The sequence below is a fragment of the Aquabacterium sp. genome, assembly GCF_041915145.1.
In the GTDB taxonomy this organism is placed as follows: Bacteria; Pseudomonadota; Gammaproteobacteria; order Burkholderiales; family Burkholderiaceae_C; genus Aquabacterium.
In genome coordinates this window covers 1-44,022 of record NZ_JAYSBZ010000022.1, presented here as the reverse complement: position 1 = coordinate 44,022, position 44,022 = coordinate 1, and the positions used below count along the sequence as shown (strand labels likewise).

Here is a 44,022-nt window from a genome sequence, read left to right as displayed (position 1 = left end):
CATGATGCCCACGCCCAGCGCGCCGGCGGTTTCCACCGCGTTCAGGCACGACTTCACGGTGCCCGACGAGCTGTTTTCTTGCACCCACAGCGTGCCGTTGGCGTCGCCGATGGCAGAGGCGTCAGACAGCGATGCGGTCAGCAGAGCGGCGCCGTGCTTCTTGCTGCAGTAGGTGCTGCCCGTGAACATCAGGTAGGCCGTGGCCTTGGTGCCCGAGCCGGTGGTGCGGGTGCAGATGTTCAGCTGGCGGCCGCTGTAGGCCGAACCCAGGATCGAGCCCCAGCCGTCAACCGAGTTCACGCCAGCGTTCAGCAGCGAAGCGGCTTCGGCGGTCGACAGCGTGGGCAGGCCCGAGGTGGTGCCGTCAACCGTGTGGCCAGCGGCTTGCAGCGCGCTGTACAGGCCGTTGTTCACGACCAGGCCAAAGCCTTGCAGCACGGTGGCCGTGCCGGACAGCTGAGCCAGTTGGCCAGCGGACAACTTGGCGCCGGCCGAGCTGGTGAAGTGGTCGTCGTCCTGGAACACGGCGCCTTCGAGGTCAGACAGGCCGACGTCGGGGATGGCGCTGGTGGTGCCGAGCGTGGTGTCGCAGGTATTGCCGGCGGCGCCGCAGGTCGAGGGCTTGATGAAGCCCACGGCCGAGCCGAGCTTGCCGTCAGCCTGACCGTTGACGATCGGGTTCACGCCGAAGATCGAGCCGCCAGCCTTGCGCTCGTACACGAGCACGTTGGAGCCCACGGCGATGCCCTTGGCGGCGAAGGTGCTGCCCGACTTCACGCTCTTGCACAGGTACATGACCTGGTCGCCACCGTTGCTGGCGGCGTCGCCCCACACCACCGAGCTGGTGCAGTTGTAGTTCACCAGGCCCTTGACCAGGTTGCCCAGGGCCGACGAGCCCGACACGAACAGCGAGGTGGCAACGGCGGTGCCATCGGGGGCGGCCACGGTGCGCAGCGCCGAGTTGGCGTCAGCCGCGAAGGCCTGGCCAGCGAAAGCGGCCAGAGCGGCCAGCGAGATGAGACGGAGTTTCATGAGATTGACCTCTAAGTAGACAGGTTAGGAGTCGGCCCGAACCATTTCGGGCCGATCAGGGCAAGACAACGATCAGGCAGCGCGGCGGCGGGCGATGAAGCCCACGAAGCCCAGGCCCGCCAGCAGCATGGCCAGCGTGCTGGCTTCGGGCACGGCAGCGGAGGGTTGCGTGTAGGTCAGGGTGTAGACGCCGGCGGTGTTGGTCAGGTTGAACGAACCAGCGGAAGCCGTCACGGTCGCGAGCGTCGTGGCAAAGTAGGTGGCGCCGCCAGCGGTCTTGGGCGTCACGGCGATCTTGTAGAGGCTGGAAGCCGTGCCAACCGAATTCATCACCGACGAATTCAGCTTGCTGTTCAGCGTGTCGTTCTCGCTGTAAGCCCAGTAGGCCGGGCTGGTCGAGCCAGCGGTCGAGGCCAGGCCGGTCGCGTCCAGGTTCGAGTTGATCTTCTGCTCGTAGCTGGTCACGTCGTTGACGATGCCCACGACGGCGCTGTTACGAACAGCCAGATCGCTGGCCAACGTGCCGTCTGCAGCGGTGGTGTAGACGAATTGTTGACCAGCGTTGACCAGCTTGTTGGCGTTCACACTCCATTGCAGCGACGACATGTCGCCACCAGCCTGAACTGTGGCCAGGAAGGTGTTCCAGGTGTCGCCGGTCAGCGTCCAGCTGTAAGTGCCGGCGTCGTTGAAGGTGGCAACCGACAGGTTCAGGTCCAGCTCGTACGAGGTTTGCGTGGTGTTTTCTTCAACCACGTTCAAGAACACGCTCGAGCCGGTGCTGGCGGTGCCCAGGGTCAGGGCGAAAGAAGGAGCGGCGGCAACCAGGGCGGCTGCGGCGGCGAGGGCTTTGAAGTTCATGCTTGTTTCTCCGAAAAAAAGGTGATGAAGAGGACGACAAACGGTGGGTGCAGCACCCAGGCATGGGCACCGCGCTCAACCGCCTAAGCGCAACCACTGGCGTTCAAGCCCTCACACAAACAGTCAGAGGTCTTGCGCGGCGATCACATCGGGCGGGGAACCCGGCACAACTGCCCTGCCGGGTATCTCTCAAAGAACGTCGTGGTGCTGTGTTGTTTCAGCAAGGTGCATTGTTCGCAGCGCAAGTGACACCCCACCGAAGAGTCAAGCGAAAGTCCGTAGGCCCAACGGATCATTCGCGCCCCCGCGCGCCCACTCGGATGAGGGGGAGACAACGGCCCGTCGCTTGCTCGTCGGCGCGCAAAACGACAAACGCGCCCGAAGGCGCGTTGCTGGTTGACCGCTGCCTCGGGCCGGCGGCCCGGGGCGGGCTCAGGGCATGGGCGGGTCTTCGGCGCGCAGCACCAGCAGGTTCATCGACAAGGCCTTGGCCACGGCTTGCGCGCGGTTGGCCGCGCCCAGCTTGCGCAATATTTTTTGCACGTGGTTCTTGACGGTGAGCGCGCTGATCTGCAGCGCCTCGCCGATCTCCTGGTTGCTCTTGCCGTCGCGCACCCAGCACAGGATCTCGCGCTCACGCTCGGTAATGGCGGCGCGTGCCGCGCGCGGCAGGTTCATCAAGGGCATCGGGGCCGTGGTGGACGGCGACATCTCGCGCTCGATGCTGTGCACGCGCAGGTAGGTGGCGTGCAGATAGGGCATGAGCAGCGCGAGCGCGCGGGCATCGGCCTCGGTAGGCTGGCCGTCGGGCGAGCCGAAGATGAAGAAGCTCTCGAGCTCGGTGGGGCGCCCGGGGCGGCACACCGCGTGCACGAGCAGGCGCTGGTATCCGATCTGCGCCAGGCGCTGCGCGGCGCCGTCGTGCGCCAGTTGCCTGAGCAGGTCGATCACCACCGGTTGCTGGCGGCCCGCCACCCAATGCATCAGCATCTGCTGCACGAGCGGGCTTTGCACGTGGTTGATCGATTCGAGCAGCTCAGCCGGCAGCGGCACGCTGTAGAGCGCCTCGATGGCGAGGTCGCGCCGGGCCCGGTCATACGCGCCACAGATGGCCAGCTTGTGCGGCAGCAGGCGCTGCACGTCGGCCTGCGTCCACAAGAAGAATTGATAGCGCCGCCGCACCTCGGCCGCTGCCTCGATGACGCGCAGCAGGCTTTCGGAATGCTCAGGAGCGAATGCGGCGACGGACGACATGGGCGGGGGCTGCTTTCAGGCGGAGGCGTTCAGGCCAGACGGTTGCTGACGTTTGTAGTTTTGTAGTCGTCAGTGAACGTTCGACGGACTGGGCGCGATGCTAGGTGGGGCGGGTGACAGTTTGTTGACGACCGCGTCAGGCGTGAGCCGAGCGGATCAAAAAACCGGGTCCGTTCGGCACGGAGGCATTCGGCTGTCATTCGGCGCCCCTCGCACCGGCCGCCCCCGACGCGGCCGATGCGCTCGACGCGGCGGCGGCAGCCCCCTCTGAAGAGGTGCCGAAGACCAGCTCGCGGTAGCTTTGCACCCCCAGCGAGCGCCGCACCGGTGCCGCGTCCGACAGGCTGTAGACGCCGGCGATGCGGCCGTCTGGCGAGCGCTGCACGCCCCAGCGCTGGCCGGTGACGGGGTCGGGATACAGCTGGCGCAGATGCCGCACGAGCTTGCCGGTGCGCCGGTCTTCGAGCAGGTCTTTCAGCTCGAGCGGCCCGGCCGATGGCGCGGGCGCCGACGCAGGCGCCGACGCTGCAGCGGCAGCCGATGCCACCGGCGCGGCGGCGGCAGGCTGCATCGCCGGGTCGGGCTGCATCGCGTAGCTCGCCGTGGCGCTGCTGGCCGACAGCACCGCCGCCGACACGCGGGCATACGACGTCAGCGCGTGCTGGTATTGCGTGCCGCGCCACACCAGCTCGGCCTCGCGGTCGCGGCGCGCCATCATGTGCCAGCTGGTGCCCAGGGCGGCCAGCACCACGCCGGCGATCGCCACCCCCAGCAGCAGCATCAGATAGGTGAAGCCGCCCTGGCGACCCGGGCTAGAACTTCTGATAGGGCGTGCCATCGAGCCCCTCCCCGGCCGCGCCGCTGCGCACGTCGGCCATCTGCCCCGGCACGCTGCTGGTGGGCGGCGGCGGCAGCATGAGCCAGCTGTCGCGCCGGCCGGTGATCGGGTCTTCGGGCACCTCGCGGATGTAGCGGGCCTGCGCCAACTCGTCGAGCGATTCGGGGTAGCGGCCCTTGTCGGCGGCGAATTTGTCGATGGCGTCGCGCATGACGTTGAGCGAGGTGCGCAACGTGGCCTCGCGCGCGCGATCCACGCTCTTGAAGTAGCGCGGCGCCACGATGGCGCTGAGCAGCCCGACGATGGCCAGCACCACCATCAGCTCGATCAGGGTGAAGCCCTTGCCTTTGCGCTTGCGCTTGCTTGCTTGCATCGCCTGCCCCCTCACCACTGCCGGTAGGGCACGCCGTCGAGCCCCTCGCCGGTGGCGGTGGAGTAGACGTCGTACACGTCCGCGCCACGCTGCGGCGCGTCGGGCGGGCTGTCGTAGCTGCGCAGGCCCCAGGTGCGCGCGGCCGGCAGCAGCGGGTCGGCGAACGGGTCGCGCGGGATGCGGCGCAGGAAGTAGATGCGCTTGCTCGACTTGGCGCTCTTGGCGTCCACCACGCCCTTGACGAGCGTATCGAGATCGGGCGGATAGCCGGTGTCTTGCATCTGGTGCTCGATGCGGTTGTCGTCCCACGCCTTCTTGTAGTCGTCGATGGCCGTGCGCAAGGTGCGCAGGTTGGCGCGCAGCTCGGCCTCTTTGGCGCGGCGCTGCGTGAGCTCGGCCAGCGGCATGGCGGCGCTGGCCAGGATGCCCACGATGAGCACCACCACCAGCATCTCGATCAAGGTGAAGCCGCGCGAGGCCATGGCTTGCCCGGCTCAGTCCTGCCGCGGAGCGGGTTGCTCGTCGTTGTCGCTCGCGCCTTGTCCGCCGGGCTGGCTGCCCCGCACCCGGACGTTCAGCGAGGCGCTGCCCGACGACAGCGTCAGCGCGGTCGCGGTATCGGACGTCTGCGGCAGCACCTGCAAGCCCACCGAGCGCGAGGCGCGCGGCCCGATCTGCAACGGCACCCGCCCGGCTGGCCCGCCCGGTTGCGTCGACTTGAGCACCGAGGTGTCGAACAGCAGATCGGCGCTCACCGCGGACGCGGTCGGGTTGGACACGGTGACGTTGAACGCCGCCCCCGACATCACCTCCTCGGGCCCGCCAATCGAGGGTTCGCTGCTGGACGCCGGCGCCGCGCCCGCGCCCGCGCCCAGGCTGCCGCTCATGCCGCCCCCGTTGCCCGGCGCGCCCCCCACCTGCGGCTTGCCCGGGCGGATACGCATGCTGGCCGCGCCCGGCTGGGTGTCGGTGCCCGAGGGCACGGCCGCGCCAGCCAGCGCCGGCAAGGTGGTGCTGCGCACGATGCGCGGGGTGATGAGCAGCACGATCTCGGTCTTCTGGCGATCGCTCTTGCGCGTGCCGAACAGCACGCCGGCGCCCGGCACCTCGCTGAGGCCCGGTACGCCCGCCGCGCTCTTGCGGTCGTCGTCTTGAATCAAACCGGCCAGCACCTGCGTCTCGCCGTCTTTCAGGCGCAGCGAGGTCGAGGTGACGCGGTTGCCGATCAGGTAGGCGGTGGTGCCGTCGGCCGACTTCACCTCGCCGTTGTTGCTGCTCACCTCGAGCGCCACCTTCATGATCACGTCGCCGTCGAGCTGGATGGACGGCTCGACTTCGAGCTTGAGCCCCACGTCGAGATACGTGACCGACGTGGCCGTGCCCACGTTGGCGGTGGACGTGGTGGTGAACACCGGCAGCTTCTGGCCGATCTGCACCTTGGCCTTTTCGTGGTTGCGGGCGCGGATCTTCGGGTTGGCCAGCAAGTTGGCGTTGCCGCTCGAACCGTTGAGCGTGGCCTTGACCAGCGGGTTGGCGACGAACGCGCGCAAGCCGCTGGTGCCCGTGGCGATGGGCGAGGTGGAGTCCGGCACGCCGTACGACGCGCTGGTCGGCCAGCTCAACCCCAGCTCGCGCACCGTGCTGCTCGACACCTCCATGATCTCGACTTCGAGCATCACCTCCGACTCCGGCAGGTCGAGCGATTCGATCAAGCGCTCGACCACGCGGATCACCTCGGGCGTGTCGCGCACCACCAGCAGGTTGAGCCGGTCGTCAACGAAGATGTCGCGCGTCTTGGTCATCGTCCGCACGAGGTTCTGCGCCTGCTTGGCATCGGCGTTGATCAGGTAGAAGCTGCGCGTGACCAGGTCTTGATGCTCGCGTTGCTTTTGCGCGTTGTTCGGGTAGACGAGCACCGAGTTGTCGTTGAGCAGCTTGCGGTCGAGCTGCTGGGTCGAGAGGATCACGCGCATGGCTTCGTCCACCGTGGTGTTGCGCAAGAAGAGCGACACCTTGGCGTCGGTGCGAACGTCCTTGTCGAACACGAAGTTGACGTCGGCGGCGCGCGCCAGCGCCTCGAACACGGTGCGCAGCGGCGCCTCGCGGAATTCGAGGTTGATGATCTTGTCGGCCGTCTTCAGGTTGCTCGCCATCGACTGCACCTGCGCCTCGCGTGCTTCGTCCACGCGTGCCAGCAGCGAACGCGCCGTCATGTTGCTGTTGTCTTCGTTAATGACGGTGTGCAGCGCGTCGGCGGCGCGGTCGAACTGGCCGCGCTCGTAGTCGGCCTTGGCTTGCGCCATCAGCTTCTGGTGGCGCGGCACGCGATCGAGCGCGGCCTGCAGGCCGGCGGTGCGGGGGTCTTTGGGCGAGATGGCCTCGACGCGAGCCAGCAGCGAGCGCGTCTCGTCCAGCGCCCCGGCCGCGTAGGCCGCCTGCGCCTGGTAGATCAAGAAGGCGGCGGCGGTGTCGCGCTGCTTGGTCTTGGCCACCAGCAGGGCCGTGTCGTCGGGGTGCTCGCGCTGCGCCCGATCGAGCGCCACGTAGGCGGCTTCGTACTGCCCGGCTTGCGAGAGCTCGTCGGCCAGCTTGATCGCGGGGTTGGCGCAACCGGCCAGCGCCGCCGCCAGCAACAAGGCGCCCGGGGCGCGCAGTCGCGACCAGGCAGAGAAGCGGCGAGAGAGTGTGCAAAGCGGCGTCATGTTCGTCGCATCGAAATGGTTTGGGTTTGAGACAGCGGCAGGTACGTCAGCTGCACGGAGGTATCGGTGATGGCGTCGATGCGCCACTGCCCTTCGATCACGTCGCCAGGTTTGACGACCCAGGTCTGGTTCGGGCCGGTGATGACGGCCAGCTCGCGCGTCGCGGCCCGCTTGGCCGACGCACTCGCCGGCGCGGCGGGCGCGGCCGGCTCTTGCCAGCGCCCCACCCACTGATACGGGAACGGCGGCGCCACGGGCGGCGGCGGTGGGGGCGGCGGCACGTGCTTGGGCGGCGGCGGCGGGGGCGGCACCTTGGACGACCAGGCGGCATTGCCCACTTCGCCCAGCGTGTCGAACGCGCCACGCGTCTGCCAGCGCGCCACCTGCTCGGTGAGGCCTTGCAAGGCGGCCGAGGCGCTCGATGCCGCAGCCGCCGGCGCGGCGCCATCCGCCGCCCGGGCCGAGCGCAGGGAGCGCGCGCCGCTCAAGGCCGGGTCGGCGCCTGTTGCCTGACGCGACGCCGCCTTGCCCGCGCCTTGGCGGTGGCGCGGCGCGGGTTCGTCGTCTTGCAGCAGCGACCAGGCCGTGGCCGCCAGGATCGCAAGCAACGCGATCAGCAGACCGGGGCGGATGCGCTTGGGCCGCGCCGCCGGGGCCGCGTTGGCAGGCATCGGCGCGCCGCTCATGGCTTTGCCTCGTCGCGCGCGTCGGACACCCACAGCGACAGGCTCACGCGCGCGTCGAGCAAGTCGGTCTGCGCGTCGGCGCGCTTGAGTTGCAGGCTGTCCAGACTCAGCGCGGGCTGCTCTTGCAACAGCGCCACCAGCCAGGCCCGGATCTGCGCGTAGCGGCCCTTGAGCGGCACGTCGATCTGCTGGCGCGACACGCCCGTGCCGCGCGCCTCGGGGCCGCCTTCAACGCGCTCGTCGGTCTGATGCAGTTGCAGCGAGTCGATGGTCAGTTGTTGCGCCTTGGCCGCCTGCAGCAAGCCGGCGATCACGCCGGAGCGCTGCGCGGCCGTGGGCAGGCGCGCCATCAAGGCGCTCACCGCCTGCTCGGGCGTGACCTCGGCCACCACGCCGCCGCCTTGCTGCTGCACGGTCTGGCGAATGCGCCGCGCCTCGGCGTTGGCCTGGTCGATCTGCCGATGCCACGCGGGCAAGGCACCCCACTCGCCCCACGCCGCCAGCAGCAGCAAGGCCACGCCGACACCGCCGGGCAGGCCGAGTTGCAGCGCCACGCGCCGCATGGTCTTCTGATTGAGCGCGAGCTTCATGGCCGGCCTCCGGCCTTGACGGGCGCCGCGCTGGCTGCCTCGGCGGCGCGGGCCGCCGCGGCGATCTCGATGCGCGGGCTCAACACCGCCACCAGCTGCACGCGCGTGGTGAATTCGCCCACCGGCTGCTGCAAGGGCTCGCGCGATTGCAGATAGGCCTGATCGAAATGCGCGCGGTCGGCCGACAAGGCGTCCACCCACTTCAGCGCCATCAGGTCGTCGCGCACGGCGGCGTCCAGGTGCACCTCGCCGCTTTGCACGTCGTGCCGCAAACCGAGCAAGGCCACGTCGCCCGAGGCTTGTTCCACGCCGCCCAGCACGTCGGCCCAGGGGTAGGCCAGTTGCTGGACCAGCTTGGTGGCGGCGCGCAAGGTCTGCTCGCTCACCTGCACCTGGCGCCGCGCCTGCTGCTCATGCTCGGCCGCCTGGGCCGCCGCCAGCTTGGCCCGCATCTCGGCCTGATGCTCGAAGCGTTGCGCCTGGCGCAGGCGGGCGTCGGCGCGCTCCAGCTCGTCGGACAGGCTCTGCCGCTCCAGGCTCAGCGTGACCACCGCCAGCACGCCCAGCGCCAGCAACACCCAGGCCCACCACGCGGCGGGCTGCGTGCCGCCGAGAAAGTCGAGGTCGTCGGCCCAGCGCGGCGCGCCGGCGATGCGCGGGCGGGTCAATCGATGCAGCCAGCTTGTCATGCGGCCCCCTCGATGCGCGCGAACACCAGCTCGGGCTGCTCGGCCCCCAGCTTGAACGACCACAGCGAAGCCGCGCCGGCGCTGTCTTGCAAGCGCGCGCGCCAATCGGCCGGCGCGCTCGATGCCTCGCCCACCACGCGGGCGATGCGCCCGTCTTGCGCCACCACCAGCGTGGTGCGCCCCGGCTCCACGGCGGCCACCGCGCGCGGCTCGCGTTCACCTTGCATGGCCTCGCGTAAGACCGCTTGCGTGCCGCGCGCCCACCACGGCGCCACGCGGCGCAAGCGCAGGTGATGCGTGGCAGCCGCTGCGCGCAACCCGCTCAGCAACTCGACCGACATGGCGCACACCAAGCCCGCGCGCTCGTCTCGCGAAGCCGCCAGCACCCAGGCAGCGCCGTCCAGCCCGAAGTAGTGCTCGAACTGCAGGCGGGCGTAGTCGAGCATGGCGTCGTCGTCGCCCTCGGCCGCTGCCACCACCTCGGCAGGCACCACGCAGGTGTGCACCAACGAACCAGCCAGGCCGACGTCGCAGACGCTGCCGGCATGCTCGACGGCCCAGGCCTCGAAGCGCGCCACGGCCTCGGCCACATCGGCCCCGCCCACGAAAGCCTCCGCCGGTCGAGCCAGCGTGCGCAAGCGCGCTGTCGCCTTCGCCGTTGCTTCACTCAGCCAGCGTGACACGATTCAATTCCTCCAGGGTGGTCTCGCCCGCCAACACGCAGGCGATGGCCGATTCGCGCAGCAAGCGCGTGCCCGCCGCGCGGGCGTGGCTCTTGATTTGCGTGAGCGACTGGCGCGACACGATCAGGTCGCGCAAGGTGTCGTCCATCACCAGAATTTCAGCTATCGCGCGCCGGCCCTTGTAGCCCGTGCCACGGCAATGCGGGCAGCCGATGGCCTTCATGAAACGCCCCGTGCGGTCCAGGCCCAGGCCGGCGGCGCGCAGGTCGCTCGGCGTGGGCTGCCACGGTTGGGCGCAGTGCGTGCACAGGCGACGCATCAGGCGCTGGGCCAGCACGCCGTTGAGCGCCGACACCACGTTGTACAGGTCGAGCCCCATGTGCATGAAGCGGCCGATCACGTCGAACGAGTTGTTGGCGTGGACCGTCGTCAGCACCAGGTGACCGGTGAGCGCAGCTTGCGAGGCGATCTGCGCGGTCTCGGCATCGCGGATTTCACCCACCATGACCTTGTCGGGGTCGTGCCGCAGGATGGACCGCAAACCGCGCGCGAAGGTCAGGCCCTTCTTTTCGTTCACGGGGATCTGCACCACGCCCGGCAGTTGGTATTCGACCGGGTCTTCGATGGTGATGATCTTGTCGCGCCCGTCGTTGATCTGCGCGATCACCGCGTAGAGCGTGGTGGTCTTGCCGCTGCCGGTGGGGCCGGTCACGAGCAGCATGCCGTAAGGCTTGTTGGCCAGGCGGTGGATGGCCTCGCTGTCGTCGGCGCCGAAGCCCAGGCGTTCGAGCGTGAGCGCCGTGTGGTCGGCGGCCAGGCGGGTGCGGTCGAGCACGCGAATCACCGCGTCTTCGCCGTAGCTCGACGGCATGATCGAGACGCGGAAGTCGACATCGCGCACCGACTCGCCCGCCTGCACGTGCAGCTTGAAGCGGCCGTCTTGCGGCAGGCGGCGCTCACCGATGTCGAGCTCGGCCATCACCTTCAGGCGCGACACGAGCTGCTCGGCCATCTCGCGCGAGCCGACTTCGCCCACGGTTTCCATCACGCCATCGAGGCGGTAGCGCAGGGTCATGCCGCCAGGGTGGCATTCCATGTGCAAGTCGCTGGCTTCGGCCTTGAGCGCGTCAAACAAGGTGGCATCGAGCAGGCGCACCACCGGGCTGGTCTGCTCGGACAGGCTCTGGATGGACAGCACCTGCGGCGCGCCGTCGGCGTCACCCTCGGCGCTGCCATCGCCGCCGGCCAGACCTTCCATCGCGTCGTAGTCGCGCTGGCCCAGGCCGAGCCAATATTGCAGCTCGTCGTCGCTGCCGGCGCGCCAGCGCAGCGGCTGGCCCCCCTGCTCGGACACCAGCACCGAGACCGCATCGCGCAGCAGGTCGTCCGACACGTCGGGCGTCAGCGCGTGCAGGCCGCCATCGGCGTCGCGCAGCAAGACCACGCGCAGCCGCATGGCCTGCGAGACGGGCCACAGCGCCCAATCGGGAGTCAGCGACTCAGGCATCCCGCCCGCGACCACGGTGAGATTCGGTTGTGCACTCATCACGGGCCCTTATCGAATCTGCTCGGCGACCTGGAAGATCGGCAGGTACATCAGCACCACCACGCCGCCGATCATCACGCCCATCACGAGCATCAGCGCCGGGCTGACGACGCGGCCGATCCAGTCGGTGAAGCGCGCGAGTTCTTCGTCGTAGAAGGTGGCGGCGCGCTCGAGCATGCCGCCCAGCTCGCCGCTGTGCTCGCCCACGCGCATCATGCGCAGCGACACGGGGGTGGTCAGGCCGGTGGCCTCCAGGCTGTCGGACAAGCGCGCACCTTCGCGCACGCGCCGCGTGGCCTCGGCCAGCGACACGCGCAACGAGGGGCTCACCAGCTCGCCAGACGCCTGCATGGCCGGCACGGCCGTCACGCCGGCCTGCAGCAGCAAGCCGAGCGTGCGGTAGAGCGCCGACAGCTCGACGAGCCGCATGCGCTCGCCCACGTAAGGCATGGTCCACAACTGCGCGGCCAGCACGGCGCGCACGCGCGGCGAACGCCAGGCCAGCACCACGCCGGCGATTAGGCCCGCCACGGCCACCGCCACGATCAACGGGTTGGCGCCGACGAACTGACCAAAGCCCAGCATGACGCGCGACATCCAGGGCAGATCGCCGCCCAGGTCGTCATAGATCTGCGCGAAGCGCGGCACCACGAACACGGTGAGAAACAGCATCACCAGCGAGCCCGCCGCGATCAGGATGCCCGGGTAGATGAGCGCGCCGACCAATTTGTCGCGCAGCGCCTGCAGCCAGGCCAGGTATTCGGCGTGACGCCGCAGAGCCTGAGCGATCTGACCGGTGCGTTGGCTGGCCTCGATGGAGGCGATGAACAGCGACGAGAACGCCTCGGGCCGACCGCGCAGTGCCTGCGCGAAGTTCTGCCCCTGCTCGAGCGCGGCGATCACGCTGGACAGCACCTCGGTGGTGGAGCCGGCGGACTCTTTTTCGCGCAGCGTGACCAGCGCCTCGAAAAGCGGAATGCCCGCGTCGAGCAGCACGGCCAGCTCCTGGCTGAACAGCCGCAGCGGAAACGCCACCTTGCGCCCGGCACGCGCGCTCGCCGCCGCAGCCGGGGCGGCATCGAGCGACTGCAGCTTGACGATGTCGGCCGGCCGCACGGCGAGCTGGCGCGCCACGGCCACGGCGTCGGCCGCGTCGACCACGGCGTCGCGCAGCTGACGCGCTCCGCCTGTCGTGGCGGCCAGATAACGAACGGCGTAGCGGGCCATGGCTGCCCCCATCACCAGCTGGTGATGTCTTCGTCCTCGTCGGTGCCGCCCTCGCGGCCATCGCGGCCGAGCGAGAACAGGTCGTACTCGCCATGCTGGCCCGGGCTGCGGTATTGGTAGTCACGCTGCCACGGGTCCTTCGGGGGCTCCTTGGTCAGATAGGGGCCGCTCCAGCGGGTTTCGTTCGCCGGCTTGACCCAGAGCGCCGCCAGACCCTGCTCGGTGCTGGGGTAGTGGCCGGCATCGAGTCGGTACTGGTCCAGCGACTTTTGCAGCGCATCGAGCTGGGCGCGCGCCGTCTTGACCTCGGACTTGCCGAGCTGCTTGAAGAACCGCGGCCCGACGATGCCAGCCAGCAGCCCGATGATGACGAGCACCACCAGCAGCTCCAGCAGCGTGAAGCCGCGAGCGCGGTGGGCGGAAACGGACGAACGGAAAGAAGAGGCCTGTGTGCCGACTGACTGCTGCATGGGTGTTTACCTTTGGCGCGCATGCTAGGCCGGCGAGGTGACACGGCTTGATCCGAACGGTGCGGCCCAGATGATCCGAACGGACTATACGCAGATGGCCGCCACCATCACCCCCCTAAGCCATCACCCCCTCGATATTCAGGTGCATCAATGGATTAAGCCGAAGCAAGCGCTCACAACTACCCGAACCGCCAGATACCCCCCAACATCGCCGCGACTTTTGCACGCCCCTTGTTTAAGGGTTAACCCGCTATCTTGCGAGCACTTGCAGGTATCCTCGCGCCCAGGGTGCTCGGTTGCCGAGCCCGCCGCAGTACGCAGGAATTCGCACCATGTCCGACACCGTGATGGCGCTCACGAGCGCCTTGATTCTGGCCATCGCCCTGACCGCCAACTTCTTCGTCGCCGCCTGGCGCCTCAACCTGATCGGCATCTTCGAGCGCAGCGTGCCGCTGAGCTGGCGACAAGTGGTCGCTGGCGCCGTCGCCGCCGCCCTGCCCTGGATCGGCGCCTATGCCGCCATGACCCTGGCCGGACACTTCGCCGCCAGCCGCAACCCGGCCGACCTGGCTGTCAGCTGCGCGGCGCTCGGCTACGGACTGAGCCGCGTGATGGACGTGCTGGTGGACTGGGGCAACCAGCGCGCCGTCGCCTGATGCCGCCGACGAATCCAGCCGGCTCGACAAGACAGCGCTTTCAAGGCGCTGTTTTTGTTTGTGGCGGAGAGATTGCCCGCCCGGGACGGATGCGCAACGCTCCCACCTGATTCAAGCGAGTCGCCTGGCCACCGCACCGCCTCGCGGTTGGCACCACCTGCATAATTGAGCAACACTCAATTTTGCAGACCATGCCCCCCACCCTGCAACGCCTGGCCCCACGCCGCGCCAAATCACAACTCCGCGTCGCCGAGCTGCTGCGCGCCGCGCGCGGCGTGTTTTCGGAGCAAGGCTTTCAGCGCGCCACCACGGCGCAGATCGCCGAGCGCGCGGGCGTGTCGGAGGCCACCGTCTTCACCTACTTTGCCGGCAAGCGCGAACTGTGCATGGCCGTGATCAAGGATTGGTACGACGAGATCAGCTCGCAGCTGGAGGCCGAGGTGCCGCGCCTGCAAGGCATCCACGCTCAGTTGAGCTACGTGATCCGCCAGCATCTGGTGACCCTGCTGGCTGACGGTTCGGGCATGTGCGCCCTGGTGCTGGGAGAAGGCCGCGCCACCGCACCCGATTTGGCCGACCTGGCCGCCGTGAGCACCGAATGCAAGCGCCGCTACACCCAGCCGCTGATGGACTGCCTGGCGCGCGCGCAGGCGGCCGGCGAGATCCGGCAAGACATGCCGCTGCGCCTGCTGCGCGACCTCATCTACGGCTCGATGGAACACGTGCTGTGGGACTCGCTCAACACCCAGCGCCGCCCGGCCATCGACACCACCGCCGAGCAGTTGACCACCCTGATCTGGAGCGCCCTGCTGCCGCGTGACGCTTCTCTCGAATCGCTCGCGCGCTTTCGCGCTGACGTGAGCCAGGCCCTGCGGCAACTTGAAATTGAGTCGCACTCAAATAACAATACACCACCGCGTCGCGCGACCGCCAAGACTGGCGCCGCACGCCGATCGACCCGCTGAGCCGCCCCTGCGCGCCCAACGCTAGCCCTCACTCACCCGCCATGCCCGTCATCACCTCACAAATCAACCCGCGGTCCGACGCCTTCAAGGCCAACGCCCAGGCCATGCAGACGCTGATCGACGACCTCGAAGCCAAGCTCGAGCAGATCTCGCTGGGCGGCGGCGAAGCGCCCCGCGTCAAGCATCTGGCACGCGGCAAGCTGCTGCCGCGCGATCGCGTCGAGGGCCTGCTCGACCCCGGCACGCCGTTTCTCGAAATCGCGCCGCTGGCCGCGCTGAACGTCTACAAAGAAAAAGACGGCCGCGACGCCGCGCCCTGCGCGGGCGTGATTGCCGGCATCGGCCGCGTGGCGGGCGTCGAGTGCGTGATCGTCTGCAACGATGCCACCGTGAAGGGCGGCACCTACTACCCGCTCACGGTCAAGAAGCACCTGCGCGCCCAAGAGATCGCGCAGCAAAACCGCCTGCCCTGCATCTATCTGGTCGACTCGGGCGGCGCCAACCTGCCGAATCAAGACGAAGTCTTCCCCGACCGCGACCACTTCGGCCGCATCTTCTACAACCAGGCGAACATGAGCGCGGCGGGGATTCCGCAGATCGCGGTGGTGATGGGCTCGTGCACGGCCGGCGGCGCCTACATGCCGGCCATGAGCGACGAGACCATCATCGTCAAGAACCAGGGCACGATCTTCCTGGGCGGCCCGCCGCTGGTGAAGGCGGCCACCGGCGAAGAGGTGACGGCCGAGGACCTGGGCGGCGGCGACGTGCACACGCGCCTGTCGGGCGTGGCCGACCACCTGGCCAACGACGACACCCACGCGCTCGCGCTGGCCCGCCAGGCCGTGGCGCGGCTCAACTGGCGCAAGCAGCCTGAGATCGCGCTGGTCGAACCGCGCGAGCCGCGCTACGCGGGCGCCGAACTCGGCGGCATCATCCCCACCGACACGCGCAAGCCGTTTGACGTGCGCGAGGTGATCGCCCGCATCGTCGACGGCTCCGAGTTCGACGAGTTCAAGGCGCGCTACGGCAACACGCTGGTCACCGGCTTCGCGCACATCGACGGCATGCCGGTGGGCATCGTGGCCAACAACGGCATCTTGTTCAGCGAGAGCGCCAACAAGGGCGCGCACTTCATCGAGCTGTGCTGCCAGCGCAAGATCCCGCTGGTCTTCTTGCAGAACATCACCGGCTTCATGGTGGGCCGCAAATACGAGAACGAAGGCATTGCCCGCGCCGGCGCCAAGATGGTGACGGCCGTGTCGTGCGCGCAGGTGCCCAAGTTCACCGTGATCATCGGCGGCTCGTTCGGCGCCGGCAACTACGGCATGTGCGGCCGCAGCTTCAACCCGCGCTTCTTGTGGATGTGGCCGAACGCGCGCATCTCGGTGATGGGCGGCGAGCAGGCCGCGAGCGTGCTGGCCACCGTCAAGCGCGACGGCATCCAGCTCAAGGGCGGCAGCTGGAGCGCTGACGAAGAAGAGGCCTTCAAGGCGCCGATCCGCCAGCAATACGAAGACCAGGGCCACCCCTACTACGCCTCGGCCCGTCTGTGGGACGACGGCGTGATCCGCCCCGCCGACACCCGCCGCGTGCTGGCGCTGGCCCTGAGCGCCAGCCTCAACGCCCCGATCGAAGACACGCGCTACGGCGTGTTCCGCATGTGACCGCCGCAAGGACCACGCGATGAGCAATATCCAAATCGAACGCAATGGTGTGGGCAACGCCATCGCCCGCGTCTGGCTCAACCGGCCTGAGCTGCGCAACGCCTTCAACGACGCCACCATCGCCGAGCTGACGCACGCCTTCCACACGCTGGGGGCCGACGCCAGCGTGCGCGTGATCGTGCTGGGCGGCCACGGCAAGGCTTTCAGCGCAGGCGGCGACCTGAACTGGATGCGCGCCATGGCCGACTACACCTGGGGCGAGAACCACGCCGACGCCGGCCGCCTGGCCGAGCTGTTTCGCGCCATCGCGCACTGCCCGGCGCCGGTGATCGCCCGCGTGCAGGGCGACGCCTACGGCGGCGGCGTGGGCCTGACGGCGGCGGCGGACATTGCCGTGGCGTCGAGCAACGCGGGCTTCTGCCTCAGCGAGGTCAAACTCGGCCTGGTGCCGGCCACCATCAGCCCGTATGTGATCCGCGCCATCGGCGAGCGCGCCGCGCGCCGCTACTTCACCACCGCCGAGCGCTTCGATGCCGCACGCGCGCAACAGATCGGCCTGGTGCATGAGGTGACGACACCCGAGGCGCTCGACGACACCGTGAACGCCATCGCCAACGCCATCGTGGCCAACGGCCCGCAGGCCGTGCGCGCCAGCAAGCAATTGGTGGCCGACGTGGCCGGCGTGCCCAACACGCCTGAGTTGCGCGACCAGACCGCGCGCCTGATCGCCGACGTACGCGCCAGCGACGAAGGCAAGGCAGGGCTACAGGCTTTCTTGAATAAGACCACCCCACCGTGGCAGAGCGCTTGAGAGGCGTCTTCGATATGTTCACCAAAATCCTCATTGCCAACCGCGGCGACAACGGTCGCGCAGCGAACGTTGCGGCGAAGCCAAATTGCGTAACGAGCGAAGCGAGGGGCGATTGAGCCGAGCACTCATGTTTACAAAAATCCTCATTGCCAACCGAGGCGAAATCGCCTGCCGCGTGGCCGCCACCGCGCGCCGCCTGGGCATCCGCACCGTGGCCGTCTACTCCGATGCCGACGCCAACGCCAAGCACGTGCAAGCCTGCGACGAGGCCGTGCACATCGGCGGCCCCGCGCCGCGCGACAGCTACCTGCTGGCCGATCGCATCCTCGCCGCGGCGCAAGCCACCGGCGCGCAAGCCGTCCACCCCGGTTACGGCTTCTTGAGCGAGAACGAAGCCTTCGCCCAGGCCTGCGCCGACGCGGGCATCGCCTTCATCGGCCCGCCCGCATCGGCCATTGCCGCGATGGGCAGCAAGGCCGCCGCCAAGGCGCTGATGGAAAAGGCCAGCGTGCCGCTGGTGCCCGGCTACCACGGCGACCGGCAGGAACCCGACTTCTTGAAGGCCGAGGCCGAGCGCATCGGCTACCCCGTGCTGATCAAGGCCAGCGCGGGCGGTGGCGGCAAGGGCATGCGGGCTGTGCAGCAGGCCAGCGAATTTGAAGCCGCGCTCGCCTCATGCAAGCGTGAAGCGCTGACCAGCTTTGCCGACGACCACGTGCTGGTCGAGCGCTACGTCACCCGCCCGCGCCACATCGAGATCCAGATCTTTGGCGACAGCCACGGCAACTACGTGCACCTGTTCGAGCGCGACTGCTCGGTGCAGCGCCGTCACCAGAAGGTGCTCGAAGAAGCGCCCGCCCCCGGCATGACGCCCGAGCGTCGCGCCGAGATGGGCGCCGCCGCCATTGCCGCTGCCCGCAGCGTGGGCTACGTGGGCGCGGGCACCGTCGAGTTCATCGTCGAGCAAGATGTGCCCGACACCGCCGGGCCGTCCCAAGGTGGCGGCACCCCCTCGGGGGGCATGGGGGTCAAAGGCTTCTACTTCATGGAGATGAACACGCGGCTGCAGGTCGAGCACCCGGTGACGGAAGCGATCACGGGTCTGGACTTGGTGGAGTGGCAACTGCGCGTGGCCGCCGGCGAGCCGCTGCCGCTCAAGCAAGACGAGTTGCGCATCCACGGCCACGCCATCGAGGCGCGCATCTGCGCCGAGAACCCGCTGCAGCAGTTCTTGCCCGCCACCGGCCGGCTCAACGTCTACCGCACGCCGGCGGCGTCGAACTTTGCGATCAGCCCCGTCCGCGTGGACAGCGGCGTGCGCGAGGGCGACGAGATCTCGCCCTATTACGACTCGATGGTCGCCAAGCTCATCGTGCACGGCACCAACCGCGAGCAAGCCCTGGCGCAGCTCGACGCGGCCTTGAGCGAACTGCACATCACCGGCCTGCAGACCAATGTGAGCTTCTTGCGCGGCATCGTCGCCACGAAGTCGTTTGCGCAGGCCGACCTCGACACCGCCTTGATCGAACGCGAGCGCGACGTGCTGTTCGTGCCGCGCGAACTGCCGCCGCTGCTCGCCGTGGCCGGCGTGGTGGCGCGTCTGCTGGCCGACGAGCAGGCCCTGGCCTCGGCCGATACGTGGTCGCGTCGCGATGGCTGGCGCCTGCACGGCGTGGCGCGGCGCCATCTCAAGCTCGACGTGGCCGGCGAAGTGGTGCAGGCCGTGCTGACCTATCAGCACGACGGCAGCCACCTGCTGCAATTGGCACCGCACGCCGAAGCCGTGCCGCTGCAAGTCGCCTTGATGGGGCCGGATCGCTTTGACGTGACCCTGGGCAGCGGCCCCGGCACGCAGCGCGTCCGGCTGGCCGTGTACCGCCAGGAACCCCACGCCGAGCGCAACACCGAGCGCTTCAACGTGTTCGCCCCGCAAGGCACGAGCGCCGTGCATTACGTCGACCCATTGGCCCACGCGGGCGAAGGCCACGGCGGCTCGGGCCGCCTGACCGCACTGATGCCCGGCAAGGTGGTGGCACTGCTGGTCAAGGCCGGCGATGCCGTCACCAAGGGCCAGGCCCTGGCCGTGACCGAGGCGATGAAGATGGAACACACGCTCACCGCGCCCTACGACGGCGTGGTCAGCGAGTTGCTGTGCGCCGTGGGCGACCAGGTGGCCGAAGGCGCCGAGTTGCTCAAGCTCGAAGCCAAGGCGGCTTGAGCGCACCCCCACACGACAGGACCAACACCATGACCCTGCCCACCCACGTCAAGCTCGTTGACGTCGGCCCGCGCGACGGCCTGCAAAACGAAGCGCAGCCGGTGCCCGCCGCCACCAAGATCGAACTCGTGCACCGCCTGCAAGCCGCCGGCCTGCGCGAGATCGAAGTCACCAGCTACGTGAGCCCCAAGTGGGTGCCGCAGATGGCCGACAACGCCGAGGTGATGGCCGGCATCACGCGCCAAGCCGGTGTGCGCTACAGCGTGCTCACGCCGAACATGAAGGGCTTCGAAGGCGCGCTCGCGTCAAAAGCCGACGAGGTAGTGATCTTCGCGGCGGCGTCCGAGGCCTTCAGCCAGCGCAACATCAACTGCTCGATTGCTGAGTCGATCGAGCGCTTTCGCCCGGTCGTCGAGGCCGCGCACGCCGCCAAGATGAAGGTGCGTGCGGCGGTGTCGTGCGCGCTGGGTTGCCCCTACCAAGGCGAAGTCAGCCTCGATGCGGTGGACGACGTGGTGGCGCGCCTGCAAGACATCGGCACCGACCACATCGGCATTGCCGACACCATCGGCGTGGGCACGGCGCGGCGCGTGCAGGCCGTGATGGAGCGCGCCTTGAAGCGCGTGCCGCTGGCCGAGTTGAGCGGGCACTTTCACGACACCTACGGCCAGGCGCTCACCAATATCTACGCCTGCCTGGAGCTCGGCATCCACACGTTTGATGCCAGCGTGGCCGGCCTGGGCGGCTGCCCCTACGCCAAGGGCGCGACGGGCAACGTCGCCACCGAAGATGTGGTCTACCTGCTGCACGGCCTGGGCATCGAAACCGGCATCGACCTGAACCAGCTGGTGGATGCCGCCGCGTTCATCTCGACCGCGCTGGGCCGCAAGCCCGTGTCGCGCGTGGCCAATGCGCTGCTGGCCAAACGCGCCACTGCCTGAGCCCCGCGCCGACCTGATCCGAAACTCACCACACCTTCACGCATTCCACAGGAGACAACCATGAGCCTGCCCGGCCTGAACCACTTTCTCGGTGACGACATCGACGCGCTGCGCGAAGCCGTCAGCAGCTTTGCCCAGCAAGAACTCGCCCCCCGCGCCGCCGACATCGACCGCGACAACCTCTTCCCGGCCGACATGTGGAAGAAGCTTGGCGACCTCGGCGTGCACGGCCTGACCGTGAGCGAGGAATACGGCGGCACGAATATGGGCTACCTGGCGCACATGGTGGCCATGGAAGAAATCAGCCGCGCCAGCGCCTCGGTGGGCCTGAGCTACGGCGCGCACTCCAACCTGTGCGTCAACCAGATCAACCGCAACGGCACCGAAGCGCAAAAGCGCAAGTACCTGCCCAAGCTCATCAGCGGCGACCACATCGGCGCCTTGGCCATGAGCGAGCCCAACGCGGGCTCCGACGTGGTGAGCATGAAGCTGCGCGCCGACAAGAAGGGTGACCGCTACGTGCTCAACGGCAGCAAGATGTGGATCACCAACGGCGGCGATGCCGACACGCTGGTCGTCTACGCCAAGACCGAGCCCGAAGCCGGCGCCAAGGGCATGACGGCCTTCATCATCGAGAAGGGCTTTGCCGGCTTCACCAAGGGCGCGCACCTCGACAAGCTCGGCATGCGCGGCTCCAACACCTACCCGCTGTTCTTCGACAACTGCGAGGTGCCGGCCGAGAACGTGCTGGGCGGCGAAGGCAATGGCGTGAAGGTCTTGATGAGCGGCCTCGACTACGAACGCGCCGTGCTCTCGGGCGGCCCGCTGGGCATCATGCAGGCGGTGATGGACAACGTGGTGCCCTACATCCACGAGCGCAAGCAGTTCGGCCAGTCGATCGGCGAGTTCCAGCTCATCCAGGGCAAGGTGGCCGACATGTACACCGTGCTGCAAGCCGCCCGCTCCATGGCCTACACCGTGGCCAAGAACCTCGACAACCTCGGCGCGCAGCACGCCCGCCACGTGCGCAAGGACTGCGCCGCGCTGATCTTGTGGACGGCCGAGCAGGCCACCCGCATGGCCGGCGACGGCGTGCAGATCTTCGGCGGCAACGGCTACATCAACGACTACCCGCTCGGCCGCCTGTGGCGCGACGCCAAGCTCTATGAAATCGGCGCCGGCACCAGCGAGATCCGCCGCATGCTGATCGGGCGGGAGTTGTTTGCCGAGACGGCTTGAGCGCCCAACACGCCTCCCCCACCCCAAACAGGCGACTCTTCTACCGGTCGCCTAGAAAACGTTGCCAAGCGCATTTACGGTTTAACACTGCGAGCGATAAGCCGTCCGCAACCCGTAGCACCAGGTAAACCACCGCATCGGCAACCAAGGCTGCGGGCAACCCGACTACCCCAGCAAAAGCGGTCATCACAGGCTCGCCAAACCCTTGCGTGTTGGCGCGTTGCCTGGCGATCACCCGCGCACGCCCCCAACGGCGCAAACGGTTCGTAAACAACATCCGTGACTCCAGCCCCGCTGGGGGCGCCTCCCGCCGGCTCGAAAAACAGAGCCCAAGAACCGACAGCACAGCACGCCGGTTTGCAACGTGCAAATTTGTTTAATGCTTCGCACGGATGCATTTTTGCTGACCAAACAGCAGATTGGCATTGGACAAATAGTCAACCCCCCACCCCTCCAGAGAGGGGAGCAAATCATTGCCACAAATCAAGAAAGCCGCAAATATTGGTTGTTACCTTTCATGCCGACGGCGAGACACGAAACACACAAAGACTCCAGTCCGCCAAGCCGTTGTTGATTGGCGTGACGCCGAGCAAAGCCAGACATTTCGAGTGGTTGTCGTCCATCCAAATGCAACCGTTCGCGCCCTATCCCTATATATGTGCCGAGCAAGCAGCGATATGAAGTCATTCAAGAAACAGCAAGCGCCGATTGATCTACTGACTCTGCGCATGCGATTAGCCGCAACAGACTCTTCGCAGTGGCAATTGGTGGTAAACGATTTATGTCAGGCATTCGGCTCGCGAGGCGGCGCGCTCTTCACACCAGAGCCCGCGCCGGACATAACACCGGTCTACATCGCGTACGGCGATCTGCGTGCAGGTGTCGATGCATATTTCTCACGCTGGGCCAATCAGGATGCCTGGAACAAAGCGGCAGCACCGGGCCTCTTCAGCAAGGCAGGGCAGGTTAGATTCGGACATGAATTTCTGCCAGACGATGAGCTAAGAGCCACCGCGTTCTTCAATGAGTGGTGCAGCCGTTACAGCGCAGAGCAGCTGATTTCGTTGAAAGTGACGGATCAAAGCGACGCCCCCGTTCCAGTCGTTCATCTGACGCTGTTTCGACTGTTTTCGGACCCCCCGTTTTCGCGCGACGAACAACTCGTCCTCGAAGCGTTATGGCCACACCTCAGAAATGCCGTAAACAGAGCCTCATCGCTGTGGTCGATGCGTCCCAAGCATCTCGATGACGCAGCAGCCGAACGCACAGTGGATTCACTAGCGGTGCCAATTTGGATCATCCAAAAAAATGGACACATCCAGCACGCAAACACCGCAGCACACAACTTGATGGACAGAAATTTGTGGGCCAGACAGCAGCACGGCACATTGCAATCGGTTGGCGACATCAATGCCCGCGCGTTGAAAGCCCTGCTTGCAAAACAAGCCTCCGCGGAAACAAGCGATCAGACAACCGTCACTGTGTCCGCTCAACACAACGGCCGACTATTGCCCGGGATTCTGAGCATCGCCCCTCTCGCTGCCATGCCGCTGTTCGCCCATGCATGGCCACAAGCCATTGCTTTGTTGATGCTGAAGCACACCGAATGCTCGTCTGACATGAACCTCTTGCATCGTTCATGGCTTGATCATGTGGCCCACAGGTTTTCGCTGACCCCGGCAATGCGTGAGATTCTTGAACAACTGAGCCAAGGATCAACGGTCAAGCAGATCGCATTGCAGCGTGGCGTTGCCGAACGAACCGTTCGAGCTCAATTGGTCGAATTGGGCAAGCGCACAGGCCTCACACGCCAAGCCGACTTCGTGCGCCTGAGCATGTGCCCATGGTAGTCATTCTCATCGCCGCGCCACTTTCGCAACAGCACGTTCATCGCCCCTCTCGAGTGAGGTATTGCAATTTTGCCGGCGTCCGCTGGGCCGTCTGTGGCGCGACGCCAAGCTCTACGAGATCGGCGCCGGCACCAGCGAGATCCGCCGCATGCTGATCGGGCGGGAGTTGTTTGCCGAGACGGCTTGAGCCAGCGCAAACGGGGCGCGGGCGTGGACGCCGCGCCACGGCGTGGCGTGAATAGTTGCCCGCGTGATGCCTTCTTCGATCAGGCCCGCGCAAACCATGAGAAGGCGGGGCGCGCGAGGGTGCCATCATGGCCGTTCACATCAGCCAGGGAGCACGCCAAGATGTCTGCATCGCATCGACCCAGTCCCCGCATCACCCGTCGCCGTCTGCATGCGCTGGCCATCGCCGCGGCCATGAGTCTGGGCGGCCTGCCGGCGCATGGCGCCGAGGGTGTCACCCCCATCAGCTTCGACCCGCTGATGACGGTGAGCAGCACGCGCCTGCTGATGAACGGCCACGGCTCGCGCAAGAAGGCCTACTTCTGGATGTACGACCTGGCGTTGTACTTGCCGGGCAAGGCCTACACGGCTGAAAAAGCCGTGGCCATGGAAGGCCCCAAGGTGCTGAGCTTCGTGGCACGGCGCGACTTGCCCGGCGGCGACCTCGGGCGCCTGTTCGTCAAGGGCATGGGCCTGAACGCCTCGCCCGAGGCCATGCAGCGCCACGTGAAAGACGTGACCCGCCTGGTTGAGGTGTTCGCCGGCAAGCCGATGCTGCACCCGGGCGACGACTTCCGCATGGAATACGTGCCGGGCAAGGGCACCACCTTCTTCATCACCGGCCAGGCCCAGGGCGAACCCGTGGGCGACGCCGAGTTCTTCGCGATGGCGCTCAACATCTGGCTGGGGCGCGACCCCGCGGACGAGAAGCTCAAGGCCGCGCTGCTCGGCACCTGAGCGCGCGGGGCCTCGGCCTCAGCCTGCCGAGCCCTGCCCCTCGGGCGCATTGCGCCCCTCGAACAGCACATTGTTTTCAAGCGCGATGTGCTGCGTGAGGTCGTCGTGCAGGGTGCGCAACCCGGCCATCAAGGTCTGCCAGGTGTTGCAGGCCCCTTCGGGGGTGCTCAGGCCGTTCGCCAGCTCAACCATGCGCGCCAGAGCCTGGACGTGGTCTTCGTGCTCGAGGCGCATCACCGTCACCGGTGGCAGGCCCACGGGCGACATGCCGCTGCCGATCAGCCGAAAGAGGATCTGCTCTTCTTTTTGCATGTGCCCTTCGAGCTCGCGGTGCATGCCCTCGAGGTGATCGGCCAGCCCGCGCGGGCAATCGGGGCGGTCGGCGTGAACCTCTTCGACGCGGCGCGCCAACCGCACCAGTTCGGGCAGTTGTTGCCGGTGGCGCTCGTGGTAGCGCTGCAGGATGTGCTGGATCAGCTCGCTCGCGCTGGCTTGCTGCCAGTCGGCCAGCGTGCGATCAAGAGGGGCGGGGCTCGTCGTCATGATGGGGCGTGTACTTTCTGTCTCGAATCCGGGACTGAAATGTTAGCGCCCCCGCCCAACCGGGCCCGGCGCGCGAGCCCGCGTGAATCACTTGCGCAGCAACACGTTCATGCCCGGCGTCACGTCGCTCTCGTCGACGTAGCCGATGGCGCCCGGCGTCTTGTTGATCTGCTCGACCATCGCCGCCGCGTCTTTCACCTCGCGGGGCGGCGTGCCCTTGCCGACGTAGCGGCGCACCGTCCAGTAGGCGACGAACTTGTCTTCGTCCTGCTGCAGGTAGTCGGCCAGGAAGCGCTGGCGCACCGCCTGACCGGGCGCCGCGTTGAAGGGCACCACGGCCGCGCCGTCGACTTCGACGACCTTGCCGGTGTAGATGCGTTGCACGGTGGCGGCGTCGAGCTTGCGCACCGAGGTGTGCCCGATGATGACCACGTGATCACCCGCCCAGGCCGCCGAGACAGCAGCCCAGGCCAGGCAGGTGGCGATCAAGCCGCGTTGGAGTTTGAGGAGTCGCATGGTCGGCCTCCTCAGAACGTGAAGTTGTAGCTGAGGGACAGCACATTGAGCCCCTCATGCGCCACGGGCGGCCCGCCGGCCGGCGAGTCGATCATGACCGAACCGCGCCCCACCCAGGTGTGCATCAGCTCGGCCTTCAGCTTGCTCTGCGGCGTGAGCGCGTAGGACGTGCCCAGCATCAGCGACTGCTGGTCGTAGAACGGGATGCCGTCGGCCAGCATGCGCTGCTGGGCGTTGAGCTGATCGGCGCCAAGAATATAGGACGGCACGTTGACCGCGTTGAGACCCTGGTACACCGTGGTCGTGACGCCCAGCGTCTTGATCTTCGACCAGGTGACGTAGGGCGTGAACTTGTCGACCTTGCGCAGCAATGACACGTAGCCACCGATCGTGTTGGCGCCGATGTCGATGTCGTGCTGGATGTTGCGCTCGAGCTCGGTCATCACCCGCCAGCCGTTGCCCAGGCCCAGGTCCAGGCCGACGGTGAAGATGTCGTTGGTGAAGCTGCGCACCATGGTCGTCGGCATGTAGTAGCCGACGCCGCCGCCCAGCGATTGGTAGGCGAGCCGCCCCGGCATGGGCAGGCCGTTGTTGAACGCCGATTGAGCGTGGTGGACGCCCGCGCGCCAGGTGCTGTCTTCGGCACGCAGCGTCAACACCGCGCCACTGACGCGGGTGTTGACGTCTTGCAAGTACGAGGGCCCGAGGTCGCGCAGATAGGCGCGATGCACCACGCGCGGCGCCCTGCCCGAGTACACGTCGAGGCTCAGATCGCCCGCGTCGAGCGCCCAGTTGTGCGTGAGGTACAGGCCCGCGATGTCGGTGGTGGGCGAGATGGAATACATCTCGGTGGGCATGCGGGCGAAGTCGTAGCTCTGGCCCACGTCGAGATTCTCTGAGAACAGATACAGCGGCAGCCGCACCTTGCCGGCCCGCAACAGCCAGTCGTTGTTCGGCCGCCAGGAGACAAAGGCCCAGGCCAGGCTGGTCTTCCAGCGGTTTTCTTCGTCATTCGCGGGCGCCACCTTGGCCTGCACGGTGGCCGACAGCTCGGTGGTGAACTTCAGGTCGGCCTGCGCGCCCACCACGCTGTCGCGCTTGACGGTGCCATCGTCGCTGACGTACTGCTGGAAGTGATACGGCTTGTCGGACACCGCGTAGCCGGCGGTGCCGAAGCCGGACATCTGCAGCTCCAGCGCCGAGGCGGTCGTGGCCACCCCGATCAGGCCAAGAAGTGCAAGGCGCTTCTTGATGAACAACCGATGCGTGCGAATCATGCGAGTCCTTGCGAGAGAGTCAGTCCTGCCATTGGCTGGCGATATCGAGAAACTGCTGTTGAATGGCGACGAACACGTCCACCACCTCGGGGTCGAAATGCTGGCCCGCGCCCTGCAGCAGATGGCGGCGGGCGTCTTCGTGGCTGTGCGGCGGCTTGTAGGGCCGACGGCTGATGAGCGCGTCGTACACGTCGGCCACGGCCATCAGGCGCGCCGACAGCGGAATGGCCTCGCCCGTCAGGCCGTCCGGGTAGCCGCTGCCGTCCCACTTCTCGTGGTGCGAGCGAGCGATTTCCATCGAGTAGGACAGGAAGTCGGTGTCGTCGCCCATGCGCTGGGCGGCGCGGCGCAACATCTCCCAGCCATGCACGGGGTGGGTCTTCATGATCTCGAATTCTTCGGCCGTCAGCTTGCCGGGCTTGAGCAGGATGTTGTCCGAAATCGCCACTTTGCCCAGATCGTGCAGCGGCGCCGACTTGGCGATCAGCTCGATGCTCTGCGGACTCAGCAGGTCGAGATGCCGGCCGCGCCGCCACAGCTCGGTGGCCAGCACGCGCACATATTCTTGCGTGCGCTTGACGTGGTTGCCGGTCTCCTGGTCGCGAAACTCGGCGAAGGAGATCATCACGTAGAGCATCGACTCGCGCAGGCGGTCGAGCTGCACCATGCGCTCGTCGAGCTCGCTCGACAGCCACGCGTTGTTGTGGCGCAGCCGGTCTTGCAGGGTCTTGTTCTGCAGGTGCGTCTTGACGCGGGCCTGCACGATGGCCGGGCTGATGGGCTTGTGGATGAAGTCGGCCGCGCCCACCTCGAAGCCCAGCGCCTCGTTCTCGGGCTCCTGCATGGCGGTGAGAAAGATCACGGGGATGTGGCGCGTGCGCTCGTCGGCCTTGAGGCGGCGGCAGACTTCGTAGCCGTCCATGTCCGGCATCATCACGTCGAGCAGCACCAGGTCGGGCGGCGACTTGAGCGCCAGCTCCAGCGCCTTGGGGCCCGAGGGCGCGAGCTTGACGCGGTAGGCCGTGTTGAGCAGACCGGCCAGCAGGTTGAGGTTGGCTGGCGCGTCGTCCACCACCAGGACGGTCAGGCGGGCGGGAGCGCTTTGTTCAGGCGTCAACATGCTGCGCGGCCTCGTTCAACAGGGTCAATGCGCCTTCAAAGTCGCATCGTTCGATGGCGTTGTTGAGTCGGGTGAGCGTGAGGGGCGAGAGCGTCATCTTGAACAGCGCCCGCTGCTGCTGCCAGAGCACCATCGCCTGGCTGTCGTAGTCTTCGAGCAGCCGGCGCAGCGCCTCTTGCGCTTCTTGCACCTGACGCGGCACGATGCGCGGCGCGGGCGCCGCCGCCGGCCGCGCCACGCCGCCCGCGGTGGCGGGCCTGGCGTCCGCATCGGCCCAGCCCTGCGGCAGCGCGCGAACCGCCTCGGTCAGCGTGAGCAGATCGCGCAGAAAGGGCTCGACGATGGAGCCCAGCTGCACCGAGTCGGCCTCCTTGGCGGCCACCTCGACGCGCCCGGCCTGCGCCGCCAGCGCCTCGGCGCCGATGGTGGCCGACAGCCCCCGCAGGGTGTGCGCCTCGCGCTGCGCGGTGGGCCAATCGGCCGCCGCCACGGCTCGGCGCAGGGCCGGCACCGCGCCGTCGGCATGCCGCAGGTAGCCTTGCAGCGTCTGACGATACAGGTCGCGGTCGCCCGACAGACGAGCCAGCGCGAGCTCGGCGTTCAGGCCCGGCACGGCGGGCAGGGGCGGCGCGGCGCCGGCCTTCGTGGCCGCCGCGCCGCCGCCCGTCTCGACCGGGCGCAGCGCCTTGGCTGGCGCGTGGGGCTCGAGCGTGGCGTAGAGCTTCTGCGGGTCGAGCGGCTTGCTGATGTGTCCTTGCATGCCGATGGCCAGACAGCGTTCGCGCTCCTCGGTGAGGGCGTGCGCCGTCATCGCGAAGATGGGCACGTGCGCAAAGGCTTCGTCGGCGCGGATCTGCCGGGTGGCCTCGTAGCCGTCCATCGCCGGCATGTGCAGATCCATCAGCACCACGTCGTAGCCCGAGGGCCCGACCATGCGCAGCCGCTCCAGCGCCTCGACGCCGTTGTTGACCACGTCGATCACGGCGCCGCGCCGGCTGAGCAGCTCGGTGGCGAGTTGCTGGTTGAGCGCGTTGTCCTCGGCCAGCAGCACGCGCAGGCCGTCGAGCCGGATGGCGCGCTCGCTGCCCGCCGCGTCGGCCTGGCCCATCACCTCGATGCCGGTCAGCCGCGCCAGCAGGCTGCGCAAGGCGCTGGGCAGCAGGGGTTTGGACAGGAAGCCGGTGGCGCCGGCCTGCAACGCGGTCTCGTGCAGGCTGTCCCAGTCGTAGGCCGAGATCACCACCACGTTGACCGACGGGTCGATCGCGCGCAGGCGGCGCATTACCTCGGCGCCGTCCAGGTCGGGCAGCACCCAGTCGAGCAGCACCACGTCGAAGGGCTGGCCGGCGCGGCAGGCCTGCTCGATGCGGTCCAGCGCCTGCGCGCCCCCGTCGGCCACCTCGACGCACCCGGCGCCGTCGCGCTGCTCGGCCCCCACGCCGAGCGTGTGCAGCAGGCCGGCCAGCGTGAGGCGCGTCTCGGGCTGGTCGTCGACCACCAGCACGCGCAGGGCATCGACCGGCACGGGCGTGACGCCGCCGCTGGCATCGGAGACGATGGTCACGGGCAGGCGCAGGCTGAAGGTGGAGCCGCAGCCGTAGGCGCTGTTCACGCTGATGCGCCCGCCCATCAGGCCGGCCAGGCGCTGGCTGATGCTCAGGCCCAGGCCGGTGCCGCCGTAGCGCCGCGTGGTGCTGTCGTCGGCCTGCGTGAATTCTTGAAAGAGCCGCGCGATCTGCTCGGTGGTCATGCCGATGCCGGTATCGCTCACGTCGAATCGCAAGGTGGCCTGGTCGCCCCGGCGGCCTTCGAGATCGACGCCGAGCTTGACGTAGCCGCTGTCGGTGAACTTGACGGCGTTGCTCAGCAAGTTGGTGAGGATCTGCCCGACGCGCAGCATGTCGCCCGTCACCACGCCGGCCTGGGCCAGCAAGTCGGGGTGCGCGAATTCGCACAGCAGCTCGACTTCTTTTTCTTGCGCCTTCTGCCGCACCAGCATCAAGGCGCTGCCCACGGCCTCCTCCACCCGATAGGGCGCGCGCTCCAGCGTCAGGTGGCCCGCCTCGATCTTCGAGAAATCGAGGATGTCGTTGATCACGCCGAGCAAAATCTGCGAGGCCGACAGCACCTTGGCGAGGTAGTCTTGCTGCTGCACGCTCAGCGGCGTCTGCAGCGTGAGGTGGGTCATGCCGATGATGGCGTTCATCGGCGTGCGGATCTCGTGGCTCATGTTGGCCAGGAAGAGCGACTTGGCCTTGGTGGCCGCCTCGGCCTCGTCGCGCGCCTGCCGCAGGTCGGCCTGGGCACGCTCGCGCGCGGCGATGTCTTCTTGAATCGACTGCGCCATCACGTCGAGGGTGCGCCCCAGGGCCTCGACCTCGTCGAGCCCGCCCTCGCGCACGTTGCGCCGCGCGGTGTAGTCGCCCGCCGCGAAGGCCTTGGCGCGCAGGCTCAACGCGTCGATGGGCAGCAGCATGCGCCGGCGCACCATCACCAGCGCGAACAGCATCACCGGCACCAGGGCGAAGTCGCCCGCCACGGCCAGCACGATGAACCGCCGCACCCGCTGCGAGGCCTGCGCCACGGCCGCCTCGGTGCGGGCGCCCACCCGCCGCGCCAGCTCGGACAGCGCCCGCGTCAGCTCGGCGCCGTCACGCTCGTAAGCCGCGCTGTGCACCAGCTCGGTGGCGTAGGCGAGGTTGGGCTCGCCCTCGGACACGAAGGCCTTGCGCCGCGCGTCGTACAACCCCTGCGTGGCGGCAAAGGCGATCTGCTCGGTCTTCTTGAGCTGCTCGGTGGCGTCCATGGCGCGGCGCAGCACGGCCAGCTCGCTCGCCGTGAGATGCAGCGCCCTCATGCGGTCCACCAGCGTGCTGCGCGCGCCGTTGGCTGGTGCCGCATGACTCTTGGGGTCGGCGATCATGTCTTCCCAGTAGACGGTGGCGTCGTCGGCCTCGGGCTGGGGCTTCTCACCGAGGTGGATGCCCATGATCTCGTAGTAGGTGAGCAGGTAGTTGGGCCGACCGGTGGCGGTGTAGGCGCGCACCAGGCGGCGCAGCAACTCGGTTTCGCGGCGCAGCTTGTCGACGGCGCGCACGGTTTCTTCGCGCGCCGCCGCCGCTTGCGTGGTGGAGTCGTAGGCGCTCTTGATGAGCACCAGAAACAGGAAGTTCGCCCCGAGCGCCAGCAGCACGCCCACGAACAGGGTGTGCGAAACGGTTTTGAGCCTCACGAGCGACGCTCCTGGCGAAGCGCACCGGACGCGAGGCCGCAGTCACGACAACGGCGAGGACGAAGCAGCATCAACAGGCAATCGGGGCGAGCCGCCATCCGGCGCGTGGCTGAGCTCGAATCGATGATACGTGGCGAGGCGAACTCGCCGGCTCGGGTTCGGCCCCCATCCCCCCCGCCGAATTGAGCCCGGCCTCCACATAATTGGCAGACGCCGCCCAGCCGAATCAGGCGTAAACCCGCACCGGCAGCACGCCCAGGGCCGGGCGACGAAAATAGCGCCCCATGACGCCCGCCCAGCCCCCCGCCCTGCCCCGATCACCCGAGTTGCTGCTGCCCGCCGGCTCGCTCGACAAGATGCGCGCCGCGTTCGACTTCGGCGCCGATGCCGTCTATGCCGGCCAGCCGCGCTACAGCCTGCGCGCGCGCAACAACGAGTTCAAGCTCGAACAGCTGCAGCAAGGCATTCAAGAGGCCAAGGCGCGCGGCAAGAAGCTCTTCGTCACCAGCAACCTGCTGCCGCACAACGACAAGGTACGCACCTACCTGCGCGACATCGAGCCCATCATCGCCATGCGCCCCGACGGCCTGATCATGGCCGACCCCGGCCTGATCATGATGGTGCGCGAGAAGATGGACAGCAGCAACTGGCCCGACGTGCCCATCCACCTCTCGGTGCAGGCCAACACGGTGAACTACGCGGCGGTGAAGTTCTGGCAGAAGGTGGGCGTGACGCGCATCATCCTGTCGCGCGAGCTGAGCCTCGACGAGATCGAGAAGATCCGCCAAGAGTGCCCCGACATGGAGCTCGAAGTCTTCGTGCACGGCGCGCTGTGCATCGCCTACTCGGGGCGCTGCCTGCTGTCGGGCTACTTCAACCGGCGCGACCCCAACCAGGGCACCTGCACCAACGCCTGCCGCTGGCAATACACCACCCACGCGGGCTCCGAGCAGTCCGACTCGGGCGAGGTGATCCCCATCCAGCTCGAGGGCGACTTCAACTTCGCGCACGAGCAAGAAGAGGCCAACCGCGCCTTCTCGGCCTGCGGCGACGGCCAGCGCCACCCGGCGGCCGATCAGGTCTACTTGCTCGAAGAAGCCGAGCGCCCCGGCGAGCTGATGCCGATCATGGAAGACGAGCACGGCACCTACATCATGAACTCGAAGGACCTGCGCGCCATCGAGCACGTCGAGCGGCTCGTCAAGATCGGGGTCGACTCGCTGAAGATCGAAGGCCGCACCAAGTCGCTCTACTACGTGGCGCGCACCGCGCAAACCTACCGCCGCGCCATCGACGACGCGGTGGCCGGCAAGCCCTTCAACCCCGAGCTGCTGCTGGAGCTCGAAGGCCTGGCCAACCGCGGCTACACGGCGGGCTTTTTGGAACGCCGCCCCGCCAACGACTACCAGAACTACATCACCGGCCACTCCGAAGGCCACCGCAGCCAGTTCGTGGCCGAGGTCGTCGCCCTGGCCGACGGCTGGGCCGAGCTGGAGGTGAAAAACCGCTTCGCGGTGGGCGACACGCTCGAGGTGATCCACCCCAGCGGCAACGCGCTGATGAAACTCACCGAGATGCGCAACCTCGACGTCGAAGCCATTGAGGTGGCCCCCGGCAACCCGCTGCACGTGTGCATTCCACTCGATGCGCGCTTTGCCGGCGCCCTGATCGCGCGGCGGTTGGTGGCGCCGCTCACCCCGCCCGGTAGTCCGACGGCCGCGCCCCCGTCCACTTCTTGAAGGCGCGGTGGAAGGCGCTGGGCTCGGCAAAGCCCAGCGCGGCGGCGATGTCGGGCAGGCTGCGGCGACTGCCTTGCAGCAGGGCGATGGCCTGGTCGCGGCGCAGGTCGTCCTTGATCGACTGGTAGGTGTGCCCCTCGTCGCGCAGACGGCGGCGCAGCGTGGCTTCGGACAGGTGCAGCTCGGCGCAGAACTGCTCGAAGGCCGGCCACTCGCCCACCGGCCGCTCGCGCAGTCGGCGCCGGATGCGCGCCGCCAGGCTCTTGGGGTCGCGGTACTTCACCAGGAAGTTCGCCGGCGCCTCGCGCAAGAACTCGCGCAGGGTCGCGGCGGTCTGCACCACCGGCAGCTGCAGCACCGAACGCGCGAACACCAGCGTGGTCATGTCGGCATCAAAACGCAGCGCCTCGCAAAACAGCACGCGGTATTCGTGCGCCGCCACCGGCTCGGGGCAGGCAAACTGCCCTTCGAGCAAGGCGATGCGTCGCCCCACCAGCCAGCAGGCCAGGCCGTAGACCATGATGAGATAGGTGGCATGGGCAAACAGGCGCGAGTGGCCGTCGGCCGCGCGGCCGTGCCCATGCTGCGGGTCGTGCTGCGGGTCGTGCAGCCGGATCGTCACCCGCTCGCCGTCCACCACCAGCTCGCCGCGCACGTCGTCGAGCACCAGGCTCATGAAGTGCAGGCAACGCCGCAGCGCCTGGCTCAGGTCGGCGCTGCCCAGCGCGCTGGCGCACATCAGGGCGTAGCTGCCCACGCGCGCCGGGTGGCGGTCGAGGCCGAAGAATTCGTCGTTCAACGCCCGCGCCACGTCGCGCCACAACAGGCCGAACTGCTGCGGCGACACCCGGGCCAGCGGCTCGTTCAAGAAAGCCGGCGGAATGCCCGCGCGCGCCAGAAACTCCGCCGCGTCCAGCCCGCGCGGCGCCAGGCAGCGCACGGCCTCCTGCACGAAGTGGATGGCGATGGTGCCGCGTTCGGCTTTCATGCCCGAGCCTCCTGGGGTTCGTCCCCCGTTGCCGACTGGCCGGTTCGCGCAATCAAATTGATCGGTTTGAACATCGAAAAGCAGGGGTGGCGTCTCTACGATCCCGCAAGGATACGTGCGGCCGCGCGCCGCTGCCCCATCATTTTTTCAAGGACGAAGCCTTCATGAACATTTCTGACAGCGTCTACCTGATCACCGGCGGCGCCTCGGGCCTGGGTGCCGCCACCGCCCGCATGGCGCTGGACGCCGGCGCCCGCGTGGTCGTGGCCGATCTGGCCGCGCCGCAACCCGGCACGTTTGACGCGCGCCACGCCGACCGCCTCGTCGTCGTCTCGACCAATGTGGTGGACGAAGCCAGCGGCCAGGCCGCGGTGGACGCCGCCCTGCAACGCTTCGGCCGGCTCGACGTGCTGGTCAACGCCGCCGGCATCGGCCCGGCCGAGAAGATCCACGGCAAGAACGGCCCGCACCGGCTCGACAGCTTCACCAAGACCATCCAGGTCAACCTGATCGGCACCTTCAACATGATGCGGCTGGCCGTGCCGGCCATGATCAACTCGGGTGCGCCGGGCTCCGGCAGCGACGCCACCGCCTCGCAAGGCGTGATCATCAACACCGCCTCGGTGGCCGCGTTCGACGGCCAGATCGGCCAGGCCGCCTACTCGGCCTCGAAAGGCGGCGTGGTCGCCATGACCCTGCCGGCGGCCCGCGAGCTGGCCCGCGACCGCATCCGCGTGCTGACCATCGCGCCGGGCATCTTCGAGACTCCGATGTTGCTCGGCCTGCCGCAAGAGGTGCAGGACTCGCTGGGCCGCATGGTGCCCCACCCCTCGCGCCTGGGCCGCCCGGCCGAGTACGCGGCGCTGGTGCGCAGCATCGTCGAAAACGAATACCTCAATGGCGAAACGATCCGCATCGACGGCGGCATTCGCATGGCGGCGAAGTGAGGTGAGCATGTCTGAACCCATCGTGATCCTGGCGGCCCAACGCACCGCCATCGGCAGCTTCCAGGGCCAGTTCAGTAGCTTGACCGCACCCAAGCTCGGTGGCGCTGCAATCGCCGGCGCACTGCAAGCCGCTGGCGTGCCGGGCGCCGAAATCGATGAAGTGCTGATGGGCTGCTGCCTGATGGCCGGCATCGGCCAGGCCCCGGCCCGACAAGCGCTGCTCGCCGCCGGCCTGCCCGACAGCGTGCCCGCCACCACCCTCACCAAGATGTGCGGCTCGGGCATGAAGACCGTGATGCTCGGCCACGACATGCTGCGCGCCGGTTCAGCCAACCTCGTGGTGGCAGGCGGCATGGAGTCGATGACCAACGCGCCCTATCTGCTGCCCAGCGCACGCGGCGGCCAGCGCCTGGGCCACGGCCAGATGATCGACCACATGTTCTTCGACGGCCTGCAAGACGCCTACGACGGCCAGCTGATGGGCTTCCATGCCGATCAGACCGCCGCCGAACTGGGCTTCCCGCGCACCGAACAAGACGCGTATGCGCTGGCCTCGGTGGCCCGTGCGCAGACGGCGGTGAGCAGCGGTCTGTTCGCCAACGAAATCGTGCCGACGGCCGTGAAGACCAAATCCGGCCTGGTATCGATCACGCAAGACGAGACGCCCGGCCAATGCAAGCCCGAGAAGATCGCCACGCTCAAGCCCGCCTTCGGCAAGGACGGCACGGTCACCGCGGCCAGCTCGGCCTCGATCTCGGACGGCGCTGCCGCCTTGGTGCTGGCCCGCGAAAGCACGGCGCGCGAACGCGGCTGGCTGAATGACCAAAACCCGATTGCTCGCATCGTCGGCCACAGCACGCACGCTGCGAAGCCCACGCGCTTCACCACCGCCCCCGTCGGCGCCGTGCAAAAGCTCTTTGCCAAGACGGGCTGGACGGATGCCGACGTCGATCTGTACGAGATCAACGAAGCTTTCGCCGTCGTCACGCTGATCGCGATGCGCGAGCTGGGCCTGAGCCACGACAAGGTCAACGTGCACGGCGGCGCCTGCGCGATGGGCCACCCGATCGGCGCCACCGGCGCGCGCATCCTCGTCACGCTGATCCACGCCTTGCGCCAGCGCGGCGGCAAACGCGGCGTGGCATCGCTCTGCATCGGCGGCGGCGAGGCCACGGCGATGGCGGTGGAGTTGCTATGACCGGAGCCTATTTCTTTAGCGCGCACGAGCCCGAGCGCCCGGCCGCCCGAAGCCGGGCTCGATCCCCTCGGGGGATCGCATGCCGTACTCGGCAGGCGAGGGGTCGTCATGTCTGACGCACTGTTGACCGAAGACCAGCGCCTGGTGCGCGACGCGGCTCGTGCCTTCGCGCAAGAGCAGCTTGCCCCGAACGCCGGAACGTGGGACCGCGCTGGCGCATTGCCCGCCGCGGTCGTCAAACAGATGGGCGATCTCGGCCTGCTCGGCATGCTCGTGCCCGCCGACTGGGGCGGCACGCGCACCGACGATCTGGCCTACGCGCTGGCCATCGAAGAAGTGGCTGCGGGTTGTGCCTCGTGCTCGACGCTGATGAGCGTGCACAACTCGGTGGGCTGCGTGCCGATCCTGAAGTTCGGCACCGAGGCGCAAAAAAAAACATGGCTGCCGCGCCTGGTGACGGGCGACGTGATCGGCGCTTTCTGCCTGACCGAGCCGCAAGCCGGCTCCGAGGCAGATGCATTGAAGACGCGCGCGACGCTCGATGGTGACACCTGGGTGCTCAACGGCGCCAAGCAGTTCACCACCAATGGCGCGCGCGCCGGCATGGCCATCGTCTTCGCGGTCACCGACCCCGATCTCGGCAAGAAGGGCTTGTCGGCCTTCATCGTGGACACGTCCACGCCCGGCTTCACGGTGGCGCGCACCGAGCACAAGATGGGCATCCGCGCGTCCGACACCTGCGCGATCACGCTCGCCGATTGCCGCGTGCCAGCCGCCAACCTGCTGGGCCAGCGCGGCGAAGGCTTGAAGATCGCACTGTCGAACCTCGAAGGTGGCCGCATCGGCATCGCCGCGCAAGCCGTGGGCATTGCGCGCGCGGCGCTCGATGCCGCCAAGGCCTACGCGGTCGAGCGCGTGCAGTTCGGCAAGACCATCGATCAGCACCAGGCCATCGCGCACACGCTGGCCGACATGCACACGCGCTTGAACGCCGCGCGCCTGCTGGTGCACCACGCGGCGCGTCTGCGCACGGCCGGCGTGCCATGCATTTCAGAGGCCTCGCAAGCCAAGCTGTTTGCGTCGGAGACCGCCGAGTGGGTGTGCTCCAAGGCCATCCAGATCCACGGCGGCTACGGCTATCTGGAGGACTACCCCGTCGAGCGCCACTACCGCGACGCCCGCATCACGCAGATCTACGAGGGCACGAGCGAGATCCAGAAGATCGTGATTGCTCGCAACCTCTGAACATGAGTCGAGGAAACATCCCCATGAGCACCACACCCAGCACCACCGCCACGCTGTACGGCAACCAGACCGTTCGCCTGCTGATCAACGGCGAGTTCGTTGATTCGAAGAGCACCGAGCGCCGCCCCATCGTCAACCCGGCGACGCAGGCGGTGTTGGCCCACGTGCCTTTCGCGACCGCTGACGAAGTGAACGCCGCCGTCGCGGCCGCGAAGCAAGCCTTCAAGAGCTGGAAGACCACGCCGATCGCGGCGCGCATGCGCGTCATGTTGCGCTTCCAGGCGCTGATCCGCGAGAACCTGCCGCGCGTCGCCGCGGTGCTGACCGCCGAGCAAGGCAAGACGCTGGCCGACGCCGAGGGCGACATCATCCGCGGCCTCGAAGTGGTCGAGCACGCGTGCTCGGTCGGCACGCTGCAGTTGGGCGAGTTCGCCGAGAACGTGGCGGGCGGCGTGGACACCTACACGCTGCGCCAGCCCATCGGCGTGTGCGCGGGCATCACGCCCTTCAACTTCCCCGCGATGATCCCGCTGTGGATGTTCCCGATGGCCATCGTCTGCGGCAACACCTTCGTGCTCAAACCTTCTGAGCAAGACCCGATGAGCACGATGGAGCTGGTGGCGCTCGCGCTGCAAGCCGGCGTGCCGGCGGGCGTGCTGAACGTGGTGCACGGCGGCAAAGAGGTGGTCGATGCGATCTGCACGCACCCCGATATCGTGGCCGTGTCATTCGTCGGCTCGACCGAAGTCGGCACGCACGTCTACAACCTCGCGAGCCAGCACGGCAAGCGCGTGCAAAGCATGATGGGCGCGAAGAACCACGCGGTGATCCTGCCCGATGCGAACAAGGAACAAGCGCTCAACGCGCTGGCCGGCGCTGCCTTCGGTGCAGCCGGACAGCGCTGCATGGCAACGTCGGTAGCCGTGTTCGTCGGCGCCGCGAAGGACTGGCTGCCCGACGTGGTGTCGCGCGCGAAATCGTTGAAGGTGAACGCCGGCACCGAACCCGGCACCGATGTGGGCCCGGTGATCTCGCCGCGCGCCAAAGAACGTATCGAACGGCTGATCGCCAGCGGACCGCCTGAGGGCGCCGAGCTGCTGCTCGATGGCCGCGGCATCCGGGTGCCCGGCTTTGAAGCCGGCAACTTCATCGGCCCGACCGTGATCGCCAACGTGAAGACGACGATGCAGGTCTACACGCAAGAGATCTTCGGCCCCGTGCTGGTCACGCTGAACGTGGACACGCTGGACGACGCCATCGCGCTGGTCAACGCCAACCCCTTCGGCAACGGCGTGGGCCTGTTCACGCAAAGCGGCGCGGCGGCGCGCAAGTTCCAGAGCGAGATCGACGTGGGCCAGGTCGGCATCAACGTGCCCATCCCCGTGCCGGTTCCCTTCTTCAGCTTCACAGGCTCGCGCGGCTCCAAGCTCGGCGACCTCGGCCCCTACGGCAAGCAGGTGGTGCAGTTCTATACGCAGACCAAGACGGTGACGGCGCGCTGGTTCGACGATGCGTCGGTCAACACGGGCGTGAACACGACCATCAGCCTGCGCTGAGCATTCGTTCAGACACACGCACAACACGCACGATCAACGCACACGCAAGGAGAACGACATGAAGATCGCTTTCATCGGCCTCGGCAACATGGGCGGCCCGATGGCTCGCAACCTCGTCAAAGCCGGCCACGCGGTGCGCGTGTTCGATCTCAACAGCGTGGCCGTGCAGACGCTGGCCGATGCGGGCGCCGAGGCCACGCTGTCGCCAGCCGATGCCGTGCACAACGCCGAGTTCGTCATCACGATGCTGCCCGCGGCTGCGCACGTCAAAGCGGTATTGACCGGCCCCGAGGGCGTGTTTGGCGCTGTGCCGCTCGGCGTGCCCATCGTCGATTGCAGCACCATCGATCCAGCGTCTGCACGGCACTTCGCCGAGCTGGCCGAGAAGAACGGCAACCCGCTGGCCGACGCGCCGGTGTCGGGCGGCACGGGCGGCGCCACGGCCGGCACGCTAACCTTCATGGTCGGTGCGAGCACCGAGCTGTTCGCGCGGGTGCAACCGGTGCTGCAGGCGATGGGCAAGAACATCGTGCATTGCGGCGCCACGGGCACCGGCCAGGTCGCGAAGGTCTGCAACAACCTGCTGCTGGCGATTTCGATGATCGGTGTGGCCGAGGCCATGACGCTGGGCGCATCGCTCGGCATCGACCCGAAGGTGCTGGCCGGCATCGTCAACACCTCGTCGGGCCGCTGCTGGAGCGCCGACACCTACAACCCTTATCCGGGCGTGATGGACGGCGTGCCCGCCGCGCGCGGCTACAGCGGCGGCTTCGGCGTCAACCTGATGCTGAAGGACCTCGGCCTCGCGACGGCTGCCGCGCAGCAAGCCGGTCAGCAATTGCCGCTCGGCACGGTCGCGCAGCAGCTGTATCAAACATGGAGCGAACAGGGCCACGGCACGCTCGACTTTTCGTCCATCATCCAGATGCTTCAGGCACCATCGCGGTCTTGATCCCGCACCCTTCTTTTTTCGATTTCACATTTTTGAGAAGCTCATGATCGAACTCCAGATCGACGGCAGCGTCGCCACCATCACCCTCAATCGCCCGCCCGCCAACGCCTTCAGCCCTGAAGGACTGGTGCAGTTGCGCGACACCCTCGTCGAGCTCAACGCCAACGCCGCCGTGCGCGCGCTGGTGATCACCGGCAAGGGCCCGAAGTTTTTCAGCGCCGGCGCCGACCTCAACAAGTTCGCCGACGGCGACAAGGGCAATGCCATCGACATGATCCGCGCCTTCGGCAACGCCTTCGAGGCACTGGCCGAGACCCGCCTGGTGACCATTGCCGCGATCAACGGCTACGCGATGGGCGGCGGACTCGAATGCGCGCTGGCCACGGACATCCGCATCGCCGAAGAGCACGCGCAGATGGCGCTGCCCGAAGCCGGCGTGGGCCTGCTGCCCGGCGGCACGGGCACGCAGACGCTGCCCTGGCTGGTCGGCGAAGGCTGGGCCAAGCGCATGATCCTGACCGGCGAGCGCGTGGACGCCGCCACGGCGCTGCGCATCGGCCTGGTCGAAGAAGTCGTGCCCACCGGCGGCGCGCTGGCCAAGGCCACCGAGATCGCGCAACGCGTCAGCAAGCAAAGCCCCGACAGCGTGCTGGCCTGCAAGCAGCTCATCCACGCCGCCCGCAACGGCGTGCCGCGCCACGCCGCGCTGGCGCAGGAGCGCGAGCTGTTCGTCGATTTGTTCAACGGCCCCAACCAGCGCGAAGGCGTCAATGCCTTCCTCGAAAAGCGCGCGCCCAGCTGGAAATGAACATGAGCGAGGCAGGCGGCGCACCCGGCGCGGGTGTCGATGAGGCATTGCGCTTCGAGGTGATCAACCGCGTCGGGGTGATCACGCTGAACCGGCCCAAGGCGCTCAACGCCTTGTCGCACGACATGATGTTGGCCTTCATGCCGCTGCTCGACCGCTGCGAACGTGATGCAAACATCAAGGCTGTCTTGATCCGCGGCACCGGCCCGAAGGCGTTCTGCGCCGGCGGTGACGTGGTGGCCGTGGTCAACAGCGCCCGCGAGGGCACCTCGCTGCAGCGCGATTTCTTCATCGACGAGTACCGCGTCGACTACCGCCTGCATCGCTTCGCCAAGCCCGTCGTCGCCTTCATGCACGGCATCGTGATGGGCGGCGGCATGGGCCTGAGCCAGGGCGCGTCGCTGCGGCTCGTCACCGACACCACGCGCATCGCCATGCCCGAGACGCGCATCGGCCTGATCCCCGACGTGGGCGCCACGCATTTCTTCGGCCGCATGCCGGCGCCTCTGGCCTTGTACCTCGGGCTCACCGGCGTCACCATCCACGGGGGCGACGCGCTCTTCGTGGGCTTTGCCGACGCGCGTTCGCGCGTGACCCTGCCCGACGAACTGGACGACGCCTTGCGCGCGATCACCTGGGGCGCCGATGCCCAGTCCGATCTGCGCCAATCCTTGGCGGCACCTGACGCCACGCGGCTCGATGGGGCAACCCTGCCCGCGCTGAGCCCGGCGATCTATCGGCACTTCGACCCCGCCTGCTCGGTGGCCGAGACCATGGCATCGCTGGCCGAGGCGTCTGCGCAAGCCGCGAGCGCCGAAGCCGAGTGGGCGCGCACCACGCTCGAGCTGATGCGCAGCCGCTCGCCCCTGATGCTGGCGGTGTGCCGGGCCGCACTGCAGCGGGGGCGCCGGATGACGCTGGCGCAGAGCTTTCGCATGGAATACGACGTGCTGTTCCACGCGATCGCATGCGGAGAATTCCTCGAAGGCGTGCGCGCCCATCTGATCGACAAGGACGGCACGCCGCGCTGGCAACCAGCGTCCATCGAATCGGTGACGCCCGATCGCGTTGCCAGCTTTTTTGTGTCGCCCGACGTTGCCGCCGGGCGCCCGCATCCGCTGGCTGATTTGATCTGACCAATCCGCCCGGTCGGGCGTCTCAGTCTGTACGCCGAGACGCCAACCGCGATCGCCGCGTCGCCGTCGCGACGACGCCCGTCAAGGCCAGCAAAGGCCACACGGGCATCGCCCCACCCCCCCCACCGCCACCCGAAGATCCTGCGGCTCGCGCCGTGGTGGGCGCCGCGACGATGACGGTCTCGGTGGTGACCGCGCTCACGGGCGTGGGGGACGAGTCATCGATCACCGTCAATTGCACCGTGAAGGTTCCGGCCGCGCTGGGCGTCACGCTGATGCTGCTGGTGTTGGTCGGGCCGCTCAGCGCGCTGACGATGCCGCCGCCGTCCACCAGCACCCAGGCGTAGCTCACGATGCTGCTGCCCGTCACCGAGGGTTGCGAGCCCGATGCATCGAGGGTGATGGTCTGCCCATTTACAGGCGAAGACGGCGTCACCGTGATGCGGGGCACCGCGCCATTGGCTGCAGCGTTCACCGCCTGACCGGCATCCAGCATGCCCGCTCCGCAGGTGCTGGTCGTGCAATTGCATTCGGCCTGCGTGCTGCTGTTGGGCGCATGGCAGGCGGCCACACCCCCCACTTGCGGAAAGGCTCGCGCGGTGTCGCGCAGCAAGCGTCGCACATCGTCGGGCTGCAGCGCCGGACGCGCCTGCAGCATCAGCGCCGCCGTGCCCGACACCAGCGGCGCCGCGAAGCTCGTGCCCGTCGAGGCGTTCAGGCCATCGGTGTAGGTTGCCGTGCCCGCCGTGGTCGCGCCCGTGTTCGACGTGGTCAGGATGGGGTAGAGACAAAGCCCCGTCGCGTTCACGCAGTTGCCGCCCGGCGCGCTCAAGCTGATCTCCGACCCCACCGACGAATAGCCGACCTTGGTGCCGACGTGACGCAAGCCCCCCACGGCGATCACGCCGGGGCAGCTCGCGGGCGCGCCGACGGCCTGACCATCGCTGTTGCCGGCGGCAGCCACCACCACGGTGCCATGGCTGCGCACGTTGTTGATCGCGTCGATGTAGGCGGCTGAGCAGGCAGCGTTGCTGCCCAGGCTCAGGTTGATCACCTTGACCTCGCTCGCTATGGTGGGCGACAGCGTTGTCAGCCCCGACACTGCGTCCCCCACCACCCAGTTCATCGCGGCGATGATGTCCGAGTCGTAGCCACCGCATTGCGCCAGCACGCGCACCGGCAGCACCCGCACGTTCCAACCCACGCTGGCCATGCCCGCGTTGTTGTTCGACAGCGCTCCCACGAGCCCCGCCACTTGCGTGCCGTGCCAGCTCGAATTGGCCGCCGCGCTGCCACTGCTGCACTGCCCGGCCGATACCCAGTCGCCCGTATCGGTGGCGTCGGCGCTGCGCAGCGACTGCGCGGCCAGTAGCGCCGCACCCGGCAACAGCTTGCCCCCTGAACCCGTGGAGCCCAGGTCAGGGTGGTCGTAGCGCACGCCGGTGTCGATCACCGCAACGATGGCGCCGGTCGCCGAGCCCGTCCCGATCGTCCAGGCCGCTTCCGCATTGATGCTCGCGGGCGTGGTCGAGTCCGGGGTGTGCAAATACCACTGGCCGGACGCCGGCCCTATCGGCACGGCGCCGCCGTTCGGCAAATAGAGCGGGTCGTTCGGCACGGTCAGGATCTGGCGTCGCGCATCCACGACGACGTATTCCACATCCGGGTCCTGCCGCAACTGCGTCATCAAGGCCCGGGAATTCAGTCCACGCGTCTTGACCACATGCATTCGCGTGCCGACCATGCGCCCTTGCTGCAAGGCCAGCCCGGTGCGTCGACCGATACCGCGAATCCTCGCTGTGGCTGCCGACTCGTCCGCTCTGCCGTTGGCGGCGGCTACCGCACGGTTCGAGGTCGAATCATGCGTGGTTGTCGTGGCGCGGAATTTGACGATCACGCGCCCCTCTTCCAGCACTTGGGCACCGGCCTCGCCCGCATACAGCACACCAGCAGCCAGCAACCAGACCGCTGCTTGGAGGCTCCAGGCGACAGCAACGGTCAAGCGCTCGGGTAGATCCCGAAACATCGCCGCAGCGCACCGGGCGGTCTTGCACGTAGCGGAACCAGGGAACCACATCGACGGGGCTTTCCAGACTCGATATCAAACCTTCCATATCGGCATCGTCGCCCTAGCCCGCAGCGCCAAGCTTGCAGCAAAGCCCCAATCTGCGCGAGCAGCAGCGAGAAATGGCGCATTCCCGTAAATCCTTCACAGCGCGGGGGGAGTGGCCTCGCTACTACTCAGACGCCGTGGTCACCGACGAAACCGCAGCACAAGGCTGACAGTCTTCAGTCAAGATGGTGCGGCCAGACGCTCACCGCTCACCGCTCACCGCTCACGAATTCGACACGGGAATACGAATCGCAAATGCAAAACGCCCCCAACCGAATATCGACTGAGGGCGTTTCTAAATAATAGCCTGACGATGTCCTACTTTCACACGGGAACCCGCACTATCATCGGCGCTGAGGCGTTTCACTGTCCTGTTCGGGATGGGAAGGAGTGGGAC

Annotated in this window: 38 protein-coding genes and 1 pseudogene; 18 read left to right on the top strand and 21 right to left on the bottom strand. The window is 67.7% G+C overall.

Annotated features, from left to right (window positions below):
- The 14 genes from ACE3SS_RS06165 to gspG form a co-directional block, all read right to left on the bottom strand.
- A partial coding sequence (locus ACE3SS_RS06165; protein WP_374592290.1) for a hypothetical protein occupies nucleotides 1-1,032 on the bottom strand: 1,032 nt, incomplete at its 3' end.
- A 72-nt stretch (nucleotides 1,033-1,104) separates the two neighbouring features.
- A complete protein-coding gene (locus tag ACE3SS_RS06160; protein WP_374592289.1) occupies nucleotides 1,105-1,890 on the bottom strand; it encodes a PEP-CTERM sorting domain-containing protein in 786 nt (261 codons plus the stop codon).
- A gap of 432 nt (nucleotides 1,891-2,322) precedes the next feature.
- Nucleotides 2,323-3,144 (bottom strand): XrtB/PEP-CTERM-associated transcriptional regulator EpsA, encoded by an 822-nt coding sequence (gene epsA / locus ACE3SS_RS06155; protein WP_374592288.1) that lies wholly within the window; start codon nucleotides 3,142-3,144, stop codon nucleotides 2,323-2,325.
- A 196-nt stretch (nucleotides 3,145-3,340) separates the two neighbouring features.
- Nucleotides 3,341-3,982: a type II secretion system protein gene (locus ACE3SS_RS06150; RefSeq protein ID WP_374592287.1), complete on the bottom strand. Its 642-nt coding sequence runs from the start codon at nucleotides 3,980-3,982 to the stop codon at nucleotides 3,341-3,343.
- Nucleotides 3,957-4,355, bottom strand: coding sequence for a type II secretion system protein (locus ACE3SS_RS06145; RefSeq protein ID WP_374592286.1), 399 nt, complete (start codon nucleotides 4,353-4,355; stop codon nucleotides 3,957-3,959). The genes ACE3SS_RS06150 and ACE3SS_RS06145 overlap by 26 nt, the downstream gene beginning before the upstream one ends.
- A gap of 11 nt (nucleotides 4,356-4,366) precedes the next feature.
- Nucleotides 4,367-4,837 (bottom strand): type II secretion system protein, encoded by a 471-nt coding sequence (locus ACE3SS_RS06140; RefSeq protein WP_374592285.1) that lies wholly within the window; start codon nucleotides 4,835-4,837, stop codon nucleotides 4,367-4,369.
- Between the two features lie 12 nt (nucleotides 4,838-4,849).
- Nucleotides 4,850-7,057, bottom strand: a complete 2,208-nt coding sequence (locus ACE3SS_RS06135; protein ID WP_374592284.1) for a secretin N-terminal domain-containing protein — start codon at nucleotides 7,055-7,057, stop codon at nucleotides 4,850-4,852.
- Nucleotides 7,054-7,743, bottom strand: a complete 690-nt coding sequence (locus ACE3SS_RS06130; protein ID WP_374592283.1) for a hypothetical protein — start codon at nucleotides 7,741-7,743, stop codon at nucleotides 7,054-7,056. Before ACE3SS_RS06130 ends, ACE3SS_RS06135 begins: the two co-directional genes overlap by 4 nt.
- Nucleotides 7,740-8,333: a hypothetical protein gene (locus ACE3SS_RS06125; protein WP_374592282.1), complete on the bottom strand. Its 594-nt coding sequence runs from the start codon at nucleotides 8,331-8,333 to the stop codon at nucleotides 7,740-7,742. Before ACE3SS_RS06125 ends, ACE3SS_RS06130 begins: the two co-directional genes overlap by 4 nt.
- Nucleotides 8,330-9,022, bottom strand: coding sequence for a hypothetical protein (locus ACE3SS_RS06120; RefSeq protein ID WP_374592281.1), 693 nt, complete (start codon nucleotides 9,020-9,022; stop codon nucleotides 8,330-8,332). The genes ACE3SS_RS06125 and ACE3SS_RS06120 overlap by 4 nt, the downstream gene beginning before the upstream one ends.
- On the bottom strand, nucleotides 9,019-9,705 hold the full coding sequence (locus ACE3SS_RS06115) for a hypothetical protein (protein WP_374592280.1): 687 nt from the start codon (nucleotides 9,703-9,705) through the stop codon (nucleotides 9,019-9,021). Before ACE3SS_RS06115 ends, ACE3SS_RS06120 begins: the two co-directional genes overlap by 4 nt.
- Nucleotides 9,686-11,251, bottom strand: coding sequence for a GspE/PulE family protein (locus tag ACE3SS_RS06110; protein WP_374592279.1), 1,566 nt, complete (start codon nucleotides 11,249-11,251; stop codon nucleotides 9,686-9,688). Before ACE3SS_RS06110 ends, ACE3SS_RS06115 begins: the two co-directional genes overlap by 20 nt.
- A gap of 9 nt (nucleotides 11,252-11,260) precedes the next feature.
- Nucleotides 11,261-12,478, bottom strand: coding sequence for a type II secretion system F family protein (locus ACE3SS_RS06105; protein WP_374592278.1), 1,218 nt, complete (start codon nucleotides 12,476-12,478; stop codon nucleotides 11,261-11,263).
- An 11-nt stretch (nucleotides 12,479-12,489) separates the two neighbouring features.
- On the bottom strand, nucleotides 12,490-12,948 hold the full coding sequence (gspG, locus tag ACE3SS_RS06100; protein ID WP_374592277.1) for a type II secretion system major pseudopilin GspG: 459 nt from the start codon (nucleotides 12,946-12,948) through the stop codon (nucleotides 12,490-12,492).
- A 332-nt stretch (nucleotides 12,949-13,280) separates the two neighbouring features.
- Here gspG and ACE3SS_RS06095 point away from each other — a divergent pair, with 332 nt between their 5' ends.
- The 10 genes and pseudogenes from ACE3SS_RS06095 (at nucleotide 13,281) to ACE3SS_RS06050 (ending at nucleotide 24,255) form a co-directional block, all read left to right on the top strand.
- Nucleotides 13,281-13,604 (top strand): hypothetical protein, encoded by a 324-nt coding sequence (locus ACE3SS_RS06095; protein WP_374592276.1) that lies wholly within the window; start codon nucleotides 13,281-13,283, stop codon nucleotides 13,602-13,604.
- 191 nt (nucleotides 13,605-13,795) lie between these two features.
- A complete protein-coding gene (locus ACE3SS_RS06090; protein WP_374592275.1) occupies nucleotides 13,796-14,569 on the top strand; it encodes a TetR/AcrR family transcriptional regulator in 774 nt (257 codons plus the stop codon).
- 41 nt (nucleotides 14,570-14,610) lie between these two features.
- Nucleotides 14,611-16,233 carry a carboxyl transferase domain-containing protein gene (locus ACE3SS_RS06085; RefSeq protein WP_374592274.1) on the top strand — a complete coding sequence of 541 codons (1,623 nt, stop codon included), beginning with the start codon at nucleotides 14,611-14,613 and terminating at the stop codon, nucleotides 16,231-16,233.
- 19 nt (nucleotides 16,234-16,252) lie between these two features.
- Nucleotides 16,253-17,044, top strand: coding sequence for an enoyl-CoA hydratase/isomerase family protein (locus ACE3SS_RS06080; RefSeq protein WP_374592273.1), 792 nt, complete (start codon nucleotides 16,253-16,255; stop codon nucleotides 17,042-17,044).
- 127 nt (nucleotides 17,045-17,171) lie between these two features.
- Nucleotides 17,172-19,262: a biotin carboxylase N-terminal domain-containing protein gene (locus ACE3SS_RS06075; RefSeq protein WP_374592272.1), complete on the top strand. Its 2,091-nt coding sequence runs from the start codon at nucleotides 17,172-17,174 to the stop codon at nucleotides 19,260-19,262.
- Between the two features lie 29 nt (nucleotides 19,263-19,291).
- Complete coding sequence (locus ACE3SS_RS06070; RefSeq protein ID WP_374592271.1) at nucleotides 19,292-20,203, top strand: hydroxymethylglutaryl-CoA lyase; 912 nt, start codon at nucleotides 19,292-19,294, stop codon at nucleotides 20,201-20,203.
- 60 nt (nucleotides 20,204-20,263) lie between these two features.
- Nucleotides 20,264-21,442, top strand: coding sequence for an isovaleryl-CoA dehydrogenase (locus ACE3SS_RS06065; protein WP_374592270.1), 1,179 nt, complete (start codon nucleotides 20,264-20,266; stop codon nucleotides 21,440-21,442).
- Between the two features lie 677 nt (nucleotides 21,443-22,119).
- Complete coding sequence (locus ACE3SS_RS06060; RefSeq protein WP_374592269.1) at nucleotides 22,120-23,292, top strand: helix-turn-helix transcriptional regulator; 1,173 nt, start codon at nucleotides 22,120-22,122, stop codon at nucleotides 23,290-23,292.
- 79 nt (nucleotides 23,293-23,371) lie between these two features.
- Nucleotides 23,372-23,479, top strand: a pseudogene (locus ACE3SS_RS06055) (acyl-CoA dehydrogenase family protein); the annotation flags it as partial.
- Between the two features lie 161 nt (nucleotides 23,480-23,640).
- Complete coding sequence (locus tag ACE3SS_RS06050) at nucleotides 23,641-24,255, top strand: chalcone isomerase family protein (protein ID WP_374592268.1); 615 nt, start codon at nucleotides 23,641-23,643, stop codon at nucleotides 24,253-24,255.
- A gap of 18 nt (nucleotides 24,256-24,273) precedes the next feature.
- On the opposite strand, the gene ACE3SS_RS06045 is transcribed toward ACE3SS_RS06050, so the two are convergent.
- The 5 genes from ACE3SS_RS06045 to ACE3SS_RS06025 all read right to left on the bottom strand — a co-directional run bounded on the left by ACE3SS_RS06045 (nucleotide 24,274) and on the right by ACE3SS_RS06025 (nucleotide 30,943).
- The gene (locus tag ACE3SS_RS06045) at nucleotides 24,274-24,798 is read right to left on the bottom strand and encodes a hemerythrin domain-containing protein (RefSeq protein WP_374592267.1); all 525 of its coding nucleotides are present in this window, start codon (nucleotides 24,796-24,798) and stop codon (nucleotides 24,274-24,276) included.
- An 87-nt stretch (nucleotides 24,799-24,885) separates the two neighbouring features.
- Complete coding sequence (locus tag ACE3SS_RS06040) at nucleotides 24,886-25,314, bottom strand: hypothetical protein (protein ID WP_374592266.1); 429 nt, start codon at nucleotides 25,312-25,314, stop codon at nucleotides 24,886-24,888.
- Nucleotides 25,315-25,325: 11 nt separating this feature from the next.
- Nucleotides 25,326-26,591 (bottom strand): hypothetical protein, encoded by a 1,266-nt coding sequence (locus ACE3SS_RS06035; RefSeq protein WP_374592265.1) that lies wholly within the window; start codon nucleotides 26,589-26,591, stop codon nucleotides 25,326-25,328.
- A 19-nt stretch (nucleotides 26,592-26,610) separates the two neighbouring features.
- Nucleotides 26,611-27,711, bottom strand: a complete 1,101-nt coding sequence (locus ACE3SS_RS06030) for an HD-GYP domain-containing protein (protein WP_374592264.1) — start codon at nucleotides 27,709-27,711, stop codon at nucleotides 26,611-26,613.
- Nucleotides 27,698-30,943, bottom strand: a complete 3,246-nt coding sequence (locus ACE3SS_RS06025) for a response regulator (protein WP_374592263.1) — start codon at nucleotides 30,941-30,943, stop codon at nucleotides 27,698-27,700. The genes ACE3SS_RS06030 and ACE3SS_RS06025 overlap by 14 nt, the downstream gene beginning before the upstream one ends.
- 284 nt (nucleotides 30,944-31,227) lie before the next feature.
- Here ACE3SS_RS06025 and yegQ point away from each other — a divergent pair, with 284 nt between their 5' ends.
- Entirely contained in the window at nucleotides 31,228-32,682 is a 1,455-nt protein-coding gene (gene yegQ / locus ACE3SS_RS06020) for a tRNA 5-hydroxyuridine modification protein YegQ (protein WP_374592262.1), read from the top strand.
- Here yegQ and ACE3SS_RS06015 read toward each other — a convergent pair.
- Nucleotides 32,636-33,670: an AraC family transcriptional regulator gene (locus tag ACE3SS_RS06015; protein ID WP_374592261.1), complete on the bottom strand. Its 1,035-nt coding sequence runs from the start codon at nucleotides 33,668-33,670 to the stop codon at nucleotides 32,636-32,638. The two genes, yegQ and ACE3SS_RS06015, sit on opposite strands and share 47 nt — an antisense overlap.
- A gap of 164 nt (nucleotides 33,671-33,834) precedes the next feature.
- Between ACE3SS_RS06015 and ACE3SS_RS06010 the strand changes: the two genes are divergently transcribed.
- From ACE3SS_RS06010 to ACE3SS_RS05980, 7 genes are all read left to right on the top strand, one after another.
- Nucleotides 33,835-34,617, top strand: a complete 783-nt coding sequence (locus tag ACE3SS_RS06010) for an SDR family NAD(P)-dependent oxidoreductase (protein ID WP_374592260.1) — start codon at nucleotides 33,835-33,837, stop codon at nucleotides 34,615-34,617.
- 7 nt (nucleotides 34,618-34,624) lie between these two features.
- Nucleotides 34,625-35,815 (top strand): acetyl-CoA C-acyltransferase, encoded by a 1,191-nt coding sequence (locus tag ACE3SS_RS06005; RefSeq protein ID WP_374592259.1) that lies wholly within the window; start codon nucleotides 34,625-34,627, stop codon nucleotides 35,813-35,815.
- A 108-nt stretch (nucleotides 35,816-35,923) separates the two neighbouring features.
- Complete coding sequence (locus tag ACE3SS_RS06000; RefSeq protein WP_374592258.1) at nucleotides 35,924-37,060, top strand: acyl-CoA dehydrogenase family protein; 1,137 nt, start codon at nucleotides 35,924-35,926, stop codon at nucleotides 37,058-37,060.
- A gap of 23 nt (nucleotides 37,061-37,083) precedes the next feature.
- Nucleotides 37,084-38,616, top strand: a complete 1,533-nt coding sequence (locus tag ACE3SS_RS05995) for a CoA-acylating methylmalonate-semialdehyde dehydrogenase (protein WP_374592257.1) — start codon at nucleotides 37,084-37,086, stop codon at nucleotides 38,614-38,616.
- Nucleotides 38,617-38,674: 58 nt separating this feature from the next.
- Nucleotides 38,675-39,568: a 3-hydroxyisobutyrate dehydrogenase gene (gene mmsB / locus ACE3SS_RS05990; RefSeq protein ID WP_374592256.1), complete on the top strand. Its 894-nt coding sequence runs from the start codon at nucleotides 38,675-38,677 to the stop codon at nucleotides 39,566-39,568.
- A gap of 43 nt (nucleotides 39,569-39,611) precedes the next feature.
- Nucleotides 39,612-40,376, top strand: coding sequence for an enoyl-CoA hydratase (locus ACE3SS_RS05985; RefSeq protein WP_374592255.1), 765 nt, complete (start codon nucleotides 39,612-39,614; stop codon nucleotides 40,374-40,376).
- A gap of 2 nt (nucleotides 40,377-40,378) precedes the next feature.
- Nucleotides 40,379-41,512 (top strand): enoyl-CoA hydratase/isomerase family protein, encoded by a 1,134-nt coding sequence (locus tag ACE3SS_RS05980; protein WP_374592254.1) that lies wholly within the window; start codon nucleotides 40,379-40,381, stop codon nucleotides 41,510-41,512.
- Nucleotides 41,513-41,534: 22 nt separating this feature from the next.
- Here ACE3SS_RS05980 and ACE3SS_RS05975 read toward each other — a convergent pair whose 3' ends face one another.
- The gene (locus ACE3SS_RS05975; RefSeq protein WP_374592253.1) at nucleotides 41,535-43,514 is read right to left on the bottom strand and encodes a S8 family serine peptidase; all 1,980 of its coding nucleotides are present in this window, start codon (nucleotides 43,512-43,514) and stop codon (nucleotides 41,535-41,537) included.
- Nucleotides 43,515-44,022: the final 508 nt, after the last annotated feature.

What these genes read in the sequence shown, in the direction of transcription:
- ACE3SS_RS06160 (WP_374592289.1), bottom strand. Translation starts at nt 1,890, where the DNA reads ATGAACTTCAAAGCCCTCGCCGCCGCAGCCGCCCTGGTTGCCGCCGCT.
- epsA (WP_374592288.1), bottom strand. Translation starts at nt 3,144, where the DNA reads ATGTCGTCCGTCGCCGCATTCGCTCCTGAGCATTCCGAAAGCCTGCTG.
- ACE3SS_RS06150 (WP_374592287.1), bottom strand. Translation starts at nt 3,982, where the DNA reads ATGGCACGCCCTATCAGAAGTTCTAGCCCGGGTCGCCAGGGCGGCTTC.
- ACE3SS_RS06145 (WP_374592286.1), bottom strand. Translation starts at nt 4,355, where the DNA reads ATGCAAGCAAGCAAGCGCAAGCGCAAAGGCAAGGGCTTCACCCTGATC.
- ACE3SS_RS06140 (WP_374592285.1), bottom strand. Translation starts at nt 4,837, where the DNA reads ATGGCCTCGCGCGGCTTCACCTTGATCGAGATGCTGGTGGTGGTGCTC.
- ACE3SS_RS06135 (WP_374592284.1), bottom strand. Translation starts at nt 7,057, where the DNA reads ATGACGCCGCTTTGCACACTCTCTCGCCGCTTCTCTGCCTGGTCGCGA.
- ACE3SS_RS06130 (WP_374592283.1), bottom strand. Translation starts at nt 7,743, where the DNA reads ATGAGCGGCGCGCCGATGCCTGCCAACGCGGCCCCGGCGGCGCGGCCC.
- ACE3SS_RS06125 (WP_374592282.1), bottom strand. Translation starts at nt 8,333, where the DNA reads ATGAAGCTCGCGCTCAATCAGAAGACCATGCGGCGCGTGGCGCTGCAA.
- ACE3SS_RS06120 (WP_374592281.1), bottom strand. Translation starts at nt 9,022, where the DNA reads ATGACAAGCTGGCTGCATCGATTGACCCGCCCGCGCATCGCCGGCGCG.
- ACE3SS_RS06110 (WP_374592279.1), bottom strand. Translation starts at nt 11,251, where the DNA reads ATGAGTGCACAACCGAATCTCACCGTGGTCGCGGGCGGGATGCCTGAG.
- ACE3SS_RS06105 (WP_374592278.1), bottom strand. Translation starts at nt 12,478, where the DNA reads ATGGCCCGCTACGCCGTTCGTTATCTGGCCGCCACGACAGGCGGAGCG.
- gspG (WP_374592277.1), bottom strand. Translation starts at nt 12,948, where the DNA reads ATGCAGCAGTCAGTCGGCACACAGGCCTCTTCTTTCCGTTCGTCCGTT.
- ACE3SS_RS06095 (WP_374592276.1), top strand. Translation starts at nt 13,281, where the DNA reads ATGTCCGACACCGTGATGGCGCTCACGAGCGCCTTGATTCTGGCCATC.
- ACE3SS_RS06090 (WP_374592275.1), top strand. Translation starts at nt 13,796, where the DNA reads ATGCCCCCCACCCTGCAACGCCTGGCCCCACGCCGCGCCAAATCACAA.
- ACE3SS_RS06085 (WP_374592274.1), top strand. Translation starts at nt 14,611, where the DNA reads ATGCCCGTCATCACCTCACAAATCAACCCGCGGTCCGACGCCTTCAAG.
- ACE3SS_RS06080 (WP_374592273.1), top strand. Translation starts at nt 16,253, where the DNA reads ATGAGCAATATCCAAATCGAACGCAATGGTGTGGGCAACGCCATCGCC.
- ACE3SS_RS06075 (WP_374592272.1), top strand. Translation starts at nt 17,172, where the DNA reads ATGTTTACAAAAATCCTCATTGCCAACCGAGGCGAAATCGCCTGCCGC.
- ACE3SS_RS06070 (WP_374592271.1), top strand. Translation starts at nt 19,292, where the DNA reads ATGACCCTGCCCACCCACGTCAAGCTCGTTGACGTCGGCCCGCGCGAC.
- ACE3SS_RS06065 (WP_374592270.1), top strand. Translation starts at nt 20,264, where the DNA reads ATGAGCCTGCCCGGCCTGAACCACTTTCTCGGTGACGACATCGACGCG.
- ACE3SS_RS06060 (WP_374592269.1), top strand. Translation starts at nt 22,120, where the DNA reads ATGAAGTCATTCAAGAAACAGCAAGCGCCGATTGATCTACTGACTCTG.
- ACE3SS_RS06050 (WP_374592268.1), top strand. Translation starts at nt 23,641, where the DNA reads ATGTCTGCATCGCATCGACCCAGTCCCCGCATCACCCGTCGCCGTCTG.
- ACE3SS_RS06045 (WP_374592267.1), bottom strand. Translation starts at nt 24,798, where the DNA reads ATGACGACGAGCCCCGCCCCTCTTGATCGCACGCTGGCCGACTGGCAG.
- ACE3SS_RS06040 (WP_374592266.1), bottom strand. Translation starts at nt 25,314, where the DNA reads ATGCGACTCCTCAAACTCCAACGCGGCTTGATCGCCACCTGCCTGGCC.
- ACE3SS_RS06035 (WP_374592265.1), bottom strand. Translation starts at nt 26,591, where the DNA reads ATGATTCGCACGCATCGGTTGTTCATCAAGAAGCGCCTTGCACTTCTT.
- ACE3SS_RS06030 (WP_374592264.1), bottom strand. Translation starts at nt 27,711, where the DNA reads ATGTTGACGCCTGAACAAAGCGCTCCCGCCCGCCTGACCGTCCTGGTG.
- yegQ (WP_374592262.1), top strand. Translation starts at nt 31,228, where the DNA reads ATGACGCCCGCCCAGCCCCCCGCCCTGCCCCGATCACCCGAGTTGCTG.
- ACE3SS_RS06015 (WP_374592261.1), bottom strand. Translation starts at nt 33,670, where the DNA reads ATGAAAGCCGAACGCGGCACCATCGCCATCCACTTCGTGCAGGAGGCC.
- ACE3SS_RS06010 (WP_374592260.1), top strand. Translation starts at nt 33,835, where the DNA reads ATGAACATTTCTGACAGCGTCTACCTGATCACCGGCGGCGCCTCGGGC.
- ACE3SS_RS06005 (WP_374592259.1), top strand. Translation starts at nt 34,625, where the DNA reads ATGTCTGAACCCATCGTGATCCTGGCGGCCCAACGCACCGCCATCGGC.
- ACE3SS_RS06000 (WP_374592258.1), top strand. Translation starts at nt 35,924, where the DNA reads ATGTCTGACGCACTGTTGACCGAAGACCAGCGCCTGGTGCGCGACGCG.
- ACE3SS_RS05995 (WP_374592257.1), top strand. Translation starts at nt 37,084, where the DNA reads ATGAGCACCACACCCAGCACCACCGCCACGCTGTACGGCAACCAGACC.
- mmsB (WP_374592256.1), top strand. Translation starts at nt 38,675, where the DNA reads ATGAAGATCGCTTTCATCGGCCTCGGCAACATGGGCGGCCCGATGGCT.
- ACE3SS_RS05985 (WP_374592255.1), top strand. Translation starts at nt 39,612, where the DNA reads ATGATCGAACTCCAGATCGACGGCAGCGTCGCCACCATCACCCTCAAT.
- ACE3SS_RS05980 (WP_374592254.1), top strand. Translation starts at nt 40,379, where the DNA reads ATGAGCGAGGCAGGCGGCGCACCCGGCGCGGGTGTCGATGAGGCATTG.